This is a genomic window from Spirillospora sp. CA-108201 (assembly GCF_050936235.1).
Lineage (GTDB): Bacteria > Actinomycetota > Actinomycetes > Streptosporangiales > Streptosporangiaceae > Spirillospora.
Window position 1 is genome coordinate 2182106 of record NZ_JBNJNE010000001.1, and the last position, 57671, is coordinate 2239776.

At 71.8% G+C, this 57671-nt stretch carries 47 protein-coding genes and 3 rRNA genes (2 of these 50 running past the window's edge); 19 read left to right on the forward strand and 31 right to left on the reverse strand.

Going from position 1 to position 57671, the window contains the following annotated elements; translation table 11 throughout:
* The 3 genes from ACQEU6_RS10725 to ACQEU6_RS10735 form a co-directional block, all read right to left on the reverse strand.
* On the reverse strand, window positions 1-385 hold the beginning of the coding sequence (locus ACQEU6_RS10725) for a L,D-transpeptidase (protein WP_499340125.1). It extends 758 nt beyond the left edge of the window; 385 of the gene's 1143 nt are visible here — the first part of the coding sequence; the start codon lies at window positions 383-385; the stop codon falls past the left edge of the window.
* A gap of 174 nt (window positions 386-559) precedes the next feature.
* Window positions 560-1345, reverse strand: coding sequence for a VC0807 family protein (locus ACQEU6_RS10730; RefSeq protein WP_499331119.1), 786 nt, complete (start codon window positions 1343-1345; stop codon window positions 560-562).
* Window positions 1346-1558: 213 nt separating this feature from the next.
* The gene (locus tag ACQEU6_RS10735; RefSeq protein WP_499331120.1) at window positions 1559-2485 is read right to left on the reverse strand and encodes a LysR family transcriptional regulator; all 927 of its coding nucleotides are present in this window, start codon (window positions 2483-2485) and stop codon (window positions 1559-1561) included.
* Window positions 2486-2630: 145 nt separating this feature from the next.
* On the opposite strand from ACQEU6_RS10735, the gene ACQEU6_RS10740 reads away from it, so the two are divergent.
* On the forward strand, window positions 2631-3965 hold the full coding sequence (locus ACQEU6_RS10740) for a pyridoxal phosphate-dependent aminotransferase (protein ID WP_499331122.1): 1335 nt from the start codon (window positions 2631-2633) through the stop codon (window positions 3963-3965).
* Between the two features lie 282 nt (window positions 3966-4247).
* The gene (locus ACQEU6_RS10745) at window positions 4248-4820 is read left to right on the forward strand and encodes a hypothetical protein (RefSeq protein WP_499331123.1); all 573 of its coding nucleotides are present in this window, start codon (window positions 4248-4250) and stop codon (window positions 4818-4820) included.
* A gap of 27 nt (window positions 4821-4847) precedes the next feature.
* Here ACQEU6_RS10745 and ACQEU6_RS10750 read toward each other — a convergent pair whose 3' ends face one another.
* Window positions 4848-6344 carry a cation:proton antiporter gene (locus ACQEU6_RS10750; RefSeq protein ID WP_499331124.1) on the reverse strand — a complete coding sequence of 499 codons (1497 nt, stop codon included), beginning with the start codon at window positions 6342-6344 and terminating at the stop codon, window positions 4848-4850.
* 221 nt (window positions 6345-6565) lie between these two features.
* Here ACQEU6_RS10750 and ACQEU6_RS10755 point away from each other — a divergent pair, with 221 nt between their 5' ends.
* From ACQEU6_RS10755 to ACQEU6_RS10780, 6 genes are all read left to right on the forward strand, one after another.
* Window positions 6566-7126, forward strand: coding sequence for a CGNR zinc finger domain-containing protein (locus ACQEU6_RS10755; protein WP_499331125.1), 561 nt, complete (start codon window positions 6566-6568; stop codon window positions 7124-7126).
* Window positions 7127-7497: 371 nt separating this feature from the next.
* Window positions 7498-8532, forward strand: a complete 1035-nt coding sequence (locus ACQEU6_RS10760) for a GDP-mannose 4,6-dehydratase (protein WP_499340127.1) — start codon at window positions 7498-7500, stop codon at window positions 8530-8532.
* A gap of 50 nt (window positions 8533-8582) precedes the next feature.
* Entirely contained in the window at window positions 8583-8828 is a 246-nt protein-coding gene (locus ACQEU6_RS10765) for a UBP-type zinc finger domain-containing protein (protein WP_499331127.1), read from the forward strand.
* Window positions 8828-10369, forward strand: a complete 1542-nt coding sequence (locus ACQEU6_RS10770; protein ID WP_499331129.1) for an MFS transporter — start codon at window positions 8828-8830, stop codon at window positions 10367-10369. Before ACQEU6_RS10765 ends, ACQEU6_RS10770 begins: the two co-directional genes overlap by 1 nt.
* Before the next feature lie 93 nt (window positions 10370-10462).
* A complete protein-coding gene (locus ACQEU6_RS10775; protein ID WP_499331130.1) occupies window positions 10463-11329 on the forward strand; it encodes a LysR family transcriptional regulator in 867 nt (288 codons plus the stop codon).
* 94 nt (window positions 11330-11423) lie between these two features.
* Entirely contained in the window at window positions 11424-13019 is a 1596-nt protein-coding gene (locus tag ACQEU6_RS10780; protein WP_499331131.1) for a Na+/H+ antiporter, read from the forward strand.
* A 51-nt stretch (window positions 13020-13070) separates the two neighbouring features.
* On the opposite strand, the gene ACQEU6_RS10785 is transcribed toward ACQEU6_RS10780, so the two are convergent.
* Window positions 13071-13985, reverse strand: coding sequence for an Lrp/AsnC family transcriptional regulator (locus tag ACQEU6_RS10785; RefSeq protein ID WP_499331133.1), 915 nt, complete (start codon window positions 13983-13985; stop codon window positions 13071-13073).
* Between the two features lie 718 nt (window positions 13986-14703).
* On the opposite strand from ACQEU6_RS10785, the gene ACQEU6_RS10790 reads away from it, so the two are divergent.
* The 5 genes from ACQEU6_RS10790 (at window position 14704) to ACQEU6_RS10810 (ending at window position 20189) form a co-directional block, all read left to right on the forward strand.
* Window positions 14704-16140 carry a GuaB1 family IMP dehydrogenase-related protein gene (locus ACQEU6_RS10790; RefSeq protein WP_499331134.1) on the forward strand — a complete coding sequence of 479 codons (1437 nt, stop codon included), beginning with the start codon at window positions 14704-14706 and terminating at the stop codon, window positions 16138-16140.
* Between the two features lie 137 nt (window positions 16141-16277).
* A complete protein-coding gene (locus ACQEU6_RS10795; RefSeq protein ID WP_499331136.1) occupies window positions 16278-16910 on the forward strand; it encodes a hypothetical protein in 633 nt (210 codons plus the stop codon).
* Between the two features lie 40 nt (window positions 16911-16950).
* Window positions 16951-18441, forward strand: coding sequence for an LCP family glycopolymer transferase (locus ACQEU6_RS10800; RefSeq protein WP_499331138.1), 1491 nt, complete (start codon window positions 16951-16953; stop codon window positions 18439-18441).
* A gap of 126 nt (window positions 18442-18567) precedes the next feature.
* Window positions 18568-19626 (forward strand): enolase C-terminal domain-like protein, encoded by a 1059-nt coding sequence (locus tag ACQEU6_RS10805; protein ID WP_499331139.1) that lies wholly within the window; start codon window positions 18568-18570, stop codon window positions 19624-19626.
* Window positions 19623-20189, forward strand: coding sequence for a P-loop nucleotide/nucleoside kinase family protein (locus tag ACQEU6_RS10810; protein WP_499331141.1), 567 nt, complete (start codon window positions 19623-19625; stop codon window positions 20187-20189). Before ACQEU6_RS10805 ends, ACQEU6_RS10810 begins: the two co-directional genes overlap by 4 nt.
* Window positions 20190-20287: 98 nt before the next feature.
* Here ACQEU6_RS10810 and ACQEU6_RS10815 read toward each other — a convergent pair whose 3' ends face one another.
* The 5 genes from ACQEU6_RS10815 to ACQEU6_RS10835 form a co-directional block, all read right to left on the reverse strand.
* Complete coding sequence (locus tag ACQEU6_RS10815) at window positions 20288-21397, reverse strand: RDD family protein (protein ID WP_499331143.1); 1110 nt, start codon at window positions 21395-21397, stop codon at window positions 20288-20290.
* A gap of 90 nt (window positions 21398-21487) precedes the next feature.
* Window positions 21488-22642, reverse strand: coding sequence for an acyl-CoA dehydrogenase family protein (locus ACQEU6_RS10820; RefSeq protein ID WP_499331144.1), 1155 nt, complete (start codon window positions 22640-22642; stop codon window positions 21488-21490).
* Window positions 22639-24600: an acetyl/propionyl/methylcrotonyl-CoA carboxylase subunit alpha gene (locus ACQEU6_RS10825; RefSeq protein ID WP_499331145.1), complete on the reverse strand. Its 1962-nt coding sequence runs from the start codon at window positions 24598-24600 to the stop codon at window positions 22639-22641. Before ACQEU6_RS10825 ends, ACQEU6_RS10820 begins: the two co-directional genes overlap by 4 nt.
* A gap of 10 nt (window positions 24601-24610) precedes the next feature.
* Entirely contained in the window at window positions 24611-26143 is a 1533-nt protein-coding gene (locus tag ACQEU6_RS10830; protein WP_499340129.1) for an acyl-CoA carboxylase subunit beta, read from the reverse strand.
* Between the two features lie 56 nt (window positions 26144-26199).
* Window positions 26200-27912, reverse strand: coding sequence for an acyclic terpene utilization AtuA family protein (locus ACQEU6_RS10835; protein ID WP_499331147.1), 1713 nt, complete (start codon window positions 27910-27912; stop codon window positions 26200-26202).
* A 103-nt stretch (window positions 27913-28015) separates the two neighbouring features.
* On the opposite strand from ACQEU6_RS10835, the gene ACQEU6_RS10840 reads away from it, so the two are divergent.
* Window positions 28016-28624 (forward strand): TetR/AcrR family transcriptional regulator, encoded by a 609-nt coding sequence (locus tag ACQEU6_RS10840; protein WP_499331148.1) that lies wholly within the window; start codon window positions 28016-28018, stop codon window positions 28622-28624.
* 69 nt (window positions 28625-28693) lie between these two features.
* On the opposite strand, the gene rrf is transcribed toward ACQEU6_RS10840, so the two are convergent.
* The 12 genes from rrf to argC all read right to left on the reverse strand — a co-directional run bounded on the left by rrf (window position 28694) and on the right by argC (window position 44121).
* Window positions 28694-28810: ribosomal RNA gene (rrf, locus tag ACQEU6_RS10845) — 5S ribosomal RNA — on the reverse strand.
* A gap of 152 nt (window positions 28811-28962) precedes the next feature.
* A 23S ribosomal RNA gene (locus ACQEU6_RS10850) occupies window positions 28963-32074 on the reverse strand.
* Between the two features lie 432 nt (window positions 32075-32506).
* Window positions 32507-34022 (reverse strand): 16S ribosomal RNA (locus ACQEU6_RS10855).
* Together the 16S, 23S and 5S rRNA genes form the textbook arrangement of a ribosomal RNA operon.
* A gap of 624 nt (window positions 34023-34646) precedes the next feature.
* Complete coding sequence (gene tyrS / locus ACQEU6_RS10860) at window positions 34647-35924, reverse strand: tyrosine--tRNA ligase (protein ID WP_499331150.1); 1278 nt, start codon at window positions 35922-35924, stop codon at window positions 34647-34649.
* Window positions 35925-36053: 129 nt separating this feature from the next.
* Window positions 36054-36689: a DNA-3-methyladenine glycosylase gene (locus ACQEU6_RS10865; RefSeq protein ID WP_499331152.1), complete on the reverse strand. Its 636-nt coding sequence runs from the start codon at window positions 36687-36689 to the stop codon at window positions 36054-36056.
* An 87-nt stretch (window positions 36690-36776) separates the two neighbouring features.
* Window positions 36777-38195 (reverse strand): argininosuccinate lyase, encoded by a 1419-nt coding sequence (argH, locus tag ACQEU6_RS10870; RefSeq protein ID WP_499331154.1) that lies wholly within the window; start codon window positions 38193-38195, stop codon window positions 36777-36779.
* Window positions 38196-38345: 150 nt separating this feature from the next.
* Window positions 38346-38885, reverse strand: coding sequence for an arginine repressor (locus ACQEU6_RS10875; RefSeq protein ID WP_499340131.1), 540 nt, complete (start codon window positions 38883-38885; stop codon window positions 38346-38348).
* Window positions 38886-38893: 8 nt separating this feature from the next.
* The gene (gene argF, locus ACQEU6_RS10880) at window positions 38894-39811 is read right to left on the reverse strand and encodes an ornithine carbamoyltransferase (protein WP_499331155.1); all 918 of its coding nucleotides are present in this window, start codon (window positions 39809-39811) and stop codon (window positions 38894-38896) included.
* A 2-nt stretch (window positions 39812-39813) separates the two neighbouring features.
* Window positions 39814-41007: an acetylornithine transaminase gene (locus ACQEU6_RS10885; RefSeq protein ID WP_499331157.1), complete on the reverse strand. Its 1194-nt coding sequence runs from the start codon at window positions 41005-41007 to the stop codon at window positions 39814-39816.
* A complete protein-coding gene (gene argB, locus ACQEU6_RS10890) occupies window positions 41004-41915 on the reverse strand; it encodes an acetylglutamate kinase (RefSeq protein WP_499340133.1) in 912 nt (303 codons plus the stop codon). The genes ACQEU6_RS10885 and argB overlap by 4 nt, the downstream gene beginning before the upstream one ends.
* 23 nt (window positions 41916-41938) lie before the next feature.
* The gene (gene argJ / locus ACQEU6_RS10895) at window positions 41939-43096 is read right to left on the reverse strand and encodes a bifunctional glutamate N-acetyltransferase/amino-acid acetyltransferase ArgJ (protein WP_499331160.1); all 1158 of its coding nucleotides are present in this window, start codon (window positions 43094-43096) and stop codon (window positions 41939-41941) included.
* The gene (gene argC / locus ACQEU6_RS10900) at window positions 43093-44121 is read right to left on the reverse strand and encodes an N-acetyl-gamma-glutamyl-phosphate reductase (protein WP_499340135.1); all 1029 of its coding nucleotides are present in this window, start codon (window positions 44119-44121) and stop codon (window positions 43093-43095) included. Before argC ends, argJ begins: the two co-directional genes overlap by 4 nt.
* A gap of 165 nt (window positions 44122-44286) precedes the next feature.
* Here argC and ACQEU6_RS10905 point away from each other — a divergent pair, with 165 nt between their 5' ends.
* The 3 genes from ACQEU6_RS10905 to ACQEU6_RS10915 are packed head-to-tail and all read left to right on the forward strand — an operon-like array spanning window position 44287 to window position 46597.
* Complete coding sequence (locus ACQEU6_RS10905) at window positions 44287-44784, forward strand: MarR family winged helix-turn-helix transcriptional regulator (protein WP_499331161.1); 498 nt, start codon at window positions 44287-44289, stop codon at window positions 44782-44784.
* Window positions 44781-45749, forward strand: a complete 969-nt coding sequence (locus ACQEU6_RS10910; RefSeq protein WP_499331163.1) for an ABC transporter ATP-binding protein — start codon at window positions 44781-44783, stop codon at window positions 45747-45749. Before ACQEU6_RS10905 ends, ACQEU6_RS10910 begins: the two co-directional genes overlap by 4 nt.
* Window positions 45746-46597, forward strand: a complete 852-nt coding sequence (locus tag ACQEU6_RS10915; protein ID WP_499331164.1) for an ABC transporter permease — start codon at window positions 45746-45748, stop codon at window positions 46595-46597. Before ACQEU6_RS10910 ends, ACQEU6_RS10915 begins: the two co-directional genes overlap by 4 nt.
* Window positions 46598-46649: 52 nt before the next feature.
* On the opposite strand, the gene ACQEU6_RS10920 is transcribed toward ACQEU6_RS10915, so the two are convergent.
* The 9 genes from ACQEU6_RS10920 to infC form a co-directional block, all read right to left on the reverse strand.
* Window positions 46650-48266, reverse strand: a complete 1617-nt coding sequence (locus tag ACQEU6_RS10920; RefSeq protein ID WP_499331165.1) for an ABC-F family ATP-binding cassette domain-containing protein — start codon at window positions 48264-48266, stop codon at window positions 46650-46652.
* A 327-nt stretch (window positions 48267-48593) separates the two neighbouring features.
* On the reverse strand, window positions 48594-51071 hold the full coding sequence (gene pheT / locus ACQEU6_RS10925) for a phenylalanine--tRNA ligase subunit beta (RefSeq protein ID WP_499331166.1): 2478 nt from the start codon (window positions 51069-51071) through the stop codon (window positions 48594-48596).
* Window positions 51071-52180 (reverse strand): phenylalanine--tRNA ligase subunit alpha, encoded by a 1110-nt coding sequence (gene pheS, locus ACQEU6_RS10930; protein WP_499331168.1) that lies wholly within the window; start codon window positions 52178-52180, stop codon window positions 51071-51073. The genes pheT and pheS overlap by 1 nt, the downstream gene beginning before the upstream one ends.
* Window positions 52181-52314: 134 nt before the next feature.
* A complete protein-coding gene (locus tag ACQEU6_RS10935) occupies window positions 52315-53403 on the reverse strand; it encodes a sensor histidine kinase (protein WP_499331170.1) in 1089 nt (362 codons plus the stop codon).
* 188 nt (window positions 53404-53591) lie between these two features.
* The gene (locus tag ACQEU6_RS10940) at window positions 53592-54095 is read right to left on the reverse strand and encodes an STAS domain-containing protein (protein ID WP_499331172.1); all 504 of its coding nucleotides are present in this window, start codon (window positions 54093-54095) and stop codon (window positions 53592-53594) included.
* 271 nt (window positions 54096-54366) lie between these two features.
* A complete protein-coding gene (locus tag ACQEU6_RS10945) occupies window positions 54367-55206 on the reverse strand; it encodes a TrmH family RNA methyltransferase (protein WP_499331173.1) in 840 nt (279 codons plus the stop codon).
* A gap of 34 nt (window positions 55207-55240) precedes the next feature.
* The gene (rplT, locus tag ACQEU6_RS10950) at window positions 55241-55618 is read right to left on the reverse strand and encodes a 50S ribosomal protein L20 (protein ID WP_021597478.1); all 378 of its coding nucleotides are present in this window, start codon (window positions 55616-55618) and stop codon (window positions 55241-55243) included.
* Between the two features lie 70 nt (window positions 55619-55688).
* Window positions 55689-55883: a 50S ribosomal protein L35 gene (rpmI, locus tag ACQEU6_RS10955; RefSeq protein WP_499331174.1), complete on the reverse strand. Its 195-nt coding sequence runs from the start codon at window positions 55881-55883 to the stop codon at window positions 55689-55691.
* 185 nt (window positions 55884-56068) lie between these two features.
* Window positions 56069-56617 (reverse strand): translation initiation factor IF-3, encoded by a 549-nt coding sequence (infC, locus tag ACQEU6_RS10960; protein ID WP_499340137.1) that lies wholly within the window; start codon window positions 56615-56617, stop codon window positions 56069-56071.
* 519 nt (window positions 56618-57136) lie between these two features.
* Between infC and ACQEU6_RS10965 the strand changes: the two genes are divergently transcribed.
* Together ACQEU6_RS10965 and ACQEU6_RS10970 are read left to right on the forward strand one after the other, a co-directional pair.
* Window positions 57137-57628 carry an NUDIX domain-containing protein gene (locus tag ACQEU6_RS10965; RefSeq protein ID WP_499331176.1) on the forward strand — a complete coding sequence of 164 codons (492 nt, stop codon included), beginning with the start codon at window positions 57137-57139 and terminating at the stop codon, window positions 57626-57628.
* Window positions 57629-57637: 9 nt separating this feature from the next.
* A protein-coding gene (locus ACQEU6_RS10970; RefSeq protein WP_499331178.1) for a carbohydrate kinase family protein crosses the window boundary here: on the forward strand, window positions 57638-57671 show its 5' end (the start). The gene runs 911 nt beyond the window's last position; 34 of the gene's 945 nt are visible here — the first part of the coding sequence; the start codon lies at window positions 57638-57640; its stop codon lies beyond the right edge, outside the window.

Below are 57671 nucleotides of genomic sequence, written 5' to 3' on the forward strand. Positions count from 1 at the left end.
GCGTGACGTCCGTGATCGACAGCGTCTCGGCGGGCTTCAGCGTCGTGAACGAACTGGTGACCGTGCGGGCCTTGCCGCCGTCGCCGGCCTGGGCCGTGACCGTGTAGGACGTCCCGGGGGTCAGGGTGCGGGTGGACCGCCACGTCTTGCGGCCGTCCCCGTAGTCCCCGGAGATCGCGGCGCCGCCGCCCTGGACGGTGACGTTCCGCAGCTTCGCGCCGGAGGCCTTGACCTCGATCGTCCCGTCCGGCTTGACCTGGGCGGTCCCGTTCGCCGGCGTGATGGTCACGGCCGTGTCCGACCCGCCCGAGGCGAGCTTGCCCTCGCCCCCGATCGAGCAGCCGGTCACGAGCAGCGCCAGCGCTCCCGTCCCGCCGGCCACCACAGGTCCCAACCGACCCTTTGTCACCACTGACTCCCCCAACCTCAAACATTCACCCCGTGTAGGTGAAATCTATCTAAGGATGGAGACGTCTCGAATCACGCCCAGGTTCGGACATGAGCGAAGATTCGCTGGCCAGATGGGGGTCACAAGGGACAAAGGGGGCGAAGTGCCGGATCAGACGGCCGCGGGAGCGGCCGCCGGCGCGGGCTCGCGGTTGACGTGGCCGACCACGCGCTTGAAGCCCCAGACCGAGACCGCGATGCCGATCGCGCCCAGCCCCGCGACGATGCCGGTGCGGATCCACAGGTACATGCTGATCGACTCGTTGAAGAGCATCCAGAGGCTGACGGCCACGTTCGTGAGCAGCACCGCCGACCACAGCAGGGAGATGCGCAGGAAGAACTGCCGGACCCGGGCGTTCTTGTAGAACGCGTCGGGGATGGGCGCCATGTCCTTGGCGAGTTTCATCGCGAGCGGGCGCCGGAGCGGCACCGAGGCGAGGAACGCCATGCTGACGGCGAGCGTGCCGAGGGTGGGCTGGAGGAAGTAGACGACCGCGCTGTGCGTGGCGGCGGCGAGGACCGCGCGGACGGTGACCCCGACCGCGGCGAGCATCAGCATCCCCGACACCGGGTGCCCCCGCACGTACCGGTAGACGATCCCGCCGTACACCCAGGCGACGGCGGCGACGAGCGCGCCGTTCAGGCCGAGGAGCATGAGGGCGGCGTAGAAGACCGCGACGGGCGCGATGACGCCCTCGACGAAGCGCGGGAGCGCGTGCATCAGCAGCGCGGTCACCCGCGGCAGTTCGAAGACGTGGTGGCCGCCCGCGTGCTCCTCGCCGTCCTGCGGCTTCGGCGCCCGCACCAGGCCCAGCGGTTCTTCCGCGGTCATGTTCGCCGGTCGTTCCATCGAGCGCTGCGCTCCCCGATCGGTCTGCATGGTCTCGGATGTGCTCACGATTCGCCCCACCGTACGTGATGATCCGCGCGCGGCCGTCCTGTTTCGACGGATCTGTCCCCGCGCAGCCGTTTACCTGTTAGTTCGACCCCGTTACCCATGTAGTGCGAATCAAGGCCGGATGCGGCCAGGTTCGCCCCTGTCTTCCCGATTTGTTTCCGGGTTTCGGGCAGAGGTCACCGCGGACATCTTCCGGGTATCCCCAAAGCCTTTTCAGGACTCGGGCGTCGTGGGCTGGACCTCTTTCGCGGCCGCGTAGATCGCGCGGAGCGTGACCGCCACGGACGGCCTGCGCACGCTGGCGGTACGAGTCACGGCATAGACCTCCCGGGCCAGCGTGCATTCGGGAATGCGCCGGACCGCCACGCCCTGGTCGCCTGCGGCGAGCGCCAGCGCCGGCACCGCGGTGATTCCGATGCCGCGGGCCACGAGGCTCAGGATCGTGTGGAGGCCTTCGAACTCCCAGGGTACAGGCCGGGCGCCGCCGACCGTGTCCAGAAGCCGCTCGACCGCCTGCCGCGACGGCTCGCCGGCCGGGGCCGCCATCCACGGCTCCTCCCGCAGCTGCTGCAGGTCGACCGGCCGGTCCGGCCGGGCCATGGCGTGGGTCTCCGGGACGACCAGGACGAGGGGGTCGCGGCGCAGATGGAAGAACTCCAGCGCCGCGGGCGACTGGTCGGGGACCTTGCCCGTCCAGTCGTCGATCAGCGCGATGTCGACCTCGCCGTTCTGCACCTGGCGGATGCCGGTGCCGGGCGCGGTCTGCCGCAGCACGAAGGTGAGCCCGGGATGGTCGCCGAGGCTGTTCGCCAGCGCGGGGGCGAACGCGACGGCCGCGGTCGGGAACGCGGTGACCACGACCCGGCCCATGGGCGCGTCGGCCTGGGCGGACAGCTCCGCCTCGGCCGTCTCCACGAGGCCGAGGATCTCCTCGGCGCGCTCGGCGAGGCGGCGCCCGGCGTCGGTCAGCTCCGCGCTGCGGGCCGTCCGGTCCAGCAGCGGGACGCGGGCCTCGCGTTCGAGGGCGGCCAGTTGCTGGGAGACGGCCGACGACGTGTAGCCCAGGGCCGCGGCGGTGGCGGCGATGCTTCCCCGGCGGGCGAACTCGGCGAGCAGCCGCAGGCGGCGCAGCTCTAGCATAAGGCCACCTTACGGTCAGCATCGGTGAGACTCGCTTGTAATGATGCTAGATGCGGGCAAGAGTTAGGCGAACCCGGCCGGGTCGCAACACACGGGGATTCCACGATTACCCACCGTGAATCAGTCATGCCCTTTTGGAGTTCTCATGCCCCATAACCAGCCCTCAGGCGTCCGGCCGCTGTCGTTCGAGCCGCGCCCGGTCCCCCTGTCCGCCACGCTCGCGGTCAACGAAGCCCTGGCGCGCAAACGCAGGCGGGGCGAGCGCGTGCTCCCCCTCGGTTTCGGGGAGGCCGGGATACCGATACATCCCGCCCTGACCCGCGAGCTCGGCGCGGCCGCGGGCCGGGGCGGCTACGGCCCGGTCGCCGGGAGCGCCGCGCTGCGCGCCGCCGCGGCCGGCTACTGGGCCCGCCGCGGGCTGCCGACCGACCCGGCCACGGTCGTCGCCGGCCCCGGCAGCAAACCGCTGCTGTTCGCCCTGCTGACCGCGCTCGGCGGCGACGTCGTCGTGGCCGCGCCGAGCTGGGTGAGCTACGCGGCGCAGGCCTCGCTGGCGGGCCTGGACCCGATCCGGGTGGCGACCCCTCCGGGCGAGGGCGGCGTCCCGAGCCCGGCGCTGCTGGCGGACGCGGTGGTCCGGGCCCGTGCCCGGGGCCGCGACGTGCGGGCCGTCGTGGTGACGCTGCCCGACAACCCGACGGGGACCATCGCCTCGGAGGCCACCGTCCGGCGCCTGTGCGCGGTGGCGCGCGAGCAGGATCTGGTCGTCATCTCCGACGAGATCTACCGCGACCTGGTGCACGCGCCGGGAGGGACTGTGCCCAGCCCGGCCCGGTACGCGCCCGAGCGGACCGTCGTCACGACCGCGCTGAGCAAGAGCCTGGCGGCCGGCGGCTGGCGGATCGGGGTGGCGCGGCTGCCGGAGGGGCCGTTCGGCCGGGCGCTGCGCGACAGCCTGCTCGGAGTGGCCAGCGAGATCTGGACCAGCGCCCCGGCCCCGATGCAGCACGCCGCCGCGTTCGCGTTCGCCGAGCCCCCCGAGCTGGTCGAGCACGTCGACCGCAGCAGGCGCCTGCACGCCGCCGTCGCGGGCGCGGTCGCCGACCGGTTCGCCGCGGCCGGCGCGCGGGTCGTGCGTCCAGAAGCGGCCTTCTACCTCTATCCCGACTTCGACCCGCTGCGGGAGGAACTGGAGGCCGGACACGGCATCCGCACGGGCGCCGACCTCACGCACCTCCTCCTGGAGCGCTACGGAGTGGGCGTCCTCCCCGGCAGCTCCTTCGGGGACGCCGCCACGGCGCTGCGCATGCGGGTGGCGCCGAGCCTGCTCTACGGAGAGGACGACGAGCAGCGCCTCGCGGCGCTGGCCTCCCCCGCCCCGGCCTCCCTGCCGTGGATCGCGGGAGCCCTGGACCGGCTGAGCGAGGTCCTCGCCGACCTGTCGGCGAGCGTCACGGTGGGTGAGCCGGCGCTCGTCTGAGGGGGGGACGCGGTCCGCGGGCCGCCCGGTCGCCGGGCGGTCCGCGGACCGCTGCGTGAACCGCCGGGCGCGCACCGTCACAGCGCCGCGACCAGCCGGGAAAAGGATCTGCGCCCGGCCCGACCGGCGCGTATAAGCGTGGTGTAAGGTCCAACGACGCACGGGGCGAACGTCGCGAATCGACCAGTGGCAGGCCATCGGGGGTCCTGTCCGCTCCGCCCGTGGTAAACCCAGGACGAGCGCGAAGTCACGCGATGATGGAAGAAGGCGAGGGGGCCCGCCATGAGGCATGCACGGGACGGGGCTGCCGCGGCGATGAGCGCCGCTTCCAGGATTCTGGTCGCGCGGGGCAAGAACGAGCCCCAGGAGATGGAGAACCCCGACGTCGCCTGGGGGCAGCGCGCCCGTGAGGGAGTGTGGGTGCCGACCAGGGACGGGCAGCGGATCCATCTCGGCATCGACGTCGCGGCGTCCGACACCGTCGCCCAGGTGCTGCGCCCGAGCCTGCGGGTGTTCGTCGGCGTGGACGTCGACACCGACATCGTCGCGCAGACGACGGCCGGCGGGGTGCGCCTGCTCACGGTGATCCACGGCCCCGACGCGCCCACGGAGTTCCGGTTCGCCGTCTCCCTGGCCGACGGGCTCGCGCTGGAGTCGATGCCGTCCGGCGGCTACGACGTCGTGCACCTGCGGTACGGCGCCACGGTGGGGCGGCTGTACAACCCGTGGGCGAGCGACTCGATGTTCCGCCAGGTGAAGGCGGACTACACGCTGGACGGCTCGGTGGTCACGATGCGCATCCAGCACACCGACGCCTACTACCCCGTCGTCGCCGACCCCCACTACGAGCGCTGACGCCCCGCCGGGACGGCGGTACCGGCGTCAGGAGGGCGGCTTCCTGAACGCCACGGGGTCCTCGAAGTCGAGTTCCCGCCCGATCTCGCGGAGCGTCTCCGCTCCGATCCTCCCCTTGCGGTAGAGCACCTGGAGCCGGGCGCGCTGCGCGCCGACCAGCTCGGTGCGGACGCGCCGGCTGTCCGGCGGGCGGGGCCTCTCCCCGCCCTCCCGGTCCAGGTCCAGGAAGTACCGGACGCGTTCGAGCCGCAGTTCGAGCATCTGCCGGAACGCCTCGGCCGTCTGGTCGTCGACGTCCTCCTCCTCGGCGAGCTCGTCCAGCCTGGCCAGGGCGGCCTGGAGCCCCGCCTTGCGGGCGAGCATCGCCTCGGCGCGCCGCCGTTCCGGCTCGATCAGCCCGAGGCGGCGCAGCAGGACCGGCAGGAGCGGCGCCTGCCCGACCAGCGTGACCAGCACGACGAGCGCGGCGAGCAGCCCGCGCTCGCTCCCGAGGCCGATGGGCAGCGACAGCGCGATGGCCAGCGAGATCGCCCCGCGCATGCCGGCGAATCCCATGACGAGCTGCCAGAGCAGCCGGACGGCGATCGCCACGGCCGACACCGCGAGCGCGACCGCCGCGACCGTCCCCCAGGTCCGGCCGCCCGGCGCGCGCACGATCTCCCGGATCTCCAGCCCGAGAAGGACGAACAGCGCCGACTCCAGCAGGAAGGTGAGGATCCGCCAGAACGTGGTGCCGGCGAGGCGCGAGGCGGGCTGCAGGAAGCCCTCCCCGTGCGTGCCGATGGAGAACCCCGCGACGACCGTCGCGAGCACCCCGGACGCGCCGAGCCGGTCCGCGGGGACGAAGGCGACGTAGGGCGTGATGAGAGAGACGATGATCTGGCTGACGGGGTCGTCGTTCCAGCGCCGGATCCGGCGGACGACGAAGCCGACGACCAGCCCGTAGGCCACGCCGCCCAGCACGATCTGGGCCACCCGGGCCGCGCCGTGCGCCACGGTGAAGTCGGTGCCGAGCGCCTCGACCGCCAGCCCGAAGACCGTCAGCGCGGCGCCGTCGTTGATCAGGCTCTCGCCCTCCAGGATGGTGACCATCCGCGGCGGCGCGCCCAGCCGCTGCATCACCGCCGTCGCCGCCACCGGATCGGTGGGCGACACCGCCGCGCCGAACGCCAGCGCGGCCGCCCAGCCGACGTCCGGCACCAGGACGTGCAGCGTCGCCGCCACCGCGACGGTCGTGACGGTGGTCAGGCCGAACGCCAGGGTGAAGATGGGCACGGCGTCGGCACGGGCCTCGCGCGGGGCGGTGAAGAACGCCGCGTGGTAGAGCAGCGGCGGGAGGAAGCCGAGCAGCACCACCTCGGGCGGAACGACGGTCGCGGGCAGCGCGGGCACGAACCCGGCCGCCATGCCGAGCAGGACGAGCACGATGGCGTCCGGCACGCGCAGCCGCCCGGCCAGCCCGCGGGCCAGCAGGACCACGACGGCGACGGCCAGGAAGACGATGAACAGCCGGTCCTCCTCCACGGCGATGGTCCTTGCCGGAAAGCGGCGCGGTAGTCGCGGGAGGGGCCACCGAGATGGAACGTTCCGTTCGCCAGGGGGCGCCGTGGACGCCAGCGCGTCCTGGCGGGGTGGGCGCCGACGTGCGCCGTCCCCGTCATAGGGTGGGGGCCACGGGCCGCGTTCCGGCCCCGGCGACGCCGCCGGGCACCCGACCGCCCGGGTCCCCCGAGACTGGAGTCATCGTGATCTTCACTCATGACACCGAGCACGCGCTCGCCGTCGTCGTCGACCTGATCAACACGAGCGCCGCGGCGTCCGGCGCGGAGGAGCTCGGCGGGCTGCCCGGCCTGCGGGAGTTCGTGGACCGCAACGAGTTCAGCGACGTGGGCGCCCTCACCGAGGCCGACCTGGCCCGCGTCCTGGAGCTGCGCGGCCGATTCCACGCGGTGTTCCGCTCCGGGGACGTCCCCTCCGCCGTGCGGCGGATCAACGAGATCGTCGGCGAGGTCCGCACCACGCCGCACCTGACGGACCACGACGGCTACCACTGGCACGTGCACTTCTTCGCCCCGGGCGCGCCCGTCGGCGAGCACCTGGCCGCCGACTGCGGCATGGCGCTCGCCTACGTGGTCGCGGCGGGCGAGCTCGACCGGCTGCGCACCTGCGAGGCGCCGGACTGCTCACGCGTCCTGGTGGACCTGTCCCGCAACCGCTGCCGCCGCTACTGCGACAGCCGCACCTGCGGCAACCGCATGCACGTCGCCGCCTACCGCGCCCGCCAACGCGAATCAGCTGTGTCGTGATTGCAGTGTTCTGGTGTCCGGCGCCTTGGGGGCACCGGACACCAGAACACTGCGGGCGATCGCTGCATCGCTCCGGCTCGCCCAGGGGGCTCGCTGCGCGATCGGTTTCTCGCAGGCTCGAAACCGCCTTCGGACGCGATCGCGAGGGTCCGTCATCGCAGGGTTCCGGTGGAGCGGGCGGAGTCGGGTCGGGCAGCTCAGGGCCGACACGGAGTGGTGGGCATGTGGGCGAACCAGAAGGGAATTCGGTTCAAACCGCGCCCTCCCTCGTCATGGACGTGGCCTGGTCGGTAACCTCATAAATCACGCTCGCTGCGGATATCGGCCCGCGGCGGGCCCGCGTCGGACCTATTTCAGCCATGGAGGATCCGCTGTCCAGGCGAGCACTCATCACCGGCATCACCGGACAGGACGGCTCGTATCTGGCCGAGCATCTGCTTGAGCTGGGTTACGAGGTCTGGGGCCTGGTGCGGGGGCAGGCGAACCCCCATGTGTCGCGGCTGCGCAAGCACATCGGCGACGTGCAGATCACCACCGGGGACCTGCTGGATCAGGGCAGCCTGATCTCGGCGGTGGAGCGGGTGCGGCCCGACGAGGTCTACAACCTGGGCGCGATCTCCTACGTGCCGATGTCGTGGCAGCAGGCCGAGCTGACCGCCGAGGTCACCGGGATGGGCGTGCTGCGCATGCTGGAGGCGATCCGGGTGGTGTCGGGGATCAGCCCGTCCCGCACGCCGGGCGACGGGCAGATCCGCTTCTACCAGGCGTCGTCCTCGGAGATGTTCGGGATGGTGCGCGAGACGCCGCAGAACGAGAAGACGCCGTTCCACCCGCGGAGCCCCTACGGGGTGGCGAAGAGCTACGGGCACTACATCACGCAGAACTACCGCGAGTCCTACGGGATGTTCGCGGTGAGCGGGATCCTGTTCAACCACGAGTCGCCGCGCCGGGGCGCCGAGTTCGTGACGCGGAAGGTGTCGCTGGGCGCCGCCCGCATCAAGCTGGGCCTCGCCACCGAGCTGCGCCTCGGCAACCTGGACGCCCGGCGCGACTGGGGCTACGCGGGCGACTACGCCCGCGCGATGCGCATGATGCTGGCCCAGGACTCCCCGGAGGACTACGTCATCGGGACGGGCCAGACCCAGTCGGTGCGGGAGCTGGTGGAGTTCGCGTTCCGCACCGCGGGCCTGGACTGGCAGGACCACGTCGTCCTGGACGCCAAGTACACGCGTCCGGCCGAGGTCGACCTCCTGTGCGCCGACCCGAAGAAGGCCCGCGAGCAGCTCGGCTGGGAGCCCGAGGTGACCTTCGAGGGGCTGGTGACCATGATGGTCGAGTCGGACCTGCGGCTGCTGTCGCGGTCGGCGCGTCCCGAGGACGAGCCGTTCAGCCCCGACCATTGGTAACCCGGTTACCACGGTCGTGGCACGATTCAGGTATGGCCACATGTGAGCACGTGCAGTCCCTTCCGGTCGAGGATCCGGCACCGAACACCCCGCAGGGGTGCGAGGACTGCCTCCGCGAGGGCACACGCTGGGTCCACCTGCGGCTCTGCCTGGGCTGCGGGCACGTCGGGTGCTGCGACTCCTCGCCCATGCGCCATGCCGGCGCGCACTTCCAGAAGGAGGGGCACCCGATCGTCCGGTCGTTCGAGCCGGGCGAGGACTGGCGCTGGTGCTTCGTCGACGAACTGATCGTCTGATGCCGGATGTGCGGCTGGGCACCCGGCCCGGACGCTGGATCCTGCTGGCGACGGTGCTCGGGTCGAGCGTGGCGTTGCTCGACTCCACGGTCGTGAACGTGGCGCTGCCCAAGCTGGCGCGGAGCCTGAACGCCGACATGGCCGACCTGCAGTGGACGGTGAACGCCTACACGCTCACGCTCGCGGGGTTCATCCTGCTGGGCGGCTCCCTCGGGGACCGGTTCGGGCGCCGCCGGATCTTCCTCGTCGGCGTGGTGTGGTTCGCGGTCGCCTCGGTGATGTGCGGCGCGGCGCCGAACACCGGAACGCTGATCGTCGCGCGGGCGCTGCAGGGCGTGGGCGGGGCGCTGCTCACCCCGGGCTCGCTGGCGATCATCCAGGCGTCGTTCGCGGCCGACGACCGCCCCCGCGCCGTCGGCGCCTGGTCGGGCCTCGGCGGCGTCGCCGGCGCGATCGGCCCGTTCGTGGGCGGCTGGCTGGTGGAGGCGGCCGGATGGCGGTGGGTGTTCCTGCTGAACGTGCCGCTCGCCGCCGTCGTGGTCCTGGTCGCGGTCCGGCACGTCCCGGAGAGCTTCGACCCGCGGGCGCACGGGCGCTTCGACGTGTCCGGCGCGGCGCTGGCGGCACTGGCCCTGGCGGGGACGACGTACGCGCTGACCGAGGCGCCGGGCGGCGGCGCGGCCCCGTCGGTGATCGCCGCGGCGGCGATCGCGGGTGTGGCTGCGGCCGTCACGTTCGTCCTGGTCGAACGCCTGCGCGGGCGGCGGGCGCGTGCGGCCCGGGAGGCGACCCAGCCGATGCTGCCGCTGGACGTGTTCGCCTCGCGGCAGTTCTCGGCCGTCAACGTCGTCACGTTCATCATGTACGGCGCGATGGGCGTGCTGTTCTTCCTGTTCGTCCTGAACCTCCAGGTCGTCAGCGGGTTCTCGCCCATCCAGGCCGGGACGGCGCTGCTGCCGGTCACCGTGCTGATGCTGCTGCTGTCGGCGCGCGCGGGCGCGCTCGCGCAGAAGATCGGCCCGCGGCTGCCGATGACCGTGGGGCTGCTGGTGGCGGCCCTCGGCATGCTGCTGGTGGGCCGGATCGGGGCTGACACCTCCTACGTCCGGGACGTCCTGCCCGCCGTGGTGGTGTTCGGGCTGGGGCTGGCGGCGGTGGTCGCGCCGCTCACCGCCACCGTCCTCGCCACCGCCGACGTCCGCCACGCGGGCGTGGCCAGCGGCGTCAACAACGCCGTGGCGCGGGCGGCCGGGCTGCTGGCGGTGGCGGCGATCCCGCCGCTGGCGGGGCTGACGGGCGACGCCTTCGACAACCCCGCCGACTTCTCGCACGGGTTCCGGCTGGCGATGGTCGCGTGTGCCGCGCTCTTGGCGCTCGGGGCGGTGCTGTCCTTCCTCACCGTCGGCGACGACGCGCTGCGCACGCCGTCCGGGGCACCGGTCGAGCCGGAATGCCGGCGGCAGTGCGGGGTCGGCGCGCCGCAGTTGCAGCCCGAACCGGAGGCCGTCCCGGCCGAACACCCCGGCGGGGCGAGGCCCTAGCCCGGAGTCCGGTCACCGGACCGGTCCACTGATTCCCGGTCCGAATCCGGCTATGTCCAGGACCGGAGCGGTTCGTTGTCATACGGTCAGTGCATGAATCTGCGGCAGCTGCGCTATGTCGTGGCGACCGCCGACCACGGCACGATGACGTCGGCGGCCCAAGCCCTCTACGTGGCCCAGCCCGCGCTGTCGCGGGCCGTACGCGAACTGGAGCGCGAACTCGGCCTGGAGCTGTTCGCGCGGTCCGGCCGCGGCGTCGTCCTCACGTCCGCCGGGGAGCAGGTCGTCCGGCAGGCCAGGGTCGCGCTGGACGCCGTCGACGCGATCGAGGGGCTGGCGGTGACGCGGGCCGACGGGCGCGGCGCGGAGCTGCGCATCGCGGTCACCGCGTCGCTGGAACCGGAGCTGACCGGCGGGCTCATCCCCCGCTTCGCGCGCGACCAGCCGGCCGTGCGGGTCCGGGTGGTCCGCTGCGCGGACCGCGACCAGATCGCGGCGGTGCTGCGCGGAGGCCGCGCCGATCTGGCGCTGACCGACCTGCCCGTCCCCGGCGACATGACCGCGCACCCGTTCGAGCAGCGCGAGGTGGTGCTGATCTCCCCGCCGGCGCTGAAGGTCCGCGAGCCGGTGCCGCCGGCCGCGCTGGACGGGATGCGGCTCGTCCTGCCCGCCCGCGGCAGCGCCCGCCGCGCGGAGATCGACACGATGCTGCGGCGGATCGGCGCGCGGCCCGTCGCCGCGGTGGAGTCAGACGAGCGGGGCTCCTGGCTCGGCTGGGTCCGCGCCGGGCGTGGCTCCTTACTCTGGTACCGCAACCAGATCGACGACACCGACGGGGTGACGGTCCGCTCGTTCATGCCGCCGCTCACCCGCATGATCGGCCTGGTGCACGCGCACCGGCGGCTGCCGCCCGCCGCCCGCGACTTCCTGACGTTCGCCACGCAGGCCCCGCCCCGCTGACCGCGCCCGCCGGCCAGTCCCCCGGTCCGGCCCCCTCGCCGGCCGGGCCGCCCGCGCGATACCGGTCCCGCCCGGTCATGCCATGATTCGGCGGGTGGGAACGACGCACGCACTCTGGCTGCTGGCCGTACCGGTCGGCGCCCTGATGGTGGCCGCGGGAGCGCGGCGCATCGGCCTGTCCGCACCGCTGGTCCTGGTGATCGCGGGGCTGGCCTTCTCCTTCGTCCCGGGCGTACCGGAGTTCGAACTCGAACCGGAGTTCGTGCTGTTCGTGTTCCTGCCGCCGCTGCTGTTCTCGGCGGCGTGGAACAGCTCGTTCACGAACCTGCGCGAGAACGTCTGGTCGATCGGGCTGCTGTCGGTCGGGCTGGTGCTGTTCACGACGTTCGCCGTGGGCTACGTCGCGCACCTGATCGTTCCCGGCCTGCCGCTGGCGGCGGCGTTCGTGCTCGGCGCGATCGTGGCGCCGCCGGACGCGGTCGCGGCGGTGAGCATCGCGCAGCGCCTCGGCCTGCCGCGCCGGACGGTGACGGTCCTGGTCGGGGAGAGCCTGTTCAACGACGCGACGGCGCTGACCGCGTTCCGGGTGGCGCTGATCGCGGCGACGGGCGCCGGCTTCACCCTCCTGGACGGCGTGGGCCGCTTCCTGTTCGCCGCCGTCGTGGGCGCGGCGGTCGGGCTGCTGCTCGGACCGCCGCTGCACTGGCTCCGGACCCGGCTGAACGACCCGCTGGTGGAGAACGGCGTCGCCCTGGTGGCGCCGTTCGCCGCCTACCTCATCGCCGAGAGCGTGCACGCCTCCGGGGTGATCGCCGTGGTGGTCAGCGGGCTGTACCTGGGCAACCGGGAGACCCAGTCCGCGGCGGTGACCCGGCTGATCGGGCACTCCTTCTGGAAGGTCATGGTCTTCCTCCTGGAGTCGGTGGTCTTCCTGCTGATCGGACTGCAACTGCCGCCGATCGTCCACGAGATGTCGGGACGGAGCTGGCAGGAGCTGGCCTGGTGGGCGACCGCGGTGTTCGCCGTCACGGTCGTGGCGCGGTTCGTGTGGGTGTTCCCCGCCTCGCAGGTCCCGCGCCTGCTGTCGCGCCGGGAGCGGACCCTGCCGAACGTGGGCTGGCGCGGCCTGGTCGTGGTGTCGTGGGCGGGGATGCGCGGGGTGGTCTCCCTCGCCGCCGCGTTCGCCGTCCCGTTCCTCGCCTCGGGCGACCGGCCGTTCCCGGGACGCGACCTGATCCTGTTCCTGACCTTCACGACCGTCCTCGGGACGCTGCTGGTGCAGGGGCTGACGTTCCCTCTGCTGATCCGCGCGCTCGGCATCGGCGGGGACGGGGAGCGCTACGCCGACACCGTCGCCCTGGCGGGCGCGCAGCACGCCGCCGCGCAGGCCTCGCTGGAGCGCCTGGAGGAGCTGAACTCCGAGGAGCGGCTCGACGCGTCGGTGGTGGAGCGGCTCCGCGAACTCGCCGAGCACCGGCAGCTGCGCGCCTGGGAGCGGCTCGGGGGCGGGACGGGCCCCGAGGGCGAGGAGGTGCCGACGGCGACGTACCGGCGCCTGCGGCGGGAGATGCTGACGGCCGAGCGGCAGGTCTTCGTGCGGATGCGGGACGAGCGCCGCATCGACGACGAGGTCCTCTCCCGCGTCATGCACGAGCTGGACCTGGAGGAGGTCGCGCTCAGCCGCGACTAGCGGGGCCGCGCCCCGGCCACGGTCGCGCCGTGGCCGGAGTGCGGGCCGCGTTCAGACCGCCCCGTTGAGGGGCTGCTCGGGCAGCTGGACGGCGTAGGACTCCTTCACCACGTCGAGGTGGTGCCAGGACTCCCGTACCGTCACCCCGGTCACCGACCGGATGGCGTCCAGCACCGCCACCAGCTCGGCGCGCGAGGCCGCCTCGACCTGCCCGACGATGTCGTAGCGGCCGAAGCCGGTCGCCAGGTAGCGCACGCCGTCCTGCGCGGCGACCGCGTCGGCGACCTTGCGCAGCCCGCCCGTCACCACCAGCCCGAACCCGCCGAGCTCCGCGGCGCCGAGCGCCAGGGGGTCGGCGAGGCCGGTCACCTGGATGACCCCGGTGCGCATGAGCCTGACCACCCGGGCCCGGGTGGCGGCCTGCGAGAGGCCGATGACGTGCGCGAGCCGGGTGTAGGGGGCGCGGCCGTCGCGCTGCAGCTCGTGCAGCAGCCGCCAGTCGATGTCGTCGAGGGTGACCTCGCCGAGCTCGCGCACCACCGCGTGCGTGTCGCGCACGGTGGACACCGACCGGAACACCTCGGCCGCGCGGACGCCGACGACGGACCTGATGTGGTCCACCTCGGCGGCGAGCGCGGCGTCGTCGCGGGTGCGCACCTGGGCGACCAGGTCGTACGGCCCGGCGGTCAGCGCGGCGAAGCTGACGGCGGCGCGCTCGGCGACGGCCTCGGCCACCTCCCTCGCCGACCCGGCCACGGTGACCGACACGTGCCCGATCGCCTCGGCGCCGACGACGGCGGCGTGCACGATGCCGACGACGCGGACGACCTGGGTCTCGAGAAGGTGCTGCACCCGTGCCCGCACCGCCGTGCGGGAAAGCCCGACGCGATCGGCCAGCGCCTGGAACGTCGCCCTGCCATCCCGCTGGAGCTCGCGGACGAGCACGGCGTCGACCGCATCCAGCACGGCTCTCCTCCTCGACATGTGATGAATCGTTTTGCCAGCAACTGCAAGATCATTCCATTTCAGGACGGTATGACGTCAAATATTGATCTTGCTCGTGTTCGCCCTGCCCGGCGGCCGTCGATGCGTCGGTGACCGGTTCCGGGCGGCGACGTTTCAAATGCCACAGAAACCAGTACGAAAGCGCAACGCTGCCGGGTTCGCGTCGCGCGTACGGCGCGGCGCGCGCCCGGCGGCGGACGCGCCGGACGGCCGTGACCGCTCCGGCGATCGCCGCCCGGCCCGGACGGCCCGCGGCGCGGGCGGGCATGGCCGACCGGGTCCACGTGCGTGACCTGCATGCGCTTCTCCCGGTTTCTTCTGACCCACCCCCTACGGCGGATCCGCCGTCCGCGCGAGGCACATGTAAGAAAAGTGCATCGGGGGCGCAGTTACGTCAAGAGGTAACTTTACAGAGAGCCAAGCCTCACGTTGCACCGTTTTCCACCAGGTGCACGAGTCCACTTTCGTTATGCCTGCAAGGAGGCGGGAAGACGGTGGGAGACGACACTCGACGCCCTCCGGGGACACAGTGTCATCACCCCTGGTCACGGGCGCTGTCCGCGGCGGCGGGGCCGGTCCGGGGTGTCCGGCCGGCGGCCCCGGCGGGAGCATGGCCGGGTATGGCTGACAATGTACGGTGGCCCAGCCACTGCGAACGCGATTGGTGTGTAGTACTGCCGTGCACCTGCTGAACGGTGAGCGTTCCGCTCACGACCTCACCTACAACGACGTCTTCATGGTCCCCCGCCGCTCGTCGGTGGGTTCGCGCCTCGAGGTCGATCTGGCCACCTCGGACGGCAGCGGGACGACCGTCCCGCTCGTGGTGGCCAACATGACGGCCGTGTCCGGCCGCCGGATGGCCGAGACCGCCGCCCGGCGCGGCGGCCTCGCGGTGCTTCCGCAGGACATCCCGGTCGAGGTCGTCGCCGAGGTCATCGACTGGGTCAAGGGCCGCGACCTGGTCGTGGACACCGCGATCCGGCTGGACCCCGCCGGCACGGCCGGGGACGCGCTGGCCCTGCTGCCCAAGCGGGCCCACAACGCCGTGATCGTCGTCGAGGACGACCGCCCGGTGGGCGTCGTCACCGAGGCCGACTGCATGGGCGTGGACCGGTTCGCCCAGCTCCGCGACATCATGTCCCGCGACCTGGTCACGCTGCCCGCCGGCGTCGACCCGCGGGAGGCGTTCAACCGGCTGCACGAGCGCGGCCACCGGCTCGCCCCGGTCGTGGACGCCGAGGGCCGCCTCGCCGGCGTCCTCACCCGCACCGGCGCGCTGCGCGCCACGCTCTACCGGCCGGCCGTGGACGCCCGGGGCCGGCTGCGCGTCGCCGCGGCGGTCGGGGTGAACGGCGACGTCGCCGGCAAGGCCCGGGCGCTGCTGGAGGCGGGCGCCGACCTGCTCGTCGTCGACACCGCGCACGGCCACCAGGACAAGATGATCAGCGCGCTCGCCGCGGTCCGGTCGCTGGACCCCGCCGTCCCGGTCGTCGCCGGCAACGTGGTGACCGCCGAGGGCACCCGGGACCTGATTGAGGCGGGCGCCGACATCGTCAAGGTCGGCGTCGGCCCCGGCGCCATGTGCACCACCCGGATGATGACGGGCGTCGGCCGCCCGCAGTTCTCCGCGGTGCTGGAGTGCGCCGCCGAGGCGCGCCGGCTCGGCCGCCACGTGTGGGCGGACGGCGGCGTCCGGCACCCGCGCGACGTCGCGCTGGCGCTCGCGGCGGGCGCCGCGAACGTGATGGTGGGCTCGTGGTTCGCCGGAACCTACGAGTCGCCGGGCGATCTGCAGCGGGCCGCGGACGGGCGGCTCTACAAGGAGAGCTTCGGCATGGCCTCCGCGCGCGCCGTGCGGCTGCGCACCGCCGAGGACTCCCCCTTCGACCGGGCCCGCAAGGCCCTGTTCGAGGAGGGCATCTCCACCTCCCGGATGTACCTGGACCCGCAGCGTCCCGGCGTGGAGGACCTGATCGACTCGATCGTGGCGGGGCTGCGCAGCTCCTGCACCTACGCGGGCGCGCGGACCCTGGAGGAGTTCCACGAGCGCGCCGTGCTCGGGATCCAGAGCCCGTCCGGCTACGCCGAGGGCAAGCCGCTGTCCAGCAGCTGGTAAAGGGACGCCCGCCGGATCGCCGGGCGTCCCCGCTTTTCGCGACACGCCGCCGCCTTCGCCCCCCGATCCCCCGGCTGACCTGCACTCTCTTACGTCGGGAACGGAGAGGGGTCTCCGTCCCCTGAAGGGGGCGCAGCATGGTCGACGGCGGGCCGGCCGGAGCCGGGACGCGGAGGCTGCCGGGACACGCGCCGGGTCCGGCGGTCCGGGACCGCGAGCGGGAGCGCCGGGCGCGGGAGGCGGCGCTGCGGGGGCTGGCCGAGGCGCTGCTGATCGCCGCGGTGTCCCCGGCACTGCCGGGCATCGCGCACCTGCGGGCCGGTCGCGTCCGGCTCGGCGCGGCGCTGCTGACCGTCCAGGCGCTGGCGCTGACCGCGGCTGCCCTCGCCGCCGGGCACGGCCGCCCGCTGCTCCTGCACGCGGCGGCGCGGCCCGCGTGGCCGGCGGTGCTGACGGCCGGCTGCGTGGTCGTCGCCGCGCTGTGGGCGGGGCTGATCGTCCACTCCTACGCCGTGCTGCTTCCGGACGGGCTGTCACCGCTCTGGCGGCTCGCCGGCGGCACCACCGTGTCGGTCTTCTGCCTGCTGGTGATCGTTCCACCGCTGACGGCCGCCCACGCGTTCGCGCCCTGCCCACTACGTGATCATCAGTCTGAGTCCCCTGAGGGCGGTGGATTCACTATCCTGACGATCTGCACCAAAGGCCACACCCGCTCGCATGCGATCGACTCTTACGCAACCTTTGCCCGGTTCGACGCGTCCATAATGTGAGCCGAGGCTTAATTCACTGTGGGTGGGAATCGGAGCGTACATGGGTCGGTCGCCGAAAGGGCGTGCCCGGAACAGGGACGATGAGGGTGCCTCCGGCGGAGCCGGGGGTCTCCCTCGCGCGCTGGCGCTGACGCTCGCGTCCGCCCTGGTCTGGGGCGTCGCGCATTTCGTCACGGGCCGCCGGATCGCCGGCGGGCTGCTGCTCGCGCTGTACGCGGCGATCCTCGCCGCTCTCGCGGCCGCCGCCACGGTCTACCGCTCCGACCTGGTCCACTACGCCGTCCAGCCCGCGGTGCTGCAGCGGACCTCCGCCGCGATCGTCGCGCTCGGCGTGCTGTGGATCCTCGTCGTCGTCCGCTCCTACCTGCTGCTGCGCCCGGTCCGCCTCGCCGCGGGCGCCCGGACGCTCGGCGCGGCCGCGGTCGCGGTGATGTGCTTCGCGGTCGCGGTGCCGGTGGCGTGGTCGGCGCACAGCACCTACGTGTACCGCGACGCGCTGACCAGCATCTTCCGCACGGGCAGCGAGAACGGCAAGCCCGTCGACACCAAGGACCCGTTCAACGGCCAGCCGCGCGTCAACATCCTGCTGCTCGGCGGCGACTCCGCCGCCGACCGCACCGGCGTGCGCACCGACAGCGTGACGCTCGCCAGCGTCGACACCAAGACGGGCGACACGGTGCTGCTGAGCCTGCCGCGGAACCTCGAACGGTTCCCGATGCCGCCCGGCCCGGCCCGCGACCGGTTCCCCTACGGCTTCACCGGCGACGGCCCGCAGAACCCGGGCCTGCTCAACGAGGTCTACGAGTACGCCGAGAACCACCCGGACGTGGTGCCCGGCGTCGCCAAGAAGCGCCGCGGCCCCGAGCTCCTGAAGGCCACCGTCGCCGGCGTCCTCGGCCTGCACGTGGACTACTACATCCTCGTCGACATGTTCGGCTTCGCCGACATCGTCGACGCCATGGGCGGCGTCAAGCTCAAGATCACCGAGCCGATCCCGTACGGGCTGCAGGGAGGCGTCCTGCAGCCGGGGTACCGGACGCTGAAGGGCAAGGAGGCCCTCTGGTACGGGCGCTCCCGCACCAACAGCAGCGACTACGTGCGGATGAGCCGGCAGAAGTGCCTCATGCGGGCGATCGCCGAGCAGGCCGACCCGCAGACCGTGCTCACCAGCTTCGACAAGCTCGCCGCGGCGGCCAAGCGGACGCTGTCGACCGACATCCCGCAGGAACTGCTGCCCGCGCTGATGAAGCTGTCGAACCGGGTCAAGAACGGCGCGCAGATCAGGAGCCTGCAGTTCGTCCCGCCGCTGATCTACACCGGGAACCCGGACTTCGGCAAGATCCGCAGCCTGGCGGCCGACGCCGTCAACAGCGATCCGCGCCAGGTCAGCGCCAAGCCCGGCGGCACGCCCAGCGCGTCTCCCACCGGCTCCCCCAGCGCCTCTCCCACCGCGTCGCCCGAAGGGCAGGACGGCGGCGAACCCTCCAAGCCCAGTTCCAAGCCGGTGTCGCTGGAGAGCAGCTGCCCCTGACCGGCCGGCCCGGCCCGCGGCCGGCGCCCGTCCCGCCGCGGCGGTCCTGACCCGCGTGAATTGTCCTTCCCGGTCCGGGGAGGGGGGATCATTGAGGAAGGACCCCTACTTCGAAGGGCTGGTGCGGTGCCTCGGATCCACGGCTGCGACGCCTTCCGCGTGGCGATGCCGCGCGGGCGGCGGCCGGAGAGCGTCCTCGTCCGCCTGGCCGGCGACGGCGCGGTCGGCTGGGGCGAGATGGCCGTCCGGGACGGGGCCGGGGATCCCGGCGCGGCGTGGGCGGACATCGAGACGCGCATGGGGCCGGCCCTGATCGGACTCGACTGGGACCGGCCCGAGGACGTGTCCGCCGCTGCCGACCTCGGCGCGCGCGAGGCCGCGGCGGCCGTCGACACGGCCTGCTGGGACCTGTGGTGCCGGACCCGGGGGCTGCCGCTCGCGCACGCGCTCGGCGGCACCCGCACCTCGATCGTGACCGGTGCGCGCATCTCCCCCGAGCCGGCGCTCGACACCGTCACGGCCCGCGTCAACAAGGCCGTTGGAGCGGGCCACACCCGCGTCACGCTGGACGTCCGGCCGGGATGGGACGTCGAGCCCGTCCGCGCGATCCGGCAGGCCTACCCGGCGCTGGCTCTCGTCGCCGACGCGGGCCACGCCTACACCGAGTCGCCCGAGCACCTCGCGGTGCTGGAGGCGCTGGACGCCTACGGCCTGGCGGCGATCGAACGCCCGTTCCCCGGCGGCGACCTGGCCGCGCACGCCCGGCTCCAGGCGCGGGTGGGCACCGCCGTGGCCCCGGACGTGGGCGACCTGGAGACCCTGGACGCGGCCCTGTCACTGCAGGCCGGCCGCGCGCTGCACCTGCGCCTGGACCGGCTCGGCGGGCTGACCGCGGCCCGCAGCGCCCACGACCTCGCCTACGCGGCGGGATGGGACGTGTGGTGCAGCGGCTGCGGCGCGTTCGGCATCGGGCAGGCCGCCGCGGTCGCGCTAGCGGCCCTGCCGGGCTGCACGCTGCCGAGCGACGTGTCCGACCCGGCGGGCGGTCCGGTGTTCGTGACGCCGCCGGTGCGCTCGTCCGGCGGCGTCGTCGGCGTCCCGCTCACGCAGCCGGGCCTCGGCCACGAGATCGACGAGGCGCGCATCGAGCGGCTGGCGACCCGCCGCCTGCGCCTGTCGACGTGAGCCCCGCCCCGGTCCGGGTGGTGGCGGGGCCGCCCGGCTCCGGCAAGTCCACGGTCGCGGACCTGCTGCTGCGGCGGCTGCGTCCCGTTCCGGCGCTGCTGGACAAGGACACGATGTTCGGGCCGTTCGTGGAGGCGACGCTCGCGGCGTTCGCCCGCGATCCGGGCGAGCGTGAGGGCCCCTGGTACGACGAGCACGTCAAGCCGCACGAGTACGCGGGGATGACGGCCACGGCCCGGGAGATCCGGTCGCACGGCTGCCCGGTGCTGCTGAGCGGACCCTTCACCGGCCATATCCGGGACGCGGCGCGCTGGACGGCGTGGGTCGCCTCCCTGGGCGGGCCGCCGGTGCGCCTCGTCTGGATCCGGACGGACGCCGCGACCCTCCGGCACCGGCTGGAGTCGCGGGCATCACCCCGCGACACCAGCAAGCTGGCGGCGTTCGACGCGTTCGTCGCCCGGATGCTGCCGGAGACCCCGCCTCCGGTGCCCCATGCGGTCGTGGACAACCGCCTCGGCGCGCCCGTGCCGCTGGAGGCGCAAGTGGACGCCCTGGCGGAGTGACGATCTGGCGGAGACTATGCGGTCTCGGTCTAGATGGCCGCCTGCCGGTAGGACGGGGATTCGGTGGGACTTCTGCGGTCCTGGGGTGTGCTGTGCCGCTACTGCTGCGGGGGCGGCATGTACTGCTGCGGCGGTTCGTACTGGCCGGGCTGTGAGTACTGGCCGGGCTGGGCGTAGGGGTCGAACCGACCGTAGGGGTCGTAGTGCGGTGCGGGCGGCGGAAGGGCGGGCTGCTCCGGCCCCGGGGGCAGCGGCTGCCGGCGGGCGGCCCGGCGCTCCCGGTAGGCGTTCCTGAGCCGGCCGCCGACGCGCTTGCCCGCGTCGCCGACCTGCTGCGCCCGTTCGCCGTGCACCGCGCCCTGCATCCGGGCGGCGGACCGCCGGCCCAGATCCTGCATCTGCCGAGCGCGCTCCGACTGGAGTGCGCGCCGCATCGATTCGGCCTGGGCGACGCGGGCGGCGTTCTCCCGGACGGCCTGGCCCGCGATCTGTCCCGCCGCCTGCGTGCCGTCCCAGGCGATGACGGCGCCCTGCCGCGCGGCCTCGGCGGCGCGCCGGTAGCCGTCCGCGCGGACGAGGGCCGTCCCCGCCACCAGGTCGGCGAGGGCCCGGCGGCGGGCGCCGACGAGGGTCGGCGCGCTGTTGGCCAGGAACACCGCGACGGCCGCCAGCCAGGTGACGAGGGAGAGGAAGAAGAGGCCGTGCAGGAGGAGGATCCACGCGGTGCAGTAGAGGCCGGTGCCGCCCGCCGTGGTCACCAGCGAACGGCGCAGCGCCCTGGACTTGGCGGACCTGGCGTTCTCCACGCGCAGGTCGAGGACGGCCTTGCCGACGGTGCGGCCGGTGAAGGCCTGCCCCGCGAACTGGTGCAGGAACTCGATCAGGACGAGCAGGAGCAGCGCCTGCTCGACGGCGCTGACGACCGTCTTCCAGATGCCCGTGCCGAAGTTCTCGGCGGCCTGCTGGACGTCGCCTCCCGACACCAGGAGCCCGCCCGCCGCGGACAGGGCGTCGCCCCAGAGCCCGTCCCCGAGGAGCCCGTTCAGCCGTCCCCACGTCATCATGCCGAGGAGGATCGCGGCGCCGACGAGGAGGGCGGTGTCGATGCCCCAGGCCGCCAGCCGGCGGCCGCGCGGGGCCGCGGCGGGAGGCGGCACGGGCGGTACGGGCACGGCGGCGGGCAGCGGGACTGATGGCGGACCGTACACGTGAGTCCCTCGGGTCTCGATCTTCATCTGATCAAAGCGCCGGAACGGCAGGATTCTAGGCCGCCCGGTCCCGCGCCGCCACCGCAATCGTCAGTAGGACTTGGGCAGCCCCAGGGAGTGCTGCGCGACGTAGTTGAGGATCATCTCGCGGCTGACGGGGGCGATCCGCATCAGCCGGACGACCCCCGCGAGCATCCCGACGCCGTACTCGGTGGTGAGGCCGTTGCCGCCGTGGGTCTGGATGGCCTGGTCGACGCAGTGGATCGCGGCCTCGGCGGTGGCGTACTTGGCCATGTTCGCGGCCTCGCCGGCGCCGGTGTCGTCGCCCTCGTCGTAGAGCCAGGCGGCCTTCTGCCCCATCAGCCGCGCCAGCTCCAGCTCGATCTTGGCGGCGGCGAGGGGGTGCGCGAGGCCCTGGTGCGCGCCGATCGGCGTCTTGAACACCTGCCGGGTCGCCGCGTAACCGATCGCCTTGCCGAGGGCGAGCCGGCCGATCCCGGCGCCCATCGCGGCGGCCATGATGCGCTCGGGATTGAGGCCGGCGAACAGCTGGAGCAGGCCGCCGTCCTCGTCGCCGACGAGGGCGTCGTACGGCAGCCGGACGTCGTCGAGATGGCAGACGAACTGCTTCTCCGGCGACACGATCTCCATGTCGATGGGGGTGAAGGTGAAGCCGGGCGCGGCGGTCGGGACGATGAACAGCGACGGCCGCAGGTTGCCCTTCTGGTCCTGCGTGCGGGAGACGAAGAGCACGGCGTCCGACTCGTCCACGCCGGAGATGAACGTCTTCTGCCCGTTCAGCACCCAGCCGTCGCCGTCGCGGCGCGCCGTGGTGGTGATGCGGTGCGCGTTGGAGCCGGCGTCGGGCTCGGTGATCGCGAAGGCCATCTTCACCGAGCCGTCGGCGAAGCGCGGCAGCCACTGCTTCCGCTGGTCCTCGGTGCCGGACCGGGCGATGATCGTCGCGCAGATCGCCGGGGACACGACCATGAGCAGCAGCGGGCAGCCCGCGGCCGACAGTTCCTCGCACACCGCGGCGAGGTCGCCGATGCCTCCGCCTCCGCCGCCGTACTCCTCCGGCACGTTGACGCCGAGGTAGCCGAGCCGCCCGGCCTCGGCCCACAGCTCGTCGGTCTTCTGCCCGGACCTGGCCTTCTCCACGTAGTAGGAGGAGCCGTACGCGCCGCCCAGTTCGGCCACGGCGGCGCGCAGGGCCCGCCGCTCCTCGGTCTCGACGAAGCTCATTCGGGGGTCCCTTCGATGACGGCGAGGACGGCGCCTGACTCGACCTGCTGCCCCGCGGTGACGTTCAGTTCGGCGACCGTCCCGGCGGCCGGCGCGGCGATGCGGTGCTCCATCTTCATCGCCTCCAGGACGACGAGGGTCTGCCCTTCGGCGACGCCCGCGCCCGGCGCGGTCTCCACGCGGACGACGGTGCCGGGCATGGGGGCCAGGAGGGAGCCCGGGGCGATCCGGCCGCTCGGGTCGGCGAACCGCGGGACGGCGACGAGCGTGACCGCGCCGAGGCGGGAGTCGACGTGCACCGCGTCCCCGGCGGCGGTCACCGTGAAGGTCTCGCGGAGGCCGTCGTGGTCGAGGAGGACGCGCCCGGGCGCCGCGGACAGCAGCGACGTGCCAGGGCACAGCTCGGAGGTCAGGCCGTCCCTGTCCAGCCGGTAGTCGACGTCGACCGGGCCGCCGGGCCCCTCGAACGTCCTGCGCTGCGGCTGGGACCGCACGTTGCGCCAGCCCGACGGGAGACCGCCGAGCACCGCGGCGCCCGCCCGGTCCGCGGCGGCCTGGGCGAGCGCGGCGGCCAGCGCGCAGACCCGGACCGCCGCCTCGTCCGCCAGCGGCGCGGCCAGGGCGTCGAGGCCGACGCGGTCGAGGTAGCCGGTGTCGGTGTCGCCGGCCAGGAACGCCGGCTCCTCCAGGATCCGGACGAGCAGGTCGCGGTTGGTGGTGAGGCCGTGGACGCGGGCGCCGCGCAGCGCGGCCGCCAGCCGGCGCGCGGCGGCGGCCCGGGACGGCGCCCACGCGATCACCTTGGCGAGCATCGGGTCGTAGTGGACGCCGACCTCGGCGCCGCTCTCCACGCCGCTGTCGAGCCGCAGCCCGTACGCCGCCGGCACGGCGAACTCGGCGTCCGCCCCCGGCACCTCGAAGGTGTGCAGCGTGCCGCCGGCGGGCCGCCAGTCCCGCGCGGGGTCCTCGGCGTAGAGGCGGACCTCGATGGCGTGGCCGCGCGGTTCCGGCGGCGCCTGCGGCAGGCGGGCGCCCTCGGCGACCTCGATCTGCAGCCGGACGAGGTCCACCCCGTACACGCACTCGGTGACCGGGTGCTCGACCTGGAGGCGGGTGTTGACCTCCAGGAAGAAGAAGCGGCCGTCGCGCGCCAGCATGAACTCGACCGTGCCCGCGCCGGTGTAGCCGATGGCGCGGGCCGCGCTCGCCGCCGCCCCGCACAGCCGCGCGCGCAGCTCGGGACCGACGGCCGGGGACGGCGCCTCCTCGATGATCTTCTGGTGGCGGCGCTGGATCGAGCACTCCCGCTCGCCGAGCGTCCAGACCGTCCCGTGCGCGTCGGCGAGGATCTGCACCTCGATGTGGCGGGCGTCCTCCAGCAGCGGCTCGCAGAACACGGTCGGGTCGCCGAACGCCGACTCCGCCTCCCTGCGCGCCCCCGCGACGGCGTCCTCCAGCTCCCCGGGCGTCCGGACGACGCGCATGCCCCGACCGCCGCCGCCCGCGGACGCCTTGACCAGCAGCGGCAGGTCCGCGCCGCCGACCCGGGCGGGGTCGAGCTCGGGCAGCACCGGGACGTCCGCCGCGGCCATCAGCTTCTTGGCCTCGATCTTGGAACCCATCGCGGCGATCGCCTCGGGCGGCGGGCCGATCCAGGTCAGGCCGGCGTCGACGACGGCGCGCGCGAACCCCGCGTTCTCCGACAGGAACCCGTAGCCCGGGTGGACGGCGTCGGCCCCGGCCCGCCTCGCCACGGCGAGGAGCCGCTCCGCCGACAGGTACGTCTCCGCCGGGGACGCCCCGGGCAGCCGCCCGGCCACGTCCGCCTCCCGGACGTGCGGCGCGGCGGCGTCGGGGTCGGAGTGGACGGCGACCGTCCCGATGCCGAGGTCCCGGCAGGCCCGCAGGACGCGGCGGGCGATCTCGCCGCGGTTGGCGACCAGCATTCTGTTGATCATTGTTCGACACTCACATCCGGAAGACGCCGAAGCCCTCGGCTCCGCGCACGGGCGCGTTGTGGACGGCGGACAGGCACAGGCCGAGGACGGTCCGGGTGTCGCGGGGGTCGATCACCCCGTCGTCGTAGAGCCGCCCGGACAGGAAGAACGGCAGCGACTCGGCCTCGATCTGCGCCTCGACCATCTCCCGCATCGCGCGGTCCTGGTCCTCGTCGTAGGCCTGCCCGCGCGCCTGCGCCGCCTGCCGCGCCACGATCGACAGGACGCCCGCGAGCTGCTGCGGCCCCATCACCGCCGACTTGGCGCTCGGCCAGGCGAACAGGAAGCGCGGGTCGTACGCGCGGCCGCACATGCCGTAGTTGCCCGCCCCGTACGAGGCGCCCATGACGATCGAGATGTGCGGGACCCTGCTGTTGGCCACCGCGTTGATCATCAGGGCGCCGTGCTTGATGATCCCGGCCTGCTCGTACTCCCTGCCGACCATGTAGCCGGTCGTGTTGTGCAGGAACAGCAGCGGGGTGTCGCTCTGGTTGGCGAGCTGGATGAACTGCGCCGCCTTCTGCGCCTCGTCCCCGAACAGCACGCCCTGCGCGTTGGCGAGGACCCCGATCGGATAGCCGTGGACGCGCGTCCACCCGGTGACCAGGCTCGTCCCGTACAGCGGCTTGAACTCGTCGAACCGCGACCCGTCGGCGATCCGCGCGATGACCTCGCGAGGGTCGAAGGGGACCTTCAGGTCCTCGGGGACGATCCCGGCGAGCTCTTCGGCGTCGTACAGCGGTTCCTCGACCGGGCCGGGCGCCGGCCCGGGCTTGCGGTGGTTGAGGTTCGCGACGATCTGGCGTCCGAGGCGCAGCGCGTCCGCCTCGTCCGCCGCCATGTAGTCGGCGAGGCCGGAGGTGCGGGCGTGCATCTCGGCGCCGCCGAGCTCCTCGTCGCCGGCCTCCTCCCCCGTCGCCATCTTCACCAGCGGAGGCCCGCCGAGGAACACCTTCGCGCGCTCCTTGACCATGACGACGTGGTCGCACATGCCCGGGATGTAGGCGCCGCCCGCCGTGGAGTTGCCGAACACGAGCGCGATCGTGGGGATTCCGGCGGCCGACAGCCGGGTCAGGTCGCGGAACATGCGGCCGCCCGGGATGAAGATCTCCTTCTGCGTCGGCAGGTCCGCGCCGCCCGACTCGACCAGGTTGATGACGGGGAGCCGGTTCTCCAGCGCGATGTCGGACGCCCGGAGGCTCTTCTTCACCGTCCACGGGTTGCTGGACCCGCCCCGCACCGTCGGGTCGTTCGCCACGATCACGCACTCGACGCCCTCGACGACGCCGATGCCGGTGACGACGCTCGCGCCCACCGGGAAGTCGCTCCCCCACGCGGCGAGGGGGCTCAGTTCGAGGAACGGCGAGTCCGGGTCGAGCAGCAGCTCGATCCGCTCGCGCGCGAGCAGCTTGCCGCGTTTCCGGTGCCGCTCGACGTACTTCTCGCCTCCGCCCTCCAGGGCCTTGGCGTGCTCGGCGTCCAGAGCCGCCAGCTTCTCCAGCATGGCCGCGCGGCGTTCCCGGTACTCCGGGCTCCGCGCGTCCAGGGTGCTCTTGAGGGTCACAGGACTGCCTCCGGGATGTCGACGAGGCGGGACCGCAGCCACTCCCCCAGGGCCTTGCCCTGCGGGTCGAACCGGGTCGAGGCGGACACACCCTCCTGCAGCAGCCCTTCGACGACGAAGTTCACCGCACGGAGGTTGGGCAGCACATGCCGGTGCACGGCGTGCTCGCGGGTCTCCGGCAGCAACTCGCGGAGTCGTTCGGTGCTCAGGAACGGCTCCAGCCAGCGCCACTGCGCGTCGGTCCGGGCCCACACGCCGATGTTGGCGTCCCCGCCCTTGTCCCCGCTGCGCGCCCCGGCGACACGCCCCAGCGGCACGCGAACAGTGGTGCCGGGTGGGACGCCCGCAGCGCGCGGCCGCTCGGTCGCGGCTTCGAGGTCTCGCACGTGCGGGGCCGCTGGGATGGCGATGCGCTCGCCCTCGTGGGTCACCGCGACATGCCGAACGGCCTCGTTCGGGACGTAGGCGGGCGTGTAGACGCCGTAGGGGCCGCCCTTGCCGGGCGGGGAGGTCATCGTGAAGCCCGGATAGCCGGCGAGGGCGAGTTCCACGACGGCGCCGCTGAACGCGCGGCCGACCTTCTCCGGGTCCGGGTCGAGGACGGCGCAGCGGAGCAGGGCGGTGGCCTGTCCCTGCGTGGCCGGGTCCGGCGCGGAGGCGCCGATGAGCGTCCATTCGACGCGGGCCGGCCGGGCCTCCGCGAAGGCGGCCTCCAGTTGCGCCTTCGCGTGCTCGGCCTTGGCCTCGATGTCCAGGCCGGTGAGGACGAAGGTCATCTCGTTGCGGTGGCCGCCCAGGTGGTTCAGGCAGACCTTGGTGGACGGCGGTGGCGGTCCGCCCCGGACGCCGCTGATCCGCACCCGGTCGGGCCCGTCCTGCGCCGCCTCGATCGTGTCGAACCGCGTCGTCACGTCCGGACCGGCGTAGGACGGCGCGCCGATCTCGTACAGGAGCTGGGCGGTGACGGTCTCCACCGTCACCGCGCCGCCCGTCCCGTCGTGCTTGGTGATCACGCTGGAGCCGTCCGGATGGATCTCGGCGATCGGAAAGCCCGGTGCCTTTACATTGTAGATTTCTTGGAAGAAGGCGTAGTTGCCGCCGGTCGCCTGCGCGCCGCACTCCAGGACGTGCCCGGCGACCGTCGCGCCCGCGAGCGCGTCCCAGTCGTCGCGCGCCCAGCCGAAGTGCGCGGCGGCGGGGCCCACGACCAGGGACGCGTCGGTGACCCGTCCCGTCACCACCACGTCCGCGCCGGCCCGCAGGCACTCGGCGATCCCCCAGGCGCCCAGGTAGGCGTTCGCGGTGAGCGGCCGGCCGCGGCGGGCGTCCGCCAGGCCGAGTTCCTCAGCCCGGGGCAGCAGGTCGTCGCCCTCCACGTGGGCGATGCTCACGTCGATCCCGAGCCGGGCGGCCAGCTCGCGCAGCCGGTCCGCCAGCCCCCGCGGGTTGAGCCCGCCGGCATTCGCGACGATCGCGGTGCCGTGCTCCGCCGCCGACCCGAGGGACTCCTCCATCTGCCGGAGGAACGTCGCGGCGTACCCGGCGTCCGGGTCCCTCATCTTCCCGCGCCCGAGGATCAGCATCGTCAACTCGGCCAGGTAGTCGCCCGTGAGGACGTCCAGCGGCCCGCCCTCCAGCATCTCCCGCACGGCGGAGAAGCGGTCGCCGTAGAAGCCCGAGGCGTTACCGACCCGCAGCGGTTGGCTCATGGCCTGAACCCTGCCAGCCCGCCCATAAAAAATCAATCGTGCATGATTGTTTCTCGGCCTGATCGTTTGGTTGACTGGGGGTGACCGCCGACCCGAGGACTTCATGACCGCCCAGGCACTCCCCCGCGAACCGCAGCAGGACCGCAGCCGCGCCACGCGGCAGCGCCTCCTGGAGGCCGCCATCGACTGCCTGGCCTCCGTGGGCTGGGCGGGCACGACGGTGGCGGTGGTCGCCGAGCGCGCGGGAGTCTCGCGGGGCGCCGCCCAGCACCACTTCCGCACGCGCGAGGAGCTGGTGACGGCGGCGGTCGAGTACGGCTCGGACGTGCGGATGGCGCGGATGCGCGAGCGTCTCGACGCGCTCGCCGGCCGCCGCCCCTCCACTCTGGACGTCGTCGCGCTCCTCGGCGAGATGTACACGACTCCGCTCTTCCGGGCCGCGCTTCAGCTCTGGGTCGCGGCCAGTTCGGACGAGCAGCTCCGCGCGCAGGTCGTTCCGCTCGAGGCGCGCGTCGGCCGCGAGGCGCACCGCCTCACCGTCGAGGCCCTGGGCGCGGACGAGTCGGTCCCCGGCGTCCGGGAAACGGTCCAGGCGACCCTCGACCTGGTCCGCGGCCTCGGCCTGGCGGACCTCCTCACCGACGACTCGGTCCGCCGTACCCGCCTGCTCCACCAGTGGGCCGCCACGCTCGACGGTGCGCTCGGCCGCTGACACCGGCGCCACAAGCCGCGGAAATGAGAAAGGCCCCGCCGGTAACGGCGGGGCCTTTCTGCAAAATATGTCCGGCGGCGTCCTACTCTCCCACACGGTCCCCCATGCAGTACCATCGGCGCTGAAGGGCTTAACTTCCGGGTTCGGGATGGGACCGGGTGTTTCCCCCTCGCCAAAACCACCGAACGTCTCAACGCACCACCCCAAAGGGGCGGGCAAATCCACGTTCGAACCATTCGGCTCGACATTCACTTATCAACACGGGTTCCCGGTTGTTTCCTGGGAACCACACAGGGACGCGAACAAACTCACACAGCGACTCACTCTGAACGTTCAGTGTGTTCAAGCCACTCGGCCTATTAGTACCGGTCGACTCCACACGTTACCGCGCTTCCATCTCCGGCCTATCAACCCGGTCGTCTACCGGGGGCCTTACACCCACAAAGGGGTGGGAGAACTCATCTCGAGGAAGGCTTCCCGCTTAGATGCTTTCAGCGGTTATCCCGACCGAACGTAGCCAACCAGCCGTGCCCCTGGCGGGACAACTGGCACACCAGAGGTTCGTCCGTCCCGGTCCTCTCGTACTAGGGACAGACCCTCACAATTCTCCTACGCGCACAGCGGATAGGGACCGAACTGTCTCGCGACGTTCTAAACCCAGCTCGCGTGCCGCTTTAATGGGCGAACAGCCCAACCCTTGGGACCTACTCCAGCCCCAGGATGCGACGAGCCGACATCGAGGTGCCAAACCATCCCGTCGATATGGACTCTTGGGGAAGATCAGCCTGTTATCCCCGGGGTACCTTTTAGCCGTTGAGCGACACCACTTCCACACGTAGGTGCCGGATCACTAGGCCCTGCTTTCGCACCTGCTCGACACGTCCGTCTCACAGTCAAGCTCCCTTGTGCCCTTGCACTCGCCACCTGATTGCCAACCAGGCTGAGGGAACCTTTGGGCGCCTCCGTTACATTTTGGGAGGCAACCGCCCCAGTTAAACTACCCACCAGGCACTGTCCCCCACCCGGATACACGGGTGCGGGTTAGACGCTCAAAACGACCAGAGTGGTATTTCACCAATGACTCCACCCAAACTGGCGTCTGAGCTTCAGAGTCTCCCACCTATCCTACACAAGACGCTCCAAGCGCCAATGCCAAGCTATAGTGAAGGTCCCGGGGTCTTTCCGTCCTGCTGCGCGAAACGAGCATCTTTACTCGTACTGCAATTTCGCCGGGCCTGTGGTTGAGACAGCGGGGAAGTCGTTACGCCATTCGTGCAGGTCGGAACTTACCCGACAAGGAATTTCGCTACCTTAGGATGGTTATAGTTACCACCGCCGTTTACCGGCGCTTAGATTCTCAGCTTCGAAGGAACAAGTCCCCCTAACCGGTCCTCTTAACGTTCCGGCACCGGGCAGGCGTCAGTCCGTATACAGCGTCTTACGACTTCGCACGGACCTGTGTTTTTAGTAAACAGTCGCTTCCCCCTGGCCTCTGCGACCCCACCCAGCTCAGACAGAAAATGCCATCACCAGGCAAGGTCCCCCTTCTCCCAAAGTTACGGGGGCAATTTGCCGAGTTCCTTAACCACAGTTCACCCGATCGCCTTGGTATTCTCTACCTGACCACCTGAGTCGGTTTGGGGTACGGGCCGCCGGTACACTCGCTAGAGGCTTTTCTCGGCAGCATGGGATCACTCACTTCACCTAAAACGGCTCGGCATCAGCTCTCAGGATACGCGAGAGACGGATTTACCTGTCTCTCTCCCTACAGCCTTACCCCGGGACAACCATCGCCCGGGCTGAGCTACCCTCCTGCGTCACCCCATCACTCACCTACTACCCCCTCGGGTCCCACGCTCCCCATCCACCAGGCCCGAAGGCCCAAAGAACAGTTCGGGTGGTTAGCATCAGAAGGTTCAGCGTTGGCGCATACCAGCGGGTACGGGAATATCAACCCGTTGTCCATCGACTACGCCTGTCGGCCTCGCCTTAGGTCCCGACTTACCCTGGGCGGATTAGCCTGCCCCAGGAACCCTTGGTCATCCGGCGCACACGTTTCTCACGTGTGATTCGCTACTCATGCCTGCATTCTCACTCCCGCACCCTCCACCCCTGGGTCACCCCGAGGCTTCACCGGATACAGGACGCTCCCCTACCCATCAACACTTACGTGTCAATGCCACGGCTTCGGCGGTGTGCTTGAGCCCCGCTACATTGTCGGCGCGGAATCACTTGACCAGTGAGCTATTACGCACTCTTTCAAGGGTGGCTGCTTCTAAGCCAACCTCCTGGTTGTCACAGCAACTCCACATCCTTTCCCACTTAGCACACGCTTAGGGGCCTTAGCCGATGATCTGGGCTGTTTCCCTCTCGACTACGAAGCTTATCCCCCGCAGTCTCACTGCCACGCTCTCACTTACCGGCATTCGGAGTTTGGCTGACGTCAGTAACCTGGTAGGGCCCATCAGCCATCCAGTAGCTCTACCTCCGGCAAGAAACACGCGACGCTGCACCTAAATGCATTTCGGGGAGAACCAGCTATCACGGAGTTTGATTGGCCTTTCACCCCTAACCACAGGTCATCCCCCAGGTTTTCAACCCTGGTGGGTTCGGGCCTCCACACCGTCTTACCGGCGCTTCACCCTGCCCATGGCTAGATCACTCCGCTTCGGGTCTACAGCATGCGACTAAAAACGCCCTATTCAGACTCGCTTTCGCTACGGCTACCCGCCACCGGTTAACCTCGCCACACACCATAACTCGCAGGCTCATTCTTCAAAAGGCACGCCATCACCAACAACAACCCCGAAGAGTCGCCGAGGAGGCTCTGACGGCTTGTAGGCACACGGTTTCAGGTACTATTTCACGACCCCTCACCGGGGCACTTTTCACCTTTCCCTCACGGTACTGGTCCGCTATCGGTCATCAGGAAGTATTCAGCCTTACCACGTGGTCGTGGCAGATTCACACGGGATTTCACGGGCCCCGTGCTACTCGGGAACACACCCAGAAGCCACTCAAATTTCGTCTACCGGACTCTCACCGTCTACGGTCGGCCATCCCAAGCCATTCGACTATCCGAGCAGTTTATAACTCCTCGGCCCAGCGGCAGCTGGACCAGGGTGGTCCCACAACCCCGCACACGCAACGCCTGCCGGCTATCACACGCGCACGGTTTAGGCTCCTCCGCTTTCGCTCACCACTACTCACGGAATCACTATTGTTTTCTCTTCCTGCGGGTACTGAGATGTTTCACTTCCCCGCGTTCCCACCAACCTGCCTATACATTCAGCAGGCGGCGACACCCCATGACGAGTGCCAGGTTTCCCCATTCGGAAATCCCCGGATCAAAGTCTGGTTGCCGACTCCCCGAGGCATATCGCAGGCTCCCACGTCCTTCATCGGCTCCTGATGCCAAGGCATCCACCGTATGCCCTTAAAAACTTGAACACACAAAACGATCAGAACAAATCGCAGATAAACAACAAACCCACAAAAGACTCGAAAGTCCCTCGCGAATCCGTCATCTACCAGAGATGCTCGCGTCCACTGTGCAGTTCTCAAAAAACAACCGGGCCCACCAAAACCACACCCCAACCAAGAGGTGCGGTTCTGGTCCCGTAATCCGAGGTCACCCGGGCTCGCGCCCGTTCCCTCAGGACTCAACAGCGTGTCCAACCCACCACCCGCCCGAAACCGCCGTTCCCACTCCCCGGAACCCCGAAAGGCCCTGAGGCGGTACTTGCCGGCTCACACGCGTAGTGAGCTGAGTAGCCAGTGCTCCACATCTATGAGCAGCCACCTGACAGACATTCGCTGTCAACAGCAGCCACCGACCGGAATCCCTCTCACGAGGCGACCCGGCCAGTTGATGCTCCTTAGAAAGGAGGTGATCCAGCCGCACCTTCCGGTACGGCTACCTTGTTACGACTTCGTCCCAATCGCCGGCCCCACCTTCGACCGCTCCCCCCACAAGGGTTGGGCCACGGGCTTCGGGTGTTGCCGACTTTCGTGACGTGACGGGCGGTGTGTACAAGGCCCGGGAACGTATTCACCGCAGCGTTGCTGATCTGCGATTACTAGCGACTCCGACTTCACGAAGTCGAGTTGCAGACTTCGATCCGAACTGAGACCGGCTTTAAGGGATTCGCTCCACCTCACGGTATCGCAGCCCTCTGTACCGGCCATTGTAGCATGTTTGCAGCCCAAGACATAAGGGGCATGATGACTTGACGTCATCCCCACCTTCCTCCGAGTTGACCCCGGCGGTCTCCCATGAGTCCCCACCCGAAGTGCTGGCAACATGGAACGAGGGTTGCGCTCGTTGCGGGACTTAACCCAACATCTCACGACACGAGCTGACGACAGCCATGCACCACCTGTCACCGGCCCAAAAGGACCCACCATCTCTGATGGTTTTCCGGCGATGTCAAGCCTTGGTAAGGTTCTTCGCGTTGCGTCGAATTAAGCAACATGCTCCGCCGCTTGTGCGGGCCCCCGTCAATTCCTTTGAGTTTTAGCCTTGCGGCCGTACTCCCCAGGCGGGGCGCTTAATGCGTTAGCTGCGGCGCGGAATCCGTGGAAGGACCCCACACCTAGCGCCCAACGTTTACGGCGTGGACTACCAGGGTATCTAATCCTGTTCGCTCCCCACGCTTTCGCTCCTCAGCGTCAGTACAGGCCCAGAGAACCGCCTTCGCCACCGGTGTTCCTCCCGATATCTGCGCATTTCACCGCTACACCGGGAATTCCATTCTCCCCTACCTGCCTCTAGTCTGCCCGTATCCACCGCAGACCCACGGTTAAGCCGTGGGCTTTCACGACAGACGCGACAAACCGCCTACGAGCTCTTTACGCCCAATAATTCCGGACAACGCTTGCGCCCTACGTATTACCGCGGCTGCTGGCACGTAGTTAGCCGGCGCTTCTTCTGCAGGTACCGTCACGTTAGCTTCGTCCCTGCTGAAAGAGGTTTACAACCCGAAGGCCGTCATCCCTCACGCGGCGTCGCTGCGTCAGGCTTCCGCCCATTGCGCAATATTCCCCACTGCTGCCTCCCGTAGGAGTCTGGGCCGTGTCTCAGTCCCAGTGTGACCGGTCGCCCTCTCAGGCCGGTTACCCGTCGTCGCCTTGGTAGGCCATCACCCCACCAACAAGCTGATAGGCCGCGAGCCCATCCCCAACCGAAAAACTTTCCACCAACACCCCATGCGGAGGCTGGTCACATCCGGTATTAGACCCAGTTTCCCGGGCTTATCCCAGAGTCAGGGGCAGGTTGCTCACGTGTTACTCACCCGTTCGCCGCTCGAGTACCCCCGAAGGGGCCTTTCCGCTCGACTTGCATGTGTTAAGCACGCCGCCAGCGTTCGTCCTGAGCCAGGATCAAACTCTCCATCAAGGTCACACGACCAGCCAGGGGGCGAACCCCGACCAGCCAAACCTCAGGAAACAATCCCAGCATCACCATCCCTCAAACGAGGGACAGCATTGCCTCAAAGAAATCCCCACCACCCCCGAATAAACGAGAGCGGCACGGGGCGACCCGGCCATGAAACTGACCGAGCCGATAAAGGCACTGGCTTTTAACACGCTGTTGAGTTCTCAAGAAACGGACACCCACCGCGCCGGACCCCGCTTCCGCGGCCCCCGGCTCCGGGGCAACCCCTCTAGCTTACCCGATCCGTCCTGGTTTATTCAACTTCGGGCGGTTCGGCCTCGTTAGTCCCTTTTGGACACGACAAAGAGCATCCAGCTGGGTCTGCAGAGGTTTCCCCTCGGGGCCGGCCGCCTGTCGGCGTCCCGCTCCCCTGTGGGGCGTGTAGAACATTAGGTCCAGCCGCCAGGACCGTCAAATCGGCTCTGGTGAGGCATGGATCCGCAGGTCATCTACTGTTTTCAGTCTTAAGACCATGCCCGTTCAGGAGCCGTCGTAACCGCACTGTGACGTGTATCTACCGAAGTTTGCCCTCCACATGACGACCGCCCGCCCGGAGATGGTCCGGGCGGGCGGTCGGGAGGCGCTTCAGGAGGTGGCCACCTCGACGCCGCCCACGTTGCGCTTGCCGCGCCGCAGGACGAGGAACCGGCCGTGGAGCAGGTCGGCGGCCGCCGGCACGGCATCCTCCGACTCGACCTTGGCGTTGTTGAGGTAGGCGCCGCCCTGGGCGATGGCGCGGCGAGCCTCCGACTTGCTCTTGCACAGGCCGGACGCCGTCAGAAGGTCCACCACCGACGGCAGCTCCCCCGCGGGCACCTCCGCGCGGGGCACCTCGGAGAGGGCGGCGTGCAGCGTCCTCTCGTCCAGTTCCTCCAAGGATCCCTGTCCGAACAGAGCGCGGGAGGCCGCGATGACCCGGGCGGTCTCGTCAGCGCCGTGCACCAGCGTGGTCATCTCCTCGGCCAGCGCCCGCTGCGGGGCCCGCGCGGCCGGACGGTCGGCGCCCTGCTTGGCCAGGTCCTCGATCTCCTCGCGGGGACGGAAGCTGAAGAACTTCAGGAACTTCTCCACGTCCCGGTCGTCGGCATTGATCCAGAACTGGTAGAACGCGTACGGCGACGTCAGCTCGGGGTCGAGCCAGTAGGTCTCGCCGCCCGCGGTCTTGCCGAACTTGGATCCGTCCGCCTTGGTGAGCAGCGGCGTGGTCAGCGCGTGCGCGCTTCCCCCCTCCACCCGGCGGATCAGGTCGACGCCCGCGGTGAGGTTGCCCCACTGGTCGCTTCCGCCGGTCTGGAGCAGGCAGCCGTGGCGCCGGTACAGCTCGAGGAAGTCCATGGACTGGAGCAGGACGTAGCTGAACTCGGTGTAGCTCATCCCGGTCGAGTCGAGCCGGGCCCTGACGGTCTCGCGGGCGAGCATCCGGTTGACCGGGAAGTGCTTGCCGATGTCGCGGAGGAACTCGATGGCCGACATCGGGCCGGTCCAGTCGAGGTTGCTGACCATCGTCGCGGCGGTCGGGCCCTCGCCGAAGTCGAGGAACGCCGACACCTGGCCGCGCACCCGCTCGACCCAGCCGGCGACCGTCTCCTCGGAGTTCAGCACGCGCTCGGCGCTCTTGCCGCTCGGGTCGCCGATCAGCCCCGTGGCGCCGCCGACCAGGCCGATCGGCCGGTGCCCGGCCTTCTGGAAGCGGCGCAGCGTGAGGATCTGGATGAGGTTGCCGAGATGCAGCGAAGGCGCCGTCGGGTCGAAACCGCAATAGAGGGTGACCGGTCCCGCGGCGAGCAAAGCCCGCAGTTCGTCCAGGTCGGTGGACTGCGCGATCAGGCCGCGCCACGCGAGATCGTCAAGGATGTCGGTCACGGTCTCCCTCGTCTCCGGCTTGCTTTCCGTGTACCCACCAGGCTGCACCGGCGGGCGGGTGTCACGCCAACGATATTCAACGTCCGCCCCGGCGGGGCGGACACCGGCCGACCTCGCGGCCGCGGCGGATCAGCCATCGGCAGTGATCTTCCTGCGCTGCCTCGGGACGTGCGGGCGGTAGGGGGAGACGGTCGGCTCGCCGTCGATCCAGAACCGCCACGGGACTTCCTTGGCGCCGTTGACACCGGTCCGGGGACCGTTGCGGATCAGCGCGGGGTCCGCGGGGTCGCCCCTGAGGACCGTCATGGCCCCGCCCGGCGCGCACACGTCCAGCCCGTTCTGCTCGCGAGCGACGCCGAGGGCCTGGCAGAGCCGGGCCGGGCCGCGCGCCAGGTCGCGGACGGTCGAACGGGGACGGCGCGCCCTGGCGGCGTCCTCCCCCGCGATGATCTCGCCGGCGCGGAGCAGCACCGCCATGGACGTCCCGGCCGGCCCGCACACCAGGTTCATGCAGAAGTGCATGCCGTAGGTGAAGTAGACGTAGACGTGCCCGGGCGGCCCGAACATGACCTCGTTGCGCCGGGTCCGGCCCCGGTAGGCGTGCGACGCCGGATCCAGCGGGCCCGCGTAGGCCTCCACCTCGGTGACCCGGGCCGCCACCTCCCCTTCGGGGGTGCGGTGGCTGATCACGTGCCCGAGCAGCGCGGGCGCGACCTCCTCCACCGGGCCGTCGAAGAACTCCCGGGGCAGCAGCGCTCCGTCCATCGCCTCACCGTGGTCTAGAGGGCAGGTTCGCCTGACGACCAGCCTAGGGGGCGGTCCGCACCGCGGCGGCCGCCCCCGTTCCGCAGGTCAGGAGTCCGAGCCGGCGGCCCAGGCGGCGTGTCCGTCGACGAGCGTGCGCAGCGCGTCCATCTGCTCGCGGACGCGGTCGGGCGCCGTCCCCCCGTAGGCCTTGCGGGACGCGAGGGCGCCCTGGACGTTCAGCACCTCGCGGACGTCCGGCGTCAGGTGCGGCGACACCTTGCCGAGCTCCTCGTCGGTGAGGTCGTCGAAGTCCTTGTCGTTGACCTGGCACCAGACGACGAGGTGCCCGACGACCTCGTGGGCGTCGCGGAACGCCACGCCGCGGCGGACGAGCAGCTCGGCGAGGTCGGTGGCGAGGGCGAAGCCGTCCGGGGCGAGGGCCTCCAGCCGCTCGGTGTTGACCCGCATGGTCGCGATGAGCCCGGACATGGCGGGCAGCACGAGCAGCAGCGTCTCGACGGCGTCGAACGCGCCCTCCTTGTCCTCCTGGAGGTCGCGGTTGTAGGTGAGCGGGAGGCCCTTGAGCGTGGTGAGCAGGCCGACCAGGTGCCCGATGAGGCGGCCGGCCTTGCCGCGCGCCAGCTCGGCGACGTCGGGGTTCTTCTTCTGCGGCATGATCGACGACCCGGTGGCGTAGGTGTCGTCCATCTCGATCCAGCGGAACTCCTGGGAGGCCCAGAGGCAGACCTCCTCGCCGAGCCGGGACAGGTGCACGCCGATCAGCGCGGCGGCGAAGAGGAACTCGGCGACGAAGTCGCGGTCGGCGACGGCGTCCATGGAGTTGGGCGCGGCGGCGTCGAAGCCGAGCTCGGCGGCGGTGGCCTGCGGGTCCAGCGGCAGGGAGGAGCCCGCGAGGGCGCCGGAGCCGAGCGGGGAGACGGCGGCGCGCCGGTCCCAGTCGCGGAGCCGGTCGATGTCGCGGGTGAGCGGCTGGACGTGCGCGAGGAGCTGGTGGGAGAACAGCACGGGCTGGGCGTGCTGCAGGTGCGTCATGCCGGGCGCGGCGACGCCGAGGTTGTGCTCGGCCTGCGCGATCAGCGCGGTCTCCAGCTCGACCAGCCGCGACACGATCTGGCGGACGTGGTCGCGCAGGTACAGGCGCAGGTCGGTGGCGACCTGGTCGTTGCGGCTGCGGCCGGCGCGCAGCTTGCCGCCGAGGGCGCCGAGGCGCTCCAGCAGGCCCCGCTCCAGGGCGGTGTGGACGTCCTCGTCGGCGACCGCGGGGCGGAACTCGCCGCTCCGGCACGCCTCCTCGAGATCGTCCAGGGCACCGGTCATGCGCTCCAGTTCGTCGTCTGTGAGCAGGCCCGCCCGGTTGAGGACGCGGGCGTGCGCGCGCGACCCCATCAGGTCGTAGGGGGCGAGCCGCCAGTCGAACTGGACGCTCACCGAGAGCCTCGCGAGCGCGTCCGACGGGCCGCCTTCGAACCGGCCGCCCCACAGCCGCGTCGGTGCCTTGGTCACGGAGAATCCTCTTCTTCCACCACTGGTCGTTCGGTCAACTGCCATCTCACCACGCCGCCCCGCGCCGGACGCGGCACGGACGCACCCGCGCGGGACGCCGCGGCGACGGCGTCCGCAACAGCGTACGGTGAATCCGCCGCGCCCCGCGGGTCAGGCGTGCCCGGGCTCTGGGCCGCCCGGCGGCCCCTGGCCTCGCCGCTCGCGCGTGCCGGTCAGCCGCAGCAGCGCCTGGGCGACGTCCTCTCCGCCGTCCGGGTCGCGGGCGATGACGAGGATCGAGTCGTCGCCCGCGACGGTACCGAGGATGGACGGCCATTCGGCGTGGTCGATCGCCGAGGCCAGATACTGGGCGGCGCCCGGCGGGGTGCGCACCATGACCAGGTTCGCCGACGCCTCGGCCGAGACGAGCAGCTCGGCGGCGAGCCGGGAGAGCCGCCCGGTGAAGGTCTCGGCGGCGCCGGTGCGGGCGCGGCGGATCCGCTCGCCGCCCTCGCCGGGGACGGCGTAGATCAGGCTGCCGTCGTCGGCGCGCAGCTTCACCGCGCCGATCTCGACCAGGTCGCGGGAGAGCGTGGCCTGGGTGACCTCGACGCCCTCGTCGCCGAGGAGCTTGGCGAGCTCGCCCTGCGAGTGGACGGGGTGCCGGGTCAGCAGGTCGATCACCCGGGCGTGCCGCGCGGCCTTGGTCATGGGGGTGGTCACCGGGCGTGCTCCAGGAGCCACACGAGCAGCGCCTTCTGGGCGTGCAGCCGGTTCTCGGCCTCGTTCCACACCCGGCTGCGCGGGCCGTCGAGGACGGAGGCGGCGATCTCCTTGCCGCGGTAGGCGGGCAGGCAGTGCAGGACGATCGCGCCGGGGTCGGCGAGGGCGAGCAGGTCCTCGGTCACCGAGTACGGCTCGTACAGGTCGGTGTGCTTGCCGTCCTGGCCCATCGACACCCACGTGTCGGTGGCGAGGACGTCGGCCCCGGCGGCGGCCTCGGCGGCGTCGGCGGTGACCGTCACGGACCCGCCGGTCGCGGCCGCGATCTTCTTGGCCCGCTCGACGATCGCGGGGCCCGGCGGCTGGGACGCGGGGGCGCCGACCCGGACGTGCATCCCGGCCGTCGCGCACCCGAGCAGATAGGAGTGCGCCATGTTGTTGGCGCCGTCGCCGAGGTAGGCGAGGGCGGCGCCGGCGAGGTCGCCCTTCTCCTCCCGGACGGTCTGCAGGTCGGCGAGGATCTGGCAGGGGTGGAACTCGTCGGTGAGCGCGTTGACGACCGGGACGGTGGTGCCGGCGGCCATCTCCTCGATGCGCTCCTGCCCGCTCGTCCGCCACACGATGGCGCTGACCTGGCGTTCGAGGACGCGGGCGGTGTCGGCGATGGTCTCGCCGCGGCCGAGCTGGCTCGTGCCCGCGTCCATCACCAGGGGAGCGCCGCCGAGCTCGGCGATGCCGACGGCGAACGACAGCCGGGTCCGGGTGGACGGCTTGTCGAACAGCACGGCCACCGAGCGGGGGCCCTCCAGGGGCCGGTGGCCGAAACGGTCCTTCTTCACCTGCGCGGCGAGGTCGAGGATCTCGGCCTGCTCGCCGGGGCTGAGATCGTCGTCCCGTAGAAAGTGCCTGGTCACGGTCAGTTCTCCTGCTCGGGGGAGGCGGCGTCGAGGATACCGGGGAACGCCTCGGTGAACGAGCCCGCCTGCTCAGCGGTGAGGATCAGCGGCGGGGCGATGCGCACCGCGTCCGGCTGGAGCGCGTTGACGAGGAAGCCGGCGTCGCGTGCGGCGGCCTCCACGGCGGCCGCGTGCGGCCCGGTCAGCACCGCGGCCCGCCACAGCCCGCGGCCCCGCACGCCCGCGAACAGCGGGTGGTCGACGGCGTCGAGCCCGGCGGCGAGGGCCTCGCCCACGGAGGCGGCGTTGGCGAGCAGGCCGTCCTTCTCGATGGTGGTGAGGACGGCGAGGGCGGCCGCCGCGGCGACCGGGTTCCCGCCGAACGTGCTGCCGTGGTCGCCCTTGGCGAACAGAGCGCCGTGCGGGCCGAAGGCGACGCACGCGCCGATCGGCAGTCCGCCGCCGAGGCCCTTGGCGAGGGTGAGGACGTCGGGCCTGGCGTTCTCGTGCTGGAACGCGAACCAGGCGCCGGTGCGGCCGATCGCCGACTGGATCTCGTCGGCGACGAACAGCGCGCCCGTCGCGTCGCAGATCTGGCGGACGGCGGCGAAGTACCCGTCCGGCGGCGGGACGACCCCGGCCTCGCCCTGCGTGGGCTCCAGGAACACCGCCGCGCAGTCCTCGTCCACCGCGGCGCTGAGCGCGCCCGCGTCCCCGTACGGGACGAACCGGACGTCGATCGCGAACGGCCCGAACGGCTCGCGGATCGCGGCCTTCCCGGTCAGGCTCAGGGCGCCGAGCGTCCGGCCGTGGAAGCCGTTCTCGGCCGCGACGAAGTACGGGCGCCCGTTCGCCTTCCCGTACTTGAGGGCGAGCTTGAGCGCGCACTCGTTCGCCTCGGCGCCGCTGTTGGCGAGGAACACCCTCCCGTCGCCGCCGAGCAGTTCCCGCAGCCGCTCGGCGAGCAGCACCTCCGGCTCGTTCAGGAACAGGTTGGACGTGTGCGCGATGGCCGCGGCCTGGGACGACACCGCCTCGACGAGCGCGGGGTGGGCGTGCCCGAGCGAGCTGACCGCGATCCCGGCGATGAGGTCGAGGTACTCGCGGCCGCCGGTGTCCCACACCCGGCAGCCCTCGCCGCGCGCGAGCGCCACGGGCGGAACGCCGTAGTTCGGCATGAACGCCGCCTCGAACCGCTCCCTCAGATCGCTCATTTCTCCTCCAGGCCGGAAGCGCCCGGAAGGCTGGGCAGCACCATCGTTCCGATCCCCTCGTCGGTGAAGATCTCCAGCAGCAGCGAGTGCAGGACCCGGCCGTCCAGGACGTGGGCCTGCGGGACGCCGCCGCGGACGGCCGCCAGGCAGGCCTCCATCTTGGGAACCATCCCCGCCGACAGGTCCGGCAGCAGGACGGCCAGCTCGTCGGCGGTGAGCCGGTCGATGACGTCGTCGCTGTCCGGCCAGTCCGCGTACAGGCCCTCGACGTCGGTGAGGACGACGAGCTTCTCCGCGTCCAGCGCGACGGCCAGCGCGGCGGCGGCGGTGTCGGCGTTGACGTTGTAGACCTCGCCGTCGTCGCCGCGCGCGACGCTGGAGATCACCGGGATGCGGCCGTCGTCCAGCAGGGCCCGCACCGCCCCGACCTGCACCTCGACGATCTCGCCGACCTGGCCGATGTCCACGGGCGCGCCGTCCACGACCGCGTGCTTGCGCTCGGCGGTGAGCAGGTTCGCGTCCTCGCCGGACATGCCGAGCGCGAACGGGCCGTGCCGGTTGATCAGGCCGACGACGTCGCGCTGGACCTGCCCGGTCAGCACCATCCGGACGACCTCCATGGCCTCGGGCGTGGTGACCCGCAGCCCGGCGGTGAACGTCGAGTCGATGCCGTTGCGGGCCAGCGCCGCGTTGATCTGCGGGCCGCCGCCGTGCACGACCACCGGCTTCAGCCCGGCGTAGCGCAGGAACACCACGTCCTCGGCGAAGGAGTGCCGCAGCCGCTCGTCGGTCATCGCGTGCCCGCCGTACTTGATCACGACGGTCCGGCCGTGGAAGCGCTCCAGCCACGGCAGCGCCTTGATCAGGGTCTCGGCCTTGTCCATGACGCCCAGCCGGTTCTTGCGCATCTGCGCGCCCGGGGTGACGGCGCTCATGTGGAGTACGCCGAGTTCTCGTGGACGTAGTCGGCCGTGAGGTCGGTCGTCCAGACGGTGGCGCTGTGCGGGCCGGCGGACAGGTCCACGGTGATCGTCACGTCGCGGGGGCGCAGGTCGACCTTGTCGCGGTCGTCGCCGAACGAGCCGTTCCGGCACACCCACACGCCGTTGATGGCGACGTTGAGGTGGTCGGGCTCGAACACCGCGTCGGTGGTGCCGACGGCCGACAGCACCCGGCCCCAGTTGGGGTCCTCGCCGTGGATGGCGCACTTGAGCAGGTTGTTGCGGGCGACGGAGCGGCCGACCGCGACCGCGTCGTCCTCGGACGCGGCGCCGACGACCTCGATCGCGATGGCCTTGGAGGCGCCCTCGGCGTCCACGAGCAGCTGCCGGGTGAGGTCGCCGCAGACCTCGGTGAGCAGCGCGGTGAACTCCTCCTCGTCCGGGACGATCCCGGCGGCGCCCGAGGCAAGCAGCAGCACGGTGTCGTTGGTGGACATGCACCCGTCGGCGTCGAGCCGGTCGAGGGTGACGCCGGTGGCCGCGCGCAGCGCCCGGTCGAGCGCCTCGGCGGGCAGATCGGCGTCGGTGGTGACGACGCACAGCATGGTGGCCAGGGACGGGGCGAGCATGCCCGCGCCCTTGGCCATCGCGCCGATCATGTACCCGCCGGCGCCCTGCCGGAAGGAGATCTTGGCGACGGTGTCGGTGGTGCGGATCGCGTCGGCGGCGGCGAGGCCGCCGTCGCCGCGCGACAGCTCCGCGGCGGCCCTGTCGACCCCGGTCAGCAGCAGGTCCATGGGCAGCCGCTCGCCGATCAGCCCGGTGGAGCAGACGGCGATCTCGCCCGCCGAGTCCTCCAGCACCTCGGCGGCCTTCTCCGCGGTGGCGTGGGTGTCCTGGAAGCCGGCGGCGCCGGTGCAGGCGTTGGCGCCGCCCGCGTTCAGCACGACGGCGCGGACGCGGGCGCCCCTGAGGACCTGCTCGGACCACAGGACGGGCGCGGCCCGCACGCGGTTGCGGGTGAAGACGCCGGCGGCCGCGCGGGACGGCCCGTCGTTGACGACGAGGGCCAGGTCGCGGTTGCCGCTGTCCTTCAGCCCGGCGACGACGCCGGCGGCGCGGAAACCCCGGGGGGCGGTGACGCTCAAGGGGACACTCCGATCGTGGTCAGCCCGAGTTCTTCCGGGAGGCCGAGGGCGAGGTTGGCGCTCTGCACCGCGCCGCCCGCGGTGCCCTTGGTGAGGTTGTCGACGGCGGCGACCACGACGACGCGGCCGGCCGCCTCGTCCAGCGCGACCTGGACGAGGACGGTGTTCGCGCCGAGGGTCATGGACGTGGCGGGCCACTGCCCCTCCGGCAGGAGCCCGAGGAACGGCTCGCCCGCGTACGCGTCCTCGTAGGCGGCGCGCAGCGAGGCGGCGGTGACGCCGGGACGCGCCTTCGCCGTGCAGGTGGCGAGGATGCCGCGGCTCATCGGCGCGAGCGTCGGGGTGAAGGAGACCGTGACCGGCTCCCCCGCCGCCGCACCGAGGTTCTGGATCATCTCGGGCGTATGCCTATGCGTGCCGCCGACGGCGTACGCGGACACCGAGCCCATCACCTCGCTGCCCAGCAGGTGCGGCTTGAGGGCCCGCCCGGCGCCGGAGGTCCCCGACGCCGCGACCACGACGACGTCGGGTTCGGCGAGGCCCGCGGCGAGCGCGGGGAACATCGCGAGCGAGACGGCCGTGGGGTAGCAGCCGGGGACGGCGACGCGGTTCGCGGAGCGCAGCGCGTCGCGGCGGCCGGGCAGCTCGGGCAGCCCGTAGGGCCAGGTGCCCGCGTGGGGGGTGCCGTAGAACCGCTCCCAGTCGCCCGGGTCGGCGAGCCGGTGGTCGGCGCCGCAGTCGATGACCAGGACGTCCTCGCCCAGCTGCTCGGCGAGCGGCCCGGACCGGCCGTGCGGCAGCGCCAGGAACACCGCGTCGTGGCCGGACAGCGTGCCGGGGGTCGTCTCCTCCAGGACGCGTCCGGCCAGGGATCGCAGGTGGGGCTGGTGCGCGCCGAGCTCGGTGCCCGCGTTGGAGCCCGCCGTCAGCGCGCCGATCTCGAACTCTGGATGTCCCGCCAGGATGCGCAGCAGCTCGCCGCCCGCGTAACCGCTGGCGCCGGCGACCGCCGTCCGGATTCCCATGTCCACTCTGCCCTTCCCTCACGTCAAGCAAGAGTATGCATGAGGCTGGATTCCTATTCAACGACGGGTTACGTCTTTCACACCGCTGAGACAAGCGCCACAGCCAGAAGTGCTTAGATGGCTAAAGATTTGCTCACTAAACATCGGTGCCCTAACATCGCCCCCATGGAGAACCTCGGTCTCGGCGACCTGAAGTCGCTCGGTCCCGTGGAGGAGTGGCCGATCGGCCGGCTCTTCGGGGCCGCGTCACGCCTGTCGGGCCCGATCGTGTGGCGCATCATCGAGCGGCACGGCATCAGCCCGGCGGGCTTCTTCCTGCTCCGCCTGCTGATCGCCGAGGACGGGCTGCGACCCGGCGAGGTCGCCAAACGCCTGCTGGTCACCCCCGCAACGATCACCTCGGTCGTCGACACGCTGGAACGCAACGGGCATGTGCGGCGCGAGCGCTCCTACCGGGACCGGCGCGGCGTGATGCTGCTCATCACCGACTCCGGGCGGCGGCTCCTGGCCGAGAAGTCCGGCCCCATCGGCCGCGACCTCGCCCGCCTCTACGACGTCGTCGGCGAGGAGGACGAGGAGGCCGTCCGCCGGTTCCTGCTCAAGCTGATCCACAAATTCGAGAACTACTCCCCCGACGGGGAAGCGAAGGGAGACGGCGCGTGACCCATCCCCCCGAGACCGCCGTTCGCACGGTCGACCTGAAGAAGACCTACCCCGCGTCCGGCCCGCGTCCCGCGGTGCCCGCCGTCCAGGGCATCGACCTCGAGGTCCCGCGCGGCGAGTTCTTCGGCCTGCTCGGCCCGAACGGCGCGGGCAAGTCGACCACCATCGGCATGCTCACCACGCTCGTCGTCCCGACCGGCGGCACCGCCAGCGTCTCCGGCCTGGACGTGGTCGGGGACGCCGTCGAGATCAAGCGCCGCATCGGCGTCGTCTCGCAGAACAACACCCTCGACAGCGACCTGACCGTCGCCGAGAACCTGGAGTTCCGCGGCCGGTACTTCGGGCTCGGCGCGCGGGACGCCCGCAAGCGCGCCGCCGAGCTGCTGGAGCTGTTCGGGCTGACCGAGCAGCGCGGCGGCAACCCGTTCGAGATCTCCGGCGGGCAGGCCAAGCGCGTGATGATCTGCCGCGCCCTGATGCACGGCCCCGAGGTGCTGTTCCTGGACGAGCCGACCGCCGGGCTCGACCCGCAGACCCGCACCAACCTCTGGGAGGTGCTGCGGGGCCTCCAGGCGGCCGGCCAGACGATCCTGCTCACCACCCACTACATGGAGGAGGCCGAGGCGCTCTGCGACCGGGTCGCGGTCGTCGACCACGGCAGGATCCTCGCCAGCGGCACGGTGGACCAGCTGAAGTCCAGCGCCGGCGCGGACACCGTCATCACCGTGACCTACGACTCCCCCGCCCCGGACGGGATCAAGGCCCTCGCCGACCGGGAGGGCATCAGCAAGGTCGAGGTGAACGACGGCCAGGTGCGCGTGTTCGCCGCCGAGCCCGAGGGGATCCTCGGCGAGCTCGTCACGATCGGCTCGGCCGCCGGCATCGGTGTCACCGACGCCACCCAGCTGCGCCCGAGCCTGGAGACCGTCTTCCTCACCCTCACCGGAAGGGACTATCGCGAATGAGCGCGACCACCGCTCCCGCCGTCCTGGCGCCGCCTCCCCCGGCGCGGGCCACCGTCCCCCGCACGTTCGCCGCGATGATGGCGCGCGAGGCGCGGGTCATGCGCAAGAACTTCCTGTCGACGTTCCTCCGGGTGCTGGTGCAGCCGGTCATGTTCGTGTTCGTGTTCGCCTACGTGCTGCCGAAGCTCGGCGGCGGCGCCATGGCGGGCGGACCGGGCGGGCCGACGTTCTCCACCATCCTGCTCCCCGGGCTCGTCGGGTCGTCGATCATCATGCAGTCGATGATGGCAGTGATCTTCCCGCTGATGATGGAGCTGACCTGGCAGAAGTCGATCACCGACCGGGCGCTGGCGCCGGTCCCGGTGCCGCTGCTGGCGGTCCAGAAGATCATCGCGGCGGCGACGCAGGGCATGATCGGCGGGCTGCTGGTGTTCCCCGCGGTGCTGTTCATCCACGCCGACGGCCAGTCGCCCGAGGTGCACGTGGACGACTGGCCGGTGCTGATCGTGGTGATGGTGGTCGGGGCGCTGATGTCGGCGTCCGGCGGGCTGCTGCTCGGGACGCTGATGAACCCGCAGAAGGTCCAGATCCTGTTCGCGATGGTGCTGCTGCCGATGACCATGCTCGGCTGCGTCTACTACCCCTGGTCGGCGCTGGACAACATCCGCTGGCTGCAGATCGCCAGCCTGTTCAACCCGCTGGTCTACGTCAGCGAGGGGCTGCGCAGCGCGCTCACGCCGGAGATCCCGCACATGCCGGTGTGGGCGTTCCTGCTCGCCATCGTCGGCGGGACCGTCCTGCTGACGTGGGCGGCGACGCGCACCTTCACCAAGCGCGTGCTGACCTGACCGGACCGCGGCGGCCCCCGCGCGGAGCGGTCCGCGCGGGGGCCGGCGCGCGCTACATCGGTTCGACCTCGGTGAGGCCGCACGACCGGTCCATGCGCAGCCAGCGGGTGATGCCGAGGGTGCGCAGGAACGGCACGTCGTGGCTGACCACGACCAGCGCGCCCTCGTAGGCCGCGAGCGCCTGCCCGAGCTGCGCGGCACTGGCCATGTCGAGGTTGTTCGTCGGTTCGTCCAGCAGGAGCAGCTGCGGAGCCGGCTCGGCGAGCAGCAGCGACGCCAGCACGGCGCGGAACCGCTCGCCGCCCGACAGGGTCCCCGCCGGCTGGTCGGCACGCGCGCCGCGGAACAAGAACCGCGCCAGCCCCGCCCGGACCCGCGCCGGCGGCGCCGACGGCGCCTGTACGCGGACGTTCTCGGCGACGCTGAGCTCCCCGTCCAGGACGTCGAGCCGCTGCGGCAGGTACCGGACGCCGTCCACCCCGAGCTTCACGACCGTGCCCTCGGGGACGCGGTCGCCCACGACCGCCCGCAGGAACGTGGTCTTGCCGGAGCCGTTGGGCCCGACGAGCGCGATCCGCTCCGGCCCCCGGACGATCAGCTCGCCCAGCGTGCCGGGCTCCGGCTCGGGGGCGGCGAGACCCGTGACGGTCAGCACCGTCCGCCCCGCCGGGACGCGGGTCGCGGGCAGCTCGACGCGGATCTCGGCGTCCTCGCGGACGGCCCCCTCCGCCTCGGTGAGCCGCGTGCGGGCGTCGGCGAGCCGCTCCTCGTGCATGATGCGGTGCTTGCCGGCCGACACCTGGGCCTGCCGCTTGCGCTCGCCCATCACGATCTTCGGTTCGCGCTTGTTCTCCTGCATCTTGTTGCCGTACCGCTTGCGCCGGGCCAGCTTGACGTGGGCCTCCTCCAGTTCGCGCTTCTGGCGGCGCAGATCGGTCTCGGCGGCCCGCACCGTCCGCTCCGCGGCCTCCCGCTCGACGGCGAGCAGGTCCTCGTAGGCCGACAGGTTGCCGCCGAAGGACCGGACGCCGCCCTCGCGCAGGTCGGCGATCTCGTCGACGCCGTCGAGCAGCTCCCGGTCATGGCTGACGACGACGAGCACGCCCGTCCAGGACGCGACCGCCTCGTACAGGCGGTGGCGCGCGTCCAGGTCCAGGTTGTTGGTCGGCTCGTCGAGCAGCAGCACGTCGGGGCGGGCCAGGAACCGCGCCGCCAGACCGACCATCACGGCCTCGCCGCCCGACAGCGTCGGGACCGTGCGGTCCAGGTCGAGGTGGCCGAGGCCGAGCCGGTCGAGCTCCGCGCGGGCGCGCTCCTCGACGTCCCAGTCGTCGCCGACGGCGGCGAAGTCCTCCTCGGTGGCCTCGCCGCGCTCGATGGCGTGCAGGGCCGCGCGGGTCGCGGTGATGCCGAGCAGGTCCGAGACCGTCGCGGCGTCGTCGAGGACGAGGTTCTGCGGCAGGTAGCCGACCTCCCCGTCGACGCTGACGGTGCCCGAGCCCGGCCGCAGCTCACCGGCGATGATCTTCAGAAGGGTGGACTTGCCGGAGCCGTTGACGCCGATCAGGCCCGTCCGGCCGGCGCCGAACGCGACGTCCAGCCCGTCCAGCACGACGGTGCCGTCCTCCCACACGAACGACAGGTCCGAGCACACGATGGCGAATGACATAGGGGCGGCCTCCATGGTGAACGAGAAAGATGCGGAACGCATGGAGACACCGCGGAATCGCGCGACGCGCCGGCGGGCATGGAAAAGCCCGGCGGGTAAGAGTCCGCACTGAGGTCACGTGCGCGGGCCGGAGAACGGCCACTGCGCGGTGTCGGACCTCAGATCCTCAATGGACTCCCCAACCGGGCGGCGATGTGACGCGGCCGAGGATACCCGACGACTTATCGCAACACAAGTAGCATTAAGAAGACCCCGGCCGGGCTCGCCGACGGCCGGACGCGTGTGCCCCGGGCCCCTGCTCGGGGTCCGGGGCACACGCGCGTTCCGTCAGGCGCCGCGCAGGACGGCTCCGGTCCGCTCGGACGCGGCGGCCACGGCGGAGTCGCGGGCCTGCGACGCCTCCTCGGCCGTGAGCGTCCGGTCCGGGGCGCGGAACCGCAGCGAGTACGCCAGCGACTTGCGGCCCTCACCGACCTGCTCGCCCGTGTAGACGTCGAACAGCCGGATCGCCTCCAGCAGCTCGCCCGCACCGTCGCGCAGGGCCGACTCGACCTCGGCGGCGGCCACCGCGGAGTCCACGATCAGCGCGACGTCCTGCATGGCGACCGGGTACGACGACACATGCGCCGCGGAGACGGTCACCGGCTCGCCGAGGCGGCGCAGCTCCAGCTCCATCGCGCACGACCGCGCCGGCAGCCCGTACGCCTTCGTGACGCGCGGGTGCAGCTCGCCGGCGTGCCCCACGAGCGTGTCGCCCGCGTAGAGCGCGGCGCAGCGGCCCGGATGCCAGGGCGCGTGCTGGTCGGCCTTCACCGCCAGTTCGACCCCGACCTCGCGGGCCACCGTGCGGGCCGCCTCGACCGCGTCCGCCCACAGCGCGGGACGGCCCTCGCCCCACCAGCCCGACGGCTCGCGGTCGCCCGACAGCACCACCGCGACCCGGTACGGCTGGTCCGGCAGCGCGGCCTCCAGCCCGGCGACCTCCTCGGCCGTCGGGCCGCGGTCCACGGCGAGCCGCGGCGCCCGCTCCGGGGCGTCCGGGCGCGGCCGGAACACCACGCCCACCTCGAACAGGGCGGCGTCGCCGAAGCCGCGCCCCACGTTGAGCGCCAGCACCTTGAGCAGGCCCGGCAGCAGCGTGGTGCGCAGCAGCGGCTCCTCCTCCGACATCGGGTTCGCGAGCCGCAGCGTCCGCCGCCGCGCGTCGTCCGCCGGGAGCTGGAGGCCGTCCAGGTCCTTCTCGGCGACGAACGGGAAGGCGAGCGCCTCCACGTACCCGGCGCCGGCGAGCGCGCGGCCCACCCGGCGGCGCAACCGCTGCTCGACGGTCAGGCCCTTGCCCGCCGCCGGGCGCGGCGCCCGGGCCGGGATGTCCTCGTACCCCTCCAGGCGGATGACCTCCTCGGCGAGGTCGTTGGGCGCGGTGAGGTCGGGACGCCAGGACGGCGGCGTCACCGTCAGCACGTCGTCGCCCGCCACCGCGCAGCCGACCTGCTCCAGGCGGCGGACGACCGCGTCCCGGCCGTAGGCCACGCCCGCCACCCGGTCGGGATGCCCGGCGGGCATCTCCACCACGGCGCGCTCGACCGGCGCCTCGGCGTGCGTGACACCGGCCTCGATCTTCGCGCCGCCCAGCTCGGCCAGCATCCGCACCGCCCGGTAGGAGGCGTACAGCGGCAGCTCGCGGTCGACGCCGCGCTCGAACCGGTGGGACGCCTCGCTGTGCAGGCGGTGCCGGCGGCTCATCCGGGCGACGCCCATGGCGTCGAAGTGCGCGGCCTCGACGACCATGTCGCGCGACCGCTCGTCGATCTCGGTGGCCAGGCCGCCCATCGTGCCGGCCATCGAGATCGGGCCCGACGCGTCGGTGATGAGGACGTCGTCGGAGTCGAGGTCCCGCTTGACGTGGTCGAGCGTCTCCAGCCGCTCGCCGGGCTCGGCGCGCCGCACGACGATCGGGCCGGTCAGCTTGCCCCGGTCGAACGCGTGCAGCGGCTGCCCGAGCTCCAGCATCAGGTAGTTGGTGATGTCGACCGCCAGCGACACCGGCCGCATCCCCGCGCGGTGCAGGCGCACCTGCATCCACAGCGGGGTCCGCGCGTCCGGGTCGAAGCCGCTCACCTCGCGCAGGACGAACCGGTCGCACACGGCCGGGTCGCCGATGCTCGCCGGGTGGCCCGCCCCCTCGTCGGAGGGAAGCTCGACGTCCGCCGGGTCCCTGAACGGCACCCCGTAGGCCGTGGCGGCCTCGCGGGCGATGCCGCGGATGGACAGGGCGTAGCCGCGGTCGGGCGTGACGGCGATGTCGAGGACGTCGTCGCGCAGCCCGAGCAGCTCGATCGCGTCGGCGCCGACGGGGGCGTCCGGCGGCAGGACGAGGATGCCGCTGTGGTCGTCCCCGATCCCGAGCTCGGTGACCGAGCAGATCATGCCCGCCGACATGCGCCCGTAGGTCTTGCGGGCGCCGATCTCGAACCCCCCGGGCAGCACGCCGCCCGGCAGGATCACCACCACGCGGTCGCCGACGGCGAAGTTCGAGGCGCCGCAGACGATGCTCTGCGGCTCCCCCGCGCCGTTCGCGTCGCCGACGTCCACCTGGCAGTGGCGGATCGGCTTCTTGAAGCCGGTCAGCTCCTCGATCTCCAGGACCTCGCCGACCACGAGCGGACCGGCGATGTCGGCGCCGGCCCGCTCGACCGTCTCGACCTCCAGGCCCGCCGCGATCAGCTCGGCGGCCAGCGCGCGGCCCGTGACGCCGGCCGGGAGCTCGACGTACTCGCGCAGCCAGGAAAGCGGGGCCCGCATCAGATCTCCATCCCGAACGGGAGGGTGAACCGGACGTCGCCCTCCACCATGTCGTACATGTCTTCCACACCGTGCCGGAACATCAGCGTCCGCTCGACACCGAGCCCGAACGCCCAGCCGCTGTAGCGGTCCGGGTCGACCCCGCAGGCCACCAGGACCCGCGGGTTGACCATGCCGCAGCCGCCGAGCTCGATCCACCCCTCCGAGCTGCAGGTGCGGCACGGGTCGCCGCCCGGCTCCGCGGACGCGCCCCGGCACACGAAGCACTGCATGTCGACCTCGGCGGACGGCTCGGTGAACGGGAAGAACGACGGCCTGAACCGCGTCCTCAGCCCCTCGCCGAACATGCCGGTGACGAACGCGTCGATGCCGCCGCGCAGGTCGGCCATCGTCAGGCCCTCGTCGACCGCGAGGCCCTCCAGCTGGTGGAACACAGGGCTGTGCGTGGCGTCCAGTTCGTCGGTGCGGAACGTGCGGCCGGGCGCCACCACGTACACCGGCAGCGGCCGCGACAGCAGCGACCTGATCTGCATCGGCGAGGTGTGGGTGCGCATCACCAGCCCGGACTCCTCCGACTCGACGAAGAAGGTGTCCTGCATCGTGCGGGCCGGGTGGTCGGGCAGGAAGTTCAGGGCGTCGAAGTTGAACCACTCCGCCTCGACCTCGGGGCCCTCGGAGACCTCGAAGCCCATCGAGACGAAGACGTCGGCCATCCGCTCCTGCATCGTGGTCAGCGGGTGGCGGGCGCCGCGCGGCGCGCGGTCCCACGGCAGGGTGACGTCGACCGTCTCCTCGACGAGGACGCGGCGGTCGCGCTCCTCCTCCAGCTCGGCCTGGCGCTCCTTCAGCGCCTTCCCCACCGCGCCCCGCGCGGCGCCGATGCGCTTGCCGGCCTCGGCGCGGGCCGCCGGCGGCAGCGCGCCGATCTCGCGGTTGGCCAGGGCCAGCGGGGAACGGTCGCCGGCGTGCGCCAGCCGGACCTGCTTCAGGGCGTCGAGGTCGGCGGCCGCGGCGATCGCCGCGAGCGCCTCGGCGCGGGCCCGCTCCAGCTCTTCGGGCTGCAGCGCGGAAACCTCGACGGGGTCATAGGACTTGTTGGGTGCAGACATGGTGGTGTGATCGACTCCGGTCGGCGTGGGACGCCCGCAGTCTAGTGCGCGGGCGGAGAACATCCGGAAAGCGTGCGCGTGACGCGCTGGCCCGCCCGGGACCCGGTGCCGCGGCGCGCGGCGTGGGCCGCGGCTCAGCCGGCGTAGTCGGGGGCCCCTGCGGGCACGGTAAATCGGAACTCGGCGCCGCCGCCGGGCGCCCGCCGCACGGTGATCACGCCGCCGTGCGCCTCGACCAGCCCCTTGACGATGTAGAGCCCGAGCCCGGTACCGCCGCGGCGGCTGCCGCCGGGGCCGCGCCAGAACTGCCGGAAGACGCGCTGGACGGCCTCGGGCGGAATGCCCTCGCCCTCGTCGCGCACCGACACGGCCGCCCCCTCCTTATGCGCGTCCGGCTCCACCACAATGGTGACAGTGCCCGCCCCGTGGCGCACCGCGTTTTCGACCAGGTTGCCGAGGATTTGATCCATCTTGTCGGGATCAAGCCACATCTCGGGCAGCTCGCCGCGCGTCTCGAAGCGGAACCGGCCCTCCGCCTCCCCCGCCGCCACCCGGCCCGCGATGACCTTGCGGACCTCCTCGGGGATGTCGACGACCTGGCGGCGCATCTCCAGCCGGCCCGACTCGATGCGGGACACGTCCAGCAGCTCGGTGATCAGCCGGGTGACGCGGTCGGCGTCGGCGTTGACGGTCTCCAGCATCACCCGCTTCTGGTCGTCGTTGAAGCGGTGCCACTTGGCCAGCAGCGTCGCGGTGAACCCCTTGACGCTGGTGAGCGGGGAACGCAGCTCGTGGGCGACGGTGGAGACGAGGTCGGCGCGGTCGCGCTCCTGCCGGGCGCGGTGCAGGGCGTCGCGCAGGCACACGGTGAACCGTTCCACGCGGCGCTCGGCGTCGCGCCGGTAGGCGGCGGTCACGAGCACCTCGGTGCCGCCCGGAAGGAACAGCACGCGCTCGGGATGGCGGGTGCGGGTGGACAGGCCGTCGTAGGGGGCCAGGCACTTCCACCAGTCGCGGCCCTCGGCGTCGTGCAGGGGCAGGACGTCGCGGAAGTCGCGGCCCACGGCCGAACCGGCGGGGATCCCGGTGATCCGCGCGGCGGCGGCGTTGAACACGACGACGCGGGCGTCCCGGCCGGCGACCATCAGCCCGTCGGGCAGGTCGTCCGGGCCACCGCTCTCGGGGCCCGGCCCGGACCCCGCCTCGGGTCCGCGCGCGGCCACGAGAGGGGGTTCCTCTCCGCCCACAGCGGCCTCCAGAACACCGATGGGAACGCGGCCTGTCGGAAAGAGACTCTAGCCGGAGTCGGGCCCCTAACGGGACCCGGAAACCGCCTCGCGGCAAGGCATGTGTAGCCTCCGTGCGGGGTGTCGCCACCCCTCACGGGGGCCCTCATCAGGGGTTCGCGCCCTCATCCGGACCTCGTGGGCGAGTCCTGACCCGACAGCGCGGTCTCGACGTCGGGGTGGACGGCGAACAGCCGGTGCAGACCGGTGATCTTCAGAAGCCGCAGCTGGGCGGGCCGCACCCCGGCGAGGGCGATCTCCCCGCCGGACGCCGAGATCTGGTTGTGCGCGGCGACCAGGGCGCCGAGCCCGGCCGCGTCGCAGAACGGGACGGCGGCGAAGTCGGCCACCAGGCGGCGCGGCCCCGGCCCCGGCAGCCGCCCGTGCATCTCCACGAGCCGGTCGCGCAGCGGCCCGGCGGTGCGCAGGTCGATCTCCCCGGCCACCGCGACGACGGCCGTGCCGGCCCCGATCCTGGCGGTCTCGATGCGCAGCCCGTCGGCGGCGTGCGCGCCGGGAGCGTCCGGGGCGGCGTCGGGGACGGCGGGCGCCTGGACCGCGCCGGCCCGGCACCGCACCTCCGGGGGACGCCGGCCCGGCCTTCCGGTCCGCCTGCTCTCCTCGGTCATCACGCTCGCCCCCACTCTGTGCGGCGTCGTCGCCGCCCTGGTCAACCCACTGATCAACACGTTAGGCGCAGCATCGCGACGGCGTGATCCCCCGCCGGTCGCGGTTCTCGCTCCTACCCGCGAACGAGCCCCACGCGGCGGCAGGCCCCCCTGCGCCGCGTCCACGCGAAGACCATCTTCCCAGCTCAACGGTCACGAGGCGGTGCCAATGGCGACCGCATGCGGCCATTCGATCACGGAATGCATCGAAACACCGCGACCGCGCCGTGTCTCACGTCCCGCTCGGGCGCTCTCCCCCGGAGCCGCGCTGCGCGCGGGCCGACGCATAGAGGCATACGGCGGCGGCCGTCGCCAGGTTCAGGCTCTCGGCGCGCCCGTAGATGGGCACGCGGACGACCTCGTCCACATGCCGCAGGATCTCTTCGGGCAGCCCCCATGCCTCGTTCCCGAACACCCAGGCGGTGGGGCGCGCGAGCACCCCCTCGTCGATCGCCTCGTCGAGGGTGCGGTCGCCCGCGCCGTCGGCGGCGAGGACGGTCAGGCCCGCGCCCTTCAGCTCCGGGATCAGCGTGTCGAACCGGGGCCCGACCACGACCGGCAGGTGGAACAGGCTGCCGGCGGAGGCGCGGACGCACTTGCCGTTGTAGGGGTCGACGGACGCGTCGGTGAACACGACCGTCTCGGAGCCCGCGGCGTCGGCGGTGCGCAGGACGGTCCCCGCGTTGCCGGGGTCGCGGACGTGCGCGAGCACGGTCACCAGCCGGGGACCGGTCTCCAGCGCCCTGTCCAGCGGGACGTCGACGAACTCGCAGACCGCCAGGAGCCCCTGCGGGGTGACGGTCTGGGCCAGCTCCGCCATGATCTCGCCACTGACGCGCAGCACCGGCGCGCCGGCGCGCTCGGCGGCGAGCACCAGCTCGGGGTGGCGGGCCTCGGCCTCGGCCGTGGTGAACAGCTCGGCGAGCCCGCCGGGGATCCGCAGCGCCTCCCGCACCGCCTGCGGCCCCTCGGCGAGGAACCGGTTCTCACGGCGCCGGAAGGCGCGTTTGGCGAGCCGCCGAGCGGCCTTCACCCGTGGTGATCGGAGAGAGGTCAGCTCGCGGCCCGCCATGTCGCTGTGATCGCCCGTGTGCCGGTCACCCGGCTCAGGCCGCCTCCGAACCCTCGGCCGGGAGCGCGTCCTTGGCGACCTTGACCAGGGCGGCGAACGCCGGGGCGTCGTTGACGGCGAGTTCGGCGAGCATGCGCCGGTCGACCTCGACCTCGGCGGCCTTCAGGCCCTGGATGAACCGGTTGTAGGTGATGCCGTTGGCGCGGGCCGCGGCGTTGATCCGCTGGATCCACAGCCGGCGGAACTGGCCCTTGCGGTCCTTGCGGTCCCGGAAGGCGTAGGTCATCGAGTGGAGCTGCTGCTCCTTGGCCTTGCGGTACAGGCGCGAACGCTGACCGCGGTAGCCACTCGACCGCTCCAGGACGACCCGACGCTTCTTGGCGGCGTTGACCGCCCGCTTCACGCGTGCCACGTGCTGAACTCCTTCGTGGGGGCTGAGGCCGTGCTGGCCTCGGCCGGTCGGCGATGTTCCCGGTCGAGCGCTACTTGCGCAGCAGCTTCTTGATGTTCTTGGCGTCGGCGGGGGCCACCACGGCGGGGCCGTCGAGCCGCCGGGTCCGCTTGGACGGCTTGTGCTCGAGCAGGTGGTTGCGGTTGGCGCGGCGGCGCATCACCTTGCCGGAGCCGGTCAGCTTGAAGCGCTTCTTGGCACCGCTGTGGGTCTTGGTCTTCGGCATGGTCGCCGTCGTCTCCCTCTTTCCCGGTCTCCGCACCGACGGGCACGGAGGCACGCCTGATCGGCGCACCGCACGGTGATCCGTGGACGCGCCAGGTCAGGCCTCAATGTACGTGCGCCGCGACCCCGCTCAGCCGCGAGGTCGCGGAGATGGGGGCCGCCGCGAGGCCGGTCCCTGAACGGCCGTCAGGCGGTCGTCTCCGACTCCTGCCCGCGGGCCGTCTTCTTCTTGTGCGGACCGATCACCATGATCATGTTCCGGCCGTCCTGCTTGGGCCGCGACTCGACGAAGCCGAGGTCCTCGACGTCGTCGGCGAGCCGCTGCAGCAGCCGGAAACCGAGCTCGGGACGGGACTGCTCACGACCACGGAACATGATCGTGACCTTCACCTTGTCCCCGGCCTTCAGGAACCGCACCACGTGACCCTTCTTGGTCTCGTAGTCGTGCGGGTCGATCTTCGGGCGGAGCTTGATCTCCTTGATGACCGTGTGCGCCTGGTTCTTCCGCGCCTCACGCGCCTTCATCGCGGACTCGTACTTGAACTTGCCGTAGTCCATGAGCTTCGCGACGGGCGGACGCGCGGTGGGCGCCACCTCGACGAGGTCGAGGTCCGACTCACGCGCGAGTTCAAGGGCCTTGGCGATGGGCACGATGCCCACCTGTTCGCCGTTCGGGCCGACGAGCCGGACCTCGGGCACGCGAATGCGGTCGTTGATACGCGGTTCGGCGCTGATGGGACCTCCTTGGGGCCGTTCTCAGGTTCGTTGGACCGGTCGTACCCCGAGGCTTCCACGAGAAAAGCCCCGCACGACTCACGCACGGGGCCACCTTCGGTCTCCCGGGAACGGTCATGCCGCCCGGGAACGACGACGGGACGGGCTCAACGCCCGTTCGCCGGACCGAGACCCACCGGCCTTGCAGCCGGTCAGGTGGGAGGTGGCCTCCGCTTGAGCGCCCGGCACGCACCACCGTCTGGTCGCGCGTACAGGGCCGGTCGACCACCAAGAATACCACCCGGCGGGACCGGGTGCGCCATGCCGGACGGCTCCCGCGGCCTCTCGCCGCGCGAGCACCCGGATGAGGTACGCCAATGAGTGCAACAGGCCGCGAATCGGCAGCATTCCCGGTGCCTGCGAGCACCACCGCGAGGTGAGAGGGTTCTGGCCCGGCGGGCCTCTCGGCGCGGAGGCCGCGGATTGTTACGGTGGTGCCGAGACGGCCCGGTGGGGCCGGCACCAGAGAGGTCTCCCGCGATGCCCTCGGTCGACGCCGGCGCCCCCGGCCCCCTCACCGCCGCGCCGCCGGTCCGGCTCCAGTTCGCGCAGAAGGCGTTCATCGTGTCCCGCGGACGGCTGCTCCTGGTCCGCAAGGCCGCCACCGACCCGTTCCACCCCGGCCGCTGGGAGGTGCCCGGCGGCCGGCTGGAGGAGGACGCCGACCTCGATCTCGACGACCACATCCGCCGCGAGGTCTGGGAGGAGGTCGGCCTGAAGATCGATCCGGGGCCGCCGTTCCACCTCTGGCAGTGGTTCATGCCCGACCGCGGCGGTCCCGGCGGGCAGATCCGGGTGGTGGCGGCGGCGCGCCGCTGCCGGCCGGTGACCCTGGACGTCACCCTGGAGAACCAGGAGGCGGGCGACCACCTGGACGGCTGCGCCTGGGTGCCGCTGCACGAGGCCGGCGGGTACGACCTCATCCCGAGCCTGCGCCCGGTGATGCGGGCGTTCCTGCTTCCGGTCGGCTGAGCCCGGCACATGGCGCGGTTCCGTTCGCCCCTCGAATGGCCGG

What these genes read in the sequence shown, in the direction of transcription:
- ACQEU6_RS10775 (WP_499331130.1), top strand. Translation starts at nt 10,463, where the DNA reads ATGAATCTGCGGCAGCTGCGCTATGTCGTGGCGACCGCCGACCACGGC.
- rpmI (WP_499331174.1), bottom strand. Translation starts at nt 55,883, where the DNA reads ATGCCGAAGACCAAGACCCACAGCGGTGCCAAGAAGCGCTTCAAGCTG.
- pheT (WP_499331166.1), bottom strand. Translation starts at nt 51,071, where the DNA reads ATGCGGGCCCCGCTTTCCTGGCTGCGCGAGTACGTCGAGCTCCCGGCC.
- ACQEU6_RS10875 (WP_499340131.1), bottom strand. Translation starts at nt 38,885, where the DNA reads ATGACCAAGGCCGCGCGGCACGCCCGGGTGATCGACCTGCTGACCCGG.
- ACQEU6_RS10835 (WP_499331147.1), bottom strand. Translation starts at nt 27,912, where the DNA reads ATGAGCCAACCGCTGCGGGTCGGTAACGCCTCGGGCTTCTACGGCGAC.
- ACQEU6_RS10905 (WP_499331161.1), top strand. Translation starts at nt 44,287, where the DNA reads ATGGAGAACCTCGGTCTCGGCGACCTGAAGTCGCTCGGTCCCGTGGAG.
- ACQEU6_RS10915 (WP_499331164.1), top strand. Translation starts at nt 45,746, where the DNA reads ATGAGCGCGACCACCGCTCCCGCCGTCCTGGCGCCGCCTCCCCCGGCG.
- ACQEU6_RS10735 (WP_499331120.1), bottom strand. Translation starts at nt 2,485, where the DNA reads ATGCTAGAGCTGCGCCGCCTGCGGCTGCTCGCCGAGTTCGCCCGCCGG.
- ACQEU6_RS10840 (WP_499331148.1), top strand. Translation starts at nt 28,016, where the DNA reads ATGACCGCCCAGGCACTCCCCCGCGAACCGCAGCAGGACCGCAGCCGC.
- ACQEU6_RS10745 (WP_499331123.1), top strand. Translation starts at nt 4,248, where the DNA reads ATGAGGCATGCACGGGACGGGGCTGCCGCGGCGATGAGCGCCGCTTCC.
- ACQEU6_RS10800 (WP_499331138.1), top strand. Translation starts at nt 16,951, where the DNA reads ATGGGTCGGTCGCCGAAAGGGCGTGCCCGGAACAGGGACGATGAGGGT.
- ACQEU6_RS10920 (WP_499331165.1), bottom strand. Translation starts at nt 48,266, where the DNA reads ATGTCATTCGCCATCGTGTGCTCGGACCTGTCGTTCGTGTGGGAGGAC.
- ACQEU6_RS10945 (WP_499331173.1), bottom strand. Translation starts at nt 55,206, where the DNA reads ATGGCGGGCCGCGAGCTGACCTCTCTCCGATCACCACGGGTGAAGGCC.
- argC (WP_499340135.1), bottom strand. Translation starts at nt 44,121, where the DNA reads ATGGGAATCCGGACGGCGGTCGCCGGCGCCAGCGGTTACGCGGGCGGC.
- ACQEU6_RS10865 (WP_499331152.1), bottom strand. Translation starts at nt 36,689, where the DNA reads ATGGACGGAGCGCTGCTGCCCCGGGAGTTCTTCGACGGCCCGGTGGAG.
- ACQEU6_RS10770 (WP_499331129.1), top strand. Translation starts at nt 8,828, where the DNA reads ATGCCGGATGTGCGGCTGGGCACCCGGCCCGGACGCTGGATCCTGCTG.
- argB (WP_499340133.1), bottom strand. Translation starts at nt 41,915, where the DNA reads ATGCGCAAGAACCGGCTGGGCGTCATGGACAAGGCCGAGACCCTGATC.
- ACQEU6_RS10940 (WP_499331172.1), bottom strand. Translation starts at nt 54,095, where the DNA reads ATGACCGAGGAGAGCAGGCGGACCGGAAGGCCGGGCCGGCGTCCCCCG.
- ACQEU6_RS10965 (WP_499331176.1), top strand. Translation starts at nt 57,137, where the DNA reads ATGCCCTCGGTCGACGCCGGCGCCCCCGGCCCCCTCACCGCCGCGCCG.
- ACQEU6_RS10825 (WP_499331145.1), bottom strand. Translation starts at nt 24,600, where the DNA reads ATGATCAACAGAATGCTGGTCGCCAACCGCGGCGAGATCGCCCGCCGC.
- ACQEU6_RS10830 (WP_499340129.1), bottom strand. Translation starts at nt 26,143, where the DNA reads ATGCTGGAGAAGCTGGCGGCTCTGGACGCCGAGCACGCCAAGGCCCTG.
- pheS (WP_499331168.1), bottom strand. Translation starts at nt 52,180, where the DNA reads ATGTCTGCACCCAACAAGTCCTATGACCCCGTCGAGGTTTCCGCGCTG.
- ACQEU6_RS10740 (WP_499331122.1), top strand. Translation starts at nt 2,631, where the DNA reads ATGCCCCATAACCAGCCCTCAGGCGTCCGGCCGCTGTCGTTCGAGCCG.
- ACQEU6_RS10795 (WP_499331136.1), top strand. Translation starts at nt 16,278, where the DNA reads ATGGTCGACGGCGGGCCGGCCGGAGCCGGGACGCGGAGGCTGCCGGGA.
- ACQEU6_RS10885 (WP_499331157.1), bottom strand. Translation starts at nt 41,007, where the DNA reads ATGAGCGATCTGAGGGAGCGGTTCGAGGCGGCGTTCATGCCGAACTAC.
- ACQEU6_RS10820 (WP_499331144.1), bottom strand. Translation starts at nt 22,642, where the DNA reads ATGAGCTTCGTCGAGACCGAGGAGCGGCGGGCCCTGCGCGCCGCCGTG.